Below are 57,671 nucleotides of genomic sequence, written 5' to 3' on the forward strand. Positions count from 1 at the left end.
TTTTAGAAGACACAAAGATAGGGTTGATGACATTTTAATTTTTGTCATCAACCCTATTTATTGTAGAACCCGTTTTTTTTATAAAGAAGTTAATTTCGACAATAATATATAAAAGTGAGTCTCTTTATCCCCCACACCTGTCTTCATTCCGAAATCCACTTCTGCCATCTCAACATAAAAGTTAAGTAATTCTGGTAATTGCAAGGATCTTCCTGATGTTAAAGCAAGCTTCACTCGATAGGGATGAATGCCTAACTGCTTAGCAATATCTGCTTGGTTCATACCTTGTCGGCCTAGTATCATTGATTGAACAATCACTCTAAATTGAGAAACCATTAATGCATGTAAAGCAATCGGTTCATGACGCATTAATAATAAATCTTGGTAAATTTGAATCGCTTGAGTAATATTTTTATTCGCAACGGCATTTGTTAATTGGAATACATCCGATTCAAGTGTACGTGGAACGAGTGATCGAACAGAATCGAGTGTAATTCTACCATCAGTTTGTCCAAATATTTCCAGTTTATTCACTTCGGTCATTGCATTAGTTAGTTGATAGTTTACCCTAATTAACAATTCCTCAACAGCTTCACGTGTAAACGAAATATCTAAATTATTAATATATGACTGGACATAACGCGCTACTTGACCTTCATCTAACTCTGATATATCAACCATTTTTGTTTGTTTATTAAAACTCTTAGTGAGTTTCTTTCGCTTGTCTAAGGATGGATTTTCAACATTAAAGATTAAAATACTTGCTTGGTTCGGATTATCTAAATAACCTAGTAATCTTTTTTGTTCTGAATCAGTTAATTTATTCTTACTTTGCGAATTTAAAAAGGTCGCATTCGACACGATGAGCACACGGTAGTCAGAGAAAAAAGAAAACATCTCTGCCTCATCCAAGACATCATTCATCGTCACTTCTTGTAAGTCAATTCGTGAGATATCTAAAACATCGATCCCACCTAATTGTTGAAATAAGCCTTCCATAAAGTGGTTTTTGAGGTAATTCTCAGATCCGACAACCGTATAGATTGGATCAATTTGTTTCTTATTGATTTGTTGCATGACTTGTTGGAACTCCATCTTTTCCCTCCTTCATATAAAATAAAACGAACATCACCAAAGATTAATACATCAAGGTAATATCCGTTTTATTATCATAATCTTTTACTTTTGAATTTTTACTACCCAGTTATTTGCCGTATCTGAAGAATTAAGTAAAGATGGTGTATCTTCTGCTTTCTCATTACGTTCAATAACTTTTCCTTGAATAGGTGATGGTATTTCAATCGCAGCTTTAGAAGCTTCAACATTAATAATTGTATCATCAACATCAATGTTTCCTAATGAAGCGATATTTGCATATGAAATATCTCCTGCTTCATCTTGTAATTCAGGCGTTAAACCAATCGTTACAATATTATCTTCTTCAGTCATCCATAAATTCTTATTTAATAATTCCAATATTAATCACCCTTCTAAATTTAATAACTAAAATCATCTTCCATACCAAACATATAGCTTCGGTGATGATATTTCATTGATAGAACTAAACCAATCCCAATCATGTTTCCTAGTAAAGCCGAACCACCTTGAGAAACAAATGGCAGTGGAACCCCCGTGATTGGTAATAAACCAATCGCCATTCCGATATTCTCTAGAACGTGGAATAAAATCATTGAAATAACACCTGCGGCAATATATGAATAAAACTCATTACGTGTTTTAAAGCAGATTTGTACGATTTGATAAATTAAAATGAAATAAACAAAGAGTAAAACTGAGCTTCCTAAGAATCCGAAGTTTTCAGCGATAGTCGTAAAGATAAAGTCAGATTCACGAACCGGTACGGTAACTTGTGAAACCCCAAAGCCTTTACCACTCAATTGACCCGATCCAACAGCTTTAATACTTTGAGCTAACTGATACCCACTCCCTTGTGTGTTTTCAAAGGGTTGTAACCAGTCTAAGATACGGTTAATTTGATATTCTTGAACAAGATTATTATCTATTAGAAATTCTGGGTAATTCGCAACGACAATTATAATTCCTCCCGCAACAACAATAACGGTTGTCGCAATTGGCGCAAGAATTTTCCAACTGATTCCTGACATGAGAATAATTCCAGCAGTAATCGACATGATAACTAAGTTTGTTCCTAAGTCGTTTTGTAACTGAATTAAAATCATCGGTGGTGCAGCAAACATCAATATTTTTCCTAATTGCATAAAGTCTGTCTTTATCGTACGGTTAGGGTATTTATTATTATGCTCAGTGACAACACGTGCCATAAATACTATATAAGCAGGTTTGAAAAGCTCTGAAGGTTGAACCGATAGTGAACCGATTCTTAACCAACTTGTCGCCCCTGTATCGGCTAATTCTCTATCATAGAAGAACAGTACTAATACTAATAGTAGTAAACCGAATCCGTATAAATAAGTGGAAAGCTTCCAATATTGTTCACTATCTAATTGCATCGCCGCAATAACAGCAATCGTACCTACCCCATACCATAAGGCGTGGAATAAAGTTGGAACGAGATTTCCCCCTTCAATGAGTGTTGTTGTTGAGTATACACTTAACAATCCGATGATTGCTAGGACCATAACATTTAAGATAATGCCGTAATCGATGCGGTTCTCATTATCTCGACGTATTTGTCTAATAGATGTCATTCATTTCACCTTTCTTTATTGCTTGTTTGTAAAATTCTTATATATCTTATTGGTCAATTCAAACTGATTTGAATTTGCTTGTCTAAAGTTATCACTATATGAGACAAATGATTGGTACTTACTAGTTTCTTCAACCAATTGCCAATAACTTTTCTCTTTAAAATCATGATAAAAGACATTGATGTAAGCTCCTATGGCAATCACCATCGCATTTAAATATAACCAAATGATCGCAACCATGAATACTCCAATCGTGCCCCCACCAACATTACCTCCAGCAAATCTCATATAAACATTGAATAACTGAGATACTAAGATAAAGCCTAATAAGGCAAATACTGTACCAGGTATTGCATATTTGATCGGCCATTTAACATTTGGCATAAATTGGTATATTCCAATTAATAGAATAAAAATACCTAGCAAACCTAAAATCCAGCCCTGATTCACAAAAAATTCCAATAAGAAAAATTGAATACCAAAGACTTCTTGAATATAGTCAATAATTGTCTCGCCAAATACAAGTGCGAATGTAAATGTAACTAACGCAATGACGATGAGTAAAGTAAATACATATGCAAATAATCGTGCAATAAAAAAGTTTTTTCTAGGTACAGTTTTATATATTGTATTTAGAACACGTTGCATTGTATTAAATACATTCGAAGCTGGCCATAATGAAATGATTAAACTTAGCGAGAACAATCCTGAACTTGTACCTGTTAAATAAGTCTCCAATAAGGGAATAATCGCTACCTCGACTTCATCTGGTAAGGCTAATTGAATTGTGTCAATAATTTGTGCTTCTGAAAAAGGTAGTATAGCAATAATATTTGATAATGCAAGCATTAACGGCACTAGCGCCCAAATAACATAGAAAGATAATTCGGCAGCATAACTACCAAATGCCAACTGTTGATTATTAATTTGGAACGTCTTGATTAGCTTATTAAATACCGAAGGTTGATCCATCTCTATCAGACCTCTCAATTCATTTTTATAACTACATAAGATTATCACATATTATATCATTTTGCACTTTAAGAATCTGTAATAATCTAGACTTTTTATATTTTCCTTTAATTTCTTAGACACACGTGTTTTCTATAGTATAATGGATTCAGAACAATTAGGAGGTAAGGCATGAGTAAAGGAGTAACATTTTATTTTGTACGCCACGGTGAAACATATTTCAATTTCTATGGTCGAATGCAAGGATGGTCTAATGCATTATTAACCGAAGAAGGAATTAAAAATGTTCATCGCAGTGGTAGAGGTCTAGCCGATATTGAATTTGATGCTGTATATACGAGTGATTTAAAACGAACAATTGATACAGCTTCAATTATTTTAGAAGAAAATCATAATAATGAGCACTTAGAAATCGAACAAATGCCAGAATTTCGTGAAGTTCACTTTGGATCTTTTGAAGGTCTTTCTTCTGCTGAAGTTTGGCCAGAAGTTGAACAAAGGGTAAACATCAAACATGGGTTGCCTGAAGGAACTGAGAATCAAATTCAAGATATTATGAATATGTTCAAAGAAGCGGATCCATATCACTTTGCAGAAAACTATACTGAATTTTGGAATCGTGTAGAATCTGGTTTACTAAAATTACTAAACCGTCACGCTGGAACGGACCAAAATATTTTAGTTGTGTGTCATGGGATGACAATTCGCAATCTATTACATGGTTTAGTTGCTGATTTCGATGAAACTGAACCAATACAAAATGCATCCGTATCTATTGTTAAATACCAAAACGGACATTTCGAGATGCTTGCATATAATCAAGTTGAACACTTTAAAGATGTTGCTGATGAAGCAGCGAATGATTAATTAATCTATAATGAACAATTAAAAGCGCAGGACTTGGGAGTTGATTCCCTCGTCCTGCGCTATTTTTATGCCATACTTCCTTGCATTTGATACATTTGCGTATAAGTGCCTCCCAGATCAAGTAGCTCTCTGTGAGTGCCTCTTTCTTGAATATGTCCATTGTCCATGACGATGATTTGATCTGCATCTTTAATGGTTGAAAGACGGTGTGCCACAATAAAGGTCGTACGTCCTTCTTTTACAACTTTCATCGCATGTTGAATGACTTCCTCGGTCTCCGTATCAATATGAGAGGTTGCTTCATCAAGAATCAAAATCTTCGGATTGTTGGCTAAGGTACGAGCAAAAGATATTAATTGCCGCTCCCCTGAAGAAAAAGCTTGCCCCTTTTCCACAACTTCAGCATGGATTCCTTTTTCTAATTTATTAATTAATGGTTGTGCTCCAACTTTAATGAGCGCCTCAAGTACCATATCATCGGTAATTTCGGGATTGTTCATACTAATATTTGTCGCAATCGTACCAGAAAATAAATATGGTTCTTGCAAGACAATCCCCATTTTTTCTCGAATGCTTTCTCGGTTATATTCTTCAATGTTTTGCCCGTCAATAATTACTTGGCCTGCTTGCGGATCATAAAAGCGAAATAGTAAATTAATGATTGAGCTTTTACCTGAACCTGTATGACCGACTAAGCCAATGGTCTCACCCGCGTTTACATTAAAATTTAACTGATGTAAAACATTATTGCCTTCTTTATAAGCAAAGGTCACATCATTAAATTCAACATTTCCTTGAGTAACTATTAATGACTTGTCAGAATCTTTCTCAACGGGGGTATCCATTAACTCGAACACGCGCATTCCAGCTGATAACGCTTGTTGCAATATCGTAATTAAACGAACAATCATTGTAATGGGGTCAAATAAACGTTCTACATAATTGATGACGATATATAAGGTTCCAATTGATATAGATAAGATACCGCTTGTAAACTGCGTTCCTATATACAACATCACAAGTAAAGTAACAATACTCTTAAAGAGTCCGGACAAATTCCAAGCAAAAAACGCTTCGTACTTTAAGGATTCTTTTCTAGTATTTAGCCAAGTTTGATTGACTTGCTCAAACTCTTCAGCCATATGCTCTTGTTGATTGAACACTTGAACAATCGATACACCTTGAACAATTTCAGCGATTTTACTATTCAGTTCACTGACCGATTCTCTCCATAAAGTATTGATTGGTTGAATTTTTTTAGAGAAAGCCATTTGCCAAACGACGATTATTGGTATGAGTAGTAATAACCAACTTGCTATCGTCGGGCTGACAGCAAACATACCAATATATACACCTAGAATGGTCATTGTATTAATGAGTATTTGAGTCGTAAAATTTGCAAAAAAGTTCTCTCTTAAAACCTCTGTGTCATTGACGATTCGAGCAGATATCTTTCCAGCTGGAATATCATCAAAATAACTAACCGGTAACTTTTGCATATGCTCGTGAGCTTCATCTCGAATTACTTTACTTAGCCGATTCGATCCATTCGCTAAAAGCAAATATCCCACATAACCAAGAATCGCTGAGATAAATGTAATTATAAGATAAAAGCCAAATTGTTCCGTAATAAAGGTAATATTAACAGTCTCTTCGTTCGCAACGGATAGGGACACATAATCAATCATTTTACTTGCAATAATTGGTGTATATATTGAAAGTCCTGTAGAGAAAATCAACAGAATGAACCCTGATAACAAGAGTTTCCATTCATAACGTAAGTAACCAAGTAGTCTAGTGAATGTCTTCATTCTCAGCGCCCCCTTCTGATTGTTGTTTGTTGAATTGTTCGTAATACCAACCTTCGTTCGCTAATAATTCTTTCGGTGAGCCGTATTCAACGATGCGTCCATCGTCTACAACTATAATCATGTCCGCTTGATTTACCGCAGAAAGCCTATGTGTGACAATAATGTTTGTCTTATCCCCACGGATACTTTGAACATTTGTAATGATGGCTCTTTCAGTCTTTGCATCAACCGCTGAAAGTGAATCATCTAATATTAATAACTCTGGTTCTTTAATTAGGGCTCTGGCAATCGATACCCTTTGTTTTTGTCCTCCAGATATCGACACACCTTTTTCTCCAATTAACGTTTTAAGCCCTTCTGACATACGCTCTAAATCTTTTGTAAAGGCCGCATTTTCAATCGCTTGGGCCAATTGGTCTTCCTCATTAGCTTCACTATTTCCAAACATTATATTATATTTTACAGTTTGAGAAAAAAGTATGTGTTCCTGTGGCACATAGCCAATCATCGCTTCTAAACTTTCCCGTTGATATTCATGAATATCTCGACCATTGAGTTTGATTATTCCAGATCCGCTAATTGGATACTGTCTTAATAATTGTCGAATAATCGTCGTTTTCCCGCTCCCGGTCTTACCGACAATTCCCAACGTTTCTCCTCGTTGAAGCGTAAAATTGAGATTTTTAATTGTCTCTTTATCATCCTCTTTATATTTAAAGGAATAATCTTGAAACTCAATGCTTTCAATCGAATCAAGCGTCAGATGACCGTCTGCTTCCATGAGATCATTCGCTTTGATTAAATTATTGAGCTTCTCAAATGAAACTTTACCTTGTTGGTAAATAACAACTATTTCTGTCATTCCCCAAATCGTTCCATTTAACATAGCTAAATATAATTGGAAAGAAACTAATTTACCCACTGATAATTGACCTAAATTCACTAAATAACTACAATACATGAGTCCGATGGCGATACTTAACCCACCAAAGGCTTTAGCAATTTGACCAAATAAGCCGTTCACCATCGCCAAATGATTCGCCTTATCGACAACTTTCTGTGTTTTTTCTTGAAATCTCTTTTGTTCCAAATCTTTCCGTCCATACGCTCGCATCACACGAACGCCATCAACCACTTCTAACACTTCATTACTCAATTCAGCTACAGAATCTCTAATCGCATCATAACGCTTATCCACTTCTTTACTAAGGAAATAAATAATAACACCAAAGATCAGTAGAGGAATCAAACTAACTAAAGTGACTTGCCAAGAAATCGTAAAAATCATAACTGCAAGGAAACTTAGTAATAACGCTCCGTCTCCCAATACAATCATTAAACCATAACCTAGTAACATTCCTATCGTATCGATATCTGACGTCATTCGTGTCATCAAATCGCCGGAACGAAAAGCTTCATAAAAAGAAGCACGAAAGCCAAGTAAACTTTTAAAACCAGTTTGTCTTAATTCTTTCTGGAATTGATATGACTCTCCGAATAAAACTCTAAACCAAGTCACATCCCCCGCATAAATTAATATCATTAATATAAATAAAAAGAATAAATATCGCACTAAGACAGCTTGAGTTAATTGATTTGTTACAATATCATCGATAAAGAGTTGAATAATATAATTTGGGAAAATATATAATATACTGGTAAGAACTGCTGTCATACCACCAAATATATATTTTCCAGGGTGTTTCTTAATGTAATACCACATTGACTGAAGCATAGTTTCCCAACTTTCCTATTAAAATTTGCACAAAAAAAAGATATTTTATCACCACAATTAAGGGCTCATAAAATATCAGCTGTAGAATTACATACTTAGACATAATTGATCTAATTGTCTAGTTGAAATCTCTAATATTATGAACGATTAAAGGTGATGTCATTTTAAATAAATTTGAACTTACTTGAACTGCTTGTTTCATCTGACATCCTCCTTTCGTGTTTTCTAAAAATAAGATTACACGATGTTTAACTAAAAGTAAAGCGGTTTCTAATCTGGATTTAATATTTTTTTGGAAATGTATGTGCCTGTGTCCTTGAGAATTTTCTCAAGGACATGAAATTACGTATTGTGTCCCTGAAATTTTCTCAAGGATATATAACTCAAAATTTAAACAAAAAAACTCAGCAATCATGGCAAAGCTAGCCACAATTACTGAGTTGTTATTTATGAATTTCTCACAGAACCACAATTCGTTTAAAAAATATCATTCATTGAGTAGATACCTGGTTCGGCTTGATTAATTAAAAATTCTGCTCCAGCCATTGCGCCTCTGGCAAATAACTCTTTTGATCCTGCACGGTGAGTAATTTCAAGTGTTTCTTGATTATTTGCGAAGATAATCGTGTGTTCACCGACAATATCACCACCACGAATAGCATGTAAACCAACTTCTTGGTGTTCTCTTGCTTCGCCAATACCCTCGCGTCCATACACTTTTGTCGCACTTTCTGACATACCTTCCTCAACCGAGTCCAGTAACATCTTAGCTGTACCACTTGGTGCATCTTTCTTGTAGCGGTGATGTTTTTCAATGATTTCAATATCATAACCTAAAGGATATAATACTTTACTTAAATGCTTACTCACTTCTTGCATCACATTCACACCGATACTTGTATTGTGAGTATCTAAGATAGCAACGGATTTACTTGCCTCTTGAATTGCTTGCTCTTGTGCTTCACTTTGCCCTGTAGTTGCAAGCATAAGTGGGAGATTTTGAGCCACTGCAAATGCTAGTAACTCATCCGTTAATTGAGGAGTTGAAAAATCAATCATCACTTCTGGTTTAATTTCAAGCTCTTCAACCACTTTTGTTAAATCATCAAAATTTGTAGCGATTGGAAATGGTTGTTCTGTTTCTTCAGTTGATTGCAAACCTGCAACCACTTGATGACCTAACTCTTTCGAGATATTAGTGACAACTTTACCCATAGCGCCATCGGATCCAATTAGTATAATATTCACTTTATCAATCCTCTATTCTCTATATTGTGTATTTTTCAATTAAGCCTAAGTAAGTATCTAATAATTCAGCACTTTCCTCACTTGGTGGGACCATAGGTAAACGATATGATAAAGCACAACGGTTCATTTTGTGAACTAAGTATTTTACTGGGATTGGATTCACTTCATCAAATAAATCACGGTTAATATCTTCAAGTTTATAATTTAATTGTTGAGCTTCTTCCGTATGTCCATCTAAAGCAAGACGACATAAATCATGAACTTCCTTCGGTAAGATATTAGCGGTTACTGAGATAGCACCTTTACCACCTAAAGCGATAATATCGTAATTTAAATCGTCATTCCCTGAATAAACTGCGAAATCATCTGGCACATTATCAAGCACTGCGCGAGTATAATCTAAATTACCTACCGCATCTTTTAAAGCCACAATATTTGGATGCTCTGCTAGAATACCCACTTGTTCTGGTGTTAATGATGTACCGGTTCTAGAGGGAACATCGTATAAAATAATTGGGATGTTTACTGAATCAGCAATCGCTCGGAAGTGAGCTAACATACCATTGTAAGATGCCTTATTGTAATATGGGGTGACGATAAGTAATGCATCTGCTCCCACATGCTCAGCTTGTTGACTTAGTTTTATAGCGTGACGTGTATCATTAATACCTGTTCCTGCAATGACTGGAAGTTTTTCTTCAACATGTTTTACAGCAAATTTAATCAACTCAATTTGTTCTTCATCTGATAAAGTTGAACTCTCACCCGTTGTTCCAGTGATTACTAAAGCATCTGTATTATTTTCTAAATGAAAGTCTAATAGGCTTTCAAATGCGCGCCAATCGATTTCCTTTGTGTTCTCGATAAATGGGGTAACCAATGCAACTGCTGAACCTTCGTAAATACTCATTATAAATATCCTCCTATATAATATTATTTGCTATGATATCTTCAAATGACTGACGTTTGACTGTTAAGTAACTTTTCTCACCATCAATATGCACCATGGCAGGAATGGGAATGTGATTATAATTGCTTGCCATAGAATAATTATACGACCCTGTCCCATTTACTAGTAATAAATCACCTGTTTCAACTTGAGGAAGATCAATCTTATTAATCACGACATCCCCACTCTCACAGGCCTTACCAGCAATGGTGTACGTTTCTTTAATCGGTTCGTTAATTTTATTCGGCAAGGCTGCTTCGTATTCAGCCTGATATAAAGCAGGACGGATATTATCAGTCATCCCGCCATCGATAAAGGCGTACTTCTTACCACCTACAGTCTGCTTAATATCACCAATCGTATACAAAGTACTTCCAGAATTGTTAACTAAAGATCTTCCAGGTTCAATTGTCACCTTCTCTAATTGAATCCCGTATTCAGTAGACTTTTCATGAACATGCTCGATAAAATCTGGTAAGAATTCAGCAATATCAAACGGTTTATCCTCTTGGGTATAGTAGACGCCAAAGCCTCCGCCGAAATTAATTTCTCTAATCGGAATATTTAAATTCGTTTGAATCCGTTGAGCAAATAATAACATTTCATCCGCTGCTTTAATAAAAGATTCTGAATCAAATATTTGACTACCGATGTGACAATGTAAACCTGCTAATTCAATATTATCATAGTTATAGATAGTTTCTATAATGTCTTCAATATTGTCATCGAAGACACTCTCACCAAATTTTGAATCTAAGTTAGCAGTTTTAATGTATTCGTGTGTATGTGCTTCAACTCCAGGATTTAAGCGTAATAACGCGCGTTGCTTTTTCCCTTTTTGTTCTAAAATATTATTTAGTCTATCAGCTTCCATTCGATTATCGATGACAATCGTTCCAACTTCTTGATCAACCGCAAAAGCTAATTCCTCGTCTAATTTGTTATTCCCGTGAAAGTACATCTTCGATGGCTGAACGCCACCTTTCTTTCCAGTATAGATCTCCCCTGCACTAACAACATCTTGTCCAATACCATACTCTGAAATCAATTTTGCAATCGCTAGTGTCAAAACAGACTTCGATGCAAATAATAATTCTGTCTCAAAGTAAGGATTCTCTAATGCTTCTTTGAAACGATACACGCGATCTCTAAAACTCTCTTCATCGAAAATATAAAGCGGTGTTCCATACTGTTGAGCTAAATCTGAATATTTATGATGTGAATGAACCAGTTCGTTATTCACCTTCGTTTGATACGGTTCTAAATGCATTCTTCCACTCCTTAAATAAAAGTAAACAAAAAGCGACTACGAACAAAAGGTTCGTGGTCGCTTTCACTAATCAATCCATCTTGATTTGAGTTGACGTATCCTTTTGCCTGGTAATTGATTGCACCTTATTATCACTTTGGCTCTTTGATAATAACAGTGACCAACCTCTTAAAGTCAGTCCCCAACGAAAGTCGTTTCGGCGATATCCCCTTTCCACGTGTGTGTACTTTTGTCAACCGCGCCTCGCACAATACCTCTTTAACTTAAATATACTATATCAATGGTAAATTACAATGTCAACAGGATTAAGATAGGATTAAAATTTTAATGTCAATTATTAAATCTAAGCATTTTTAACTTGACATTTTATGCGATAATGCTTAAGTTTAATAGGTATAAATTGAAAATTAAAAAGGAATCTCTCTTTTTAATAATTCAATTATAAATTAACATACAATATTGAAAGGAGCCAATTATGAGTAAAAAATATCATGTTGCCGTTGTAGGTGCATCGGGCGTAGTTGGTCGTAAAGTTATACAAGTATTAGAAGAACGTCAATTCCCAGTGAGTGAACTAAGTTTATTTGCTTCAAGTCGATCTGCCGGTCAAAAAATCCCCTTCAATGGTGAAGAGATTACTATTCAAGAACTAACAGAGGATGCTTTAACAGCACCCATTCAAATCGCAATCTTCTCAGCAGGTGGAGAAACATCAAAACACTTTGCACCGATTGCTTCAAGTAATGGCATTACTGTCATCGATAATAGTTCAGCGTGGAGAATGGATAAAAATATTCCATTAGTTGTCCCTGAGGTGAATGCTGGAGTCTTATCTAAAGATGATAAACTAATCGCAAACCCCAACTGCTCAACAATTCAATCCGTTGTACCATTGAAACCACTACAAGAAAATTACGGTATCAAACGTGTTGTTTATAGTACATATCAAGCAGTATCAGGTGCCGGACGTAAAGGGATTGATGATTTAGAACAAGGTACAACAAGTACTTTCCCTTACGAAATTAACAAAACAGTGATTCCACAAATCGATGTCTTCTTAGATAATGGTAATACAAAAGAAGAACAAAAGATGATTGATGAAACGCGTAAAATCTTAGGTGTTGAGAACTTACCTGTCTCTGCTACCGCGGTACGAGTTCCAATCAAAACGTCTCACGGTGTATCTATCAATATTGAATTAGAAAAAGAATTTGATATTAAGAAAATTCGCGAAGAAATTGGAAATATCGACGGAGTTATTCTTGCCGATAATCCAGAAACTTTAGACTATCCATTACAATCTGTTGCTGAAGATACAGACAACGTATATGTTGGTCGTATTCGTCGTGATGACTCGGTAGAAAATGGCATAAACTTATTTGTTGTTGCAGATAATCTACGTAAAGGTGCTGCTACAAACTCAGTACAAATTGCTGAATCATTGATTGCACGTGGCATCATTTAATTAATACAAATAGACGACAAGAAATCCAAATTTGGATCACTTGTCGTCTATTTTTATGTCTTTAAGTATTCGTTTTTATGCTTGTAGAAACTCAGTCAACGAATCTGAAAAAGTAATATATAGATTTTTCATTGCTCTAGAACTCGCAGTGTATAAAATTCGCTTATCACGTTGCGTATGATAATTATCGTTTGATGCATTATGAATCAAGACGTTATCAAATTCCAATCCTTTGGATAAACTAATTGGGATAATAGTTAGATTTAATCGATCCAACAGTTCTTGGCCTAGTAATTGTTCCAGTTCATCAGCCTCAACCATTGTTTTTGTAATCAATGTTAATGCTTTCCCATCTAGTTCTTGGTGAATCTCTTCTAATAATTTTATATTATCAGCTTTTGTCTCAACCTTAATAATTTTAGGTTCATTTCCGGCCGGACGAATCGGAACAATTTCCCATTCATCGTTATTAGTTGCGAGTCGATTGAATAAGCGCGTAATGGATCCGCTTGAGCGGTAGCTATTCACCAATTGATATAACTCAACATTCTCTGAACGGGCTGAGAAATTATTGATAATATCTTGGAATTTGATATTCGCATTAAATATCGCTTGGTTCTCATCCCCTACCATGGTAAACGCTGATTTAGGAAACAAGCTCACTAATAAGCGAATTTGTGCTTCTGTATAGTCCTGAACTTCATCCACAAGTACAAATCGCATATTGGTTAGTGATAATTTTTCGATGAAACGATTATAAATGTAAATAAATACAACAGCTTCATCTATGTTTAATATGCCATCCGGATTAAATTGATAAACTTCTTGTGTATACGCAAAGTAAATTTTTTCAAAAATACCTTGCAAATTGATCCAAGCTAAACCACGAACATCACGGGTTACTTGACTGTATTGAATATGAACATATCTTTTGGCATATTTGTTTATCGTTTGAGGTGAATCATCCGTAATCAGCTCTTTAAAGAACTTTTGCTGTAAAGATTCAGGTAATGACATCACTCGGTCAATCACGTTTGGTTTTTGAGCCAATTTAGTCATTCGTCTCTCCCAATTACTTGATAATAATTGTCGCGTCGCTTGAATACGTGCAATTAACGGCGAGCTATCAGGCGTCTGTTCAAAAGCTTTTAAGATCTTTTCAGTCGAAACAATTTCTTTGTCTTTACGTAAGACTGGATTAAAGAAATCCATATGTTGTAAAATTAACTCTTCTGACTCATTAATAAAATCAATAAAGGAAGCACTTCGAATAATCTCTGTTTGCTTCGGAACCTCGTGACTACTAATACGGTTAAAATACGTTTGTTCATCCTCTAATTCCATTGACAAGTGTCTCCCTACAAATTGTAAAAGCGTCATATTCAATGGCGTTTTCTCACCTAATGATGGAAGCACATTAGATATATACGATACAAAATGCTCATTCGGAGATAAAATTAAAATATTATCAGAGGTGATTTCTTTACGAAATGAGTAGAGTAAATATGCAATCCGTTGCATAATCGTAGAAGTTTTCCCACTCCCAGCCACTCCATTGACTAGAATGATCGGATGTTTCGTATCTCGAATAATGACATTTTGCTCACTTTGAATGGTTGATGTGATATCTTGCATCAAACTAGAACTATCTTGTTCTAAAGCTTCTAGTAACACATCATCTTGAATCGACACCGAAGTATCGAAAAACTTCAATAAAGTATCTTTATCGATAACGAATTGTCTACGTTTATCAATTTCTACTTCAATCATGTTGCCATTGACTTCATAAGCAGACTCGCCAGTTGTATTATTATAGAATAACTCTGCGATTGGTGAACGCCAGTCATAGACAAACTTTGCGTAATTATCATCATCAAAACTATTAATACCAATGTAGAATGACTCTGCTTCTTCATCCTCTAGAAAATCAACGTCCACTTTACCAAAATAGGGAGCATCCAATGACCGTTTGACATTTTCCAATAATTTTTCAGCTGAGATAATCCGTGAATTCATTTGATCTATCTCGCGGTTCTTCATCTCAATTGTTGAGAAAGTGTCCATATTATCAGAAAAACTACTAAAATCGACCCGAACATCTTCGGACATCTTTTGAACAAAAGCCAGCCCGTCTTCACGAGCTTCTTTAACAAATGCATCGAGGCTATCTCTACTTTGTAACATTTTCTTATATACAAAGTCTAAATATTCCGCTTCTTTAGCAAATTCTTTCTCATAATCATGCAAATTGTTCTGAGTCATAAACTACATTCCCCTTTTCTTTACTGCATCTTATTGTAAAAATCGCCGAATAGCTATCTTATACCGATTTATCATATAAAGCAACAACAAAATAGCTACCATTAGCTGATTATGTGCTAACGATAGCTATAAATTTTATTTACTAATTTGGTCCTAGTTTAAATCCACACCGTCTTTACGGTAAATGTATTTTGGTTCATTTAATTCATCATTAAAAGAAACTACTAAGTCATGTTCTTTAAAGAACCACTCATCGTCTTTTTCAATAAAGAATAATAAGCCATTATCAGAAGTAAATGTAACAATTGGTGAATGTGGCTCGGTAGGCTCAACTTGTAAAGCAAATGAATCTTGTACTGGACTACTTCCGTAGATCATTGTTTTAAAGCGAATTCCTGCACCTTCGGCTCTTCCAACTTCTTCTTCAAACCATTTGACTGCTTTATCTTCAACAATTAATTCCATATATATGTGCGTGGCATAAATAGCCACTTCCTCCTTTTATTATCACTATGCTTTGAGTATAAATGATTTTTATTATAATAACCAGTATTCTGCTTGAATAAATTGAATTGCTTATACGAGCTCATGCTGGTAAGCATAGATAGTTGCTTGTGTGCGGTCATTTACTTCAAGTTTAGATAAGATATTCGAAACATGTGTTTTTACTGTTTTTAGCGTGATGAATAGCTCATCTGCAATTTCTTGATTTGTATACCCTTTTGAAACTAATAATAATACTTCTAATTCACGATTCGTTAAATCATCGTGCGCTTGTTTTTGTCTGGATTTATCTTCATATTCTAACAACTTACTTGTAACTTCAGGTCCCATCACCGTGTCCCCTTCGTAAGTCGCACGGATAGCATCCGCAATTTCACTGGCAGAAGACGTTTTTAATAAATAACTCTTAGCGCCAGCTTCAATCGCAGGATAGACCTTTTCGTCATCGATGAAAGATGTCACAATAATAATTTTGGCTTCTGGCCACTCTTCCATAATTTTTTGAGTCGCTTCTACTCCATCCATGACTTCCATCACCAAATCCATCAAGATGATGTCTGGTTTATCTTCTAATGCTTTGTGATAACCCGTGAGCCCATTTTCAGCCTCACCGATCACTTCGATGTCGGGTTGGACATCCAAGTAGGATGACACCCCTAAACGTACCATCTCATGATCATCGACTAATAATACTTTAATCATACATTTACCTCTCTTTTCGAAATGGGAATTTGAATGTCGATTGATGTTCCTTTACCAATTGAACTAATTAAATTCAATATTCCACCTAAACTCTTCACGCGCTCTTCCATATTTCGAAGACCGTAATTACCTTTTTGTTTAGCTGTGCTCACATCAAACCCTTGCCCATCATCAATAATTTTTAATTGAATTGAATGTTTGTCTTGAGTTAAATAAATTTCAAATTTATTCGCTTTCGCATGCCGCATCGTATTAGATATCGCTTCTTGAACGATTCGGAATAAGTGATCTTCAATCCCACTATCAACTTTTACGGGTGCGAGATTCCAATGAATTTCCATTGGGATCTTAGTATCTAATTCTTCTAACAAGTGTTTAATACCTTGATCGAGACGTTGATCCACTAAATCAATCGGTCTTAAGTGAAGGAGTAATGCCCGCATCTCAGTTTGGGCATTTCCAATAATCTCTTCAACTTTTTTCACAGATTTAGTTACCGATAACTCTTCTCTCTCAGCAACTTCACTAATAGCTGAAATCATCATCGTCGCAGCAAATAATTGCTGACTGACTGAATCATGCAACTCGCGCGCAATTCGATTACGTTCTTTCTCAATAATCTCTTCTTTAGTATCTTCACCAACAAACACTGGTGCTGCCGTATATTCTTGTAGATCCGTCGATAGATCAACAATCTTGTCCCGAAGGCGATTAATATCTTTCGCCGTTTGTCTTGAAGCATCAAACCAATTTCCGCCTTGCAATTCTTTACGGAATATTTCATTTTGATATTTTCCTAATAATAACCAGTTAATTCGTGCTCTAATTTGTTCAAATGGTGAACTCAGTGCAACGGTTAAGATAATCGCTAACACGATACTCATGGTTAAGATAAAGGCGATAATAATCAAATACACTGGAATATTAAAAAACTCAACGGTAAACACTTCTGCCAGTGTCATCACATTTAATTCATAAATGAGAATTCCGAAAATGATGACGACAACGGCTGAAAAACTAACAAATTGAAAGAAGAATAAATGAGTCCATAAACGAAAATTCATAGAATAATCACCTCAACATCTCCAAATGTCACCGATACAATGACATTCACTTTTCGGTTTGAGTCACCATAATCTGGACTCATCCAACGGAAGTTGTCCGCTGTCAATGAATAGCGTTGGGATTCAAATACTACTCCGCCTGAAATTGTACTAATGTTTAGTTTCACACCAATGTCATTGGGAATAATTAATCGCGTACGACCGAACATCTTTCTAATAACAATCGTCGTCTCACCTTGAGGCAAGATTGTATTACCAAAATCTAGGATATGGTTACCTCCGAATAAGACAATATTGACATCATCCCATTCAAAGTCTACTTTCTTCTCTCTGTATGAATCAAAAATCGATTCTTGATTCAGAATCGTTCGCTGTTCACTTTGCGGTTCAATGAGTTGCACCCCTAAATAATTACTTTCAGACTTCTTAGGTAAGATTAACGCACTTTTAAAATGAATTAACTCATTGCCATCTTTAGTTCTGAATAAAATTAAAAACAAGATAATCACTAATAATAATACCCAAACTGATTGAATCATAAGCAAACTTAAGATGAGTAGAAATAAGGCTCCAACGAAAATTATTAAGCGAAGGATTCGATTTCCAATAAATAATCCGACAATAAATAGTATAAAAGATACTCCGATAAGACCTATAATTTTCCAATCTAAAAAGATGTCAAATAATATAAGCACTAGACTAATCGCAAATACAATAAAAATGTTTTGTTTTAAAAAATTTTGCATAAAACACCTCTGTTCCATAAAATCAGTATAACAGATTCTGAAGTAGAAAATGAATTTCACTTCACATTTTCCAATAAAAAAATAAGTCTGCCTTATAAAAAGACAGACTTATTAATACTTAACTATTCAAGACTATTCATCAGCTGCTTCAATTTTGATGATTTTAACATCAAAAGATCCGCCTGGCGTTTGAATCGAAACAACATCATTTAATTTTTTACCTAAAATTGCTTGGGCAATCGGTGAGTCATTAGAAATTTTATATTCTAATGGGTCAGCTTCTGCACTACCAACAATTGTATAAGTTTCTTCGTCGCCATCTGGTACTTCAACAAACGTCACTTTACGACCTAATGAAACTTCGTCTTTAGCAACGTCTTTATCATCAATAATTTCTGCGAAACGAATCATATTTTCAATACTTGAAATACGACCTTCCACAAAAGCTTGCTCATCTTTAGCTGATTCATACTCAGAGTTCTCTGATAAATCCCCAAAGCTTCTTGCAATTTTAATACGTTCAATAATTTCTTTACGTTTATTGACTTTTAAATCTTCTAATTCTTGTTCTAATTTTTCTTTACCTGATAAAGTCATTGGATAGACTTTTTGATCCATGTTATTCTCTCCTTCTTGAAACGATAGAAATAAGATAGCACGTTATTTACTATTTTTCAATCTAAATTTTTATTTTTTATATAAAAGAATAATAAACGATCGTAATTTACCGCTAATCACGATCGTTTATGTAATTATTTTTGATTCAAGATTGTTCCAATCTTCGTTGTTAATAAATCAATCGCAACTTGATTGTAGCCACCTTCTGGCACGATGATATCAGCATAACGTTTCGTAGGTTCAATGAATTGATGGAACATCGGTTTCACGACCTCTACGTATTGCTTAATCACTGACTCAACCGTTCTACCTCGTTCATTAATATCACGAAGGATTCGTCTAGCCAAGCGAATATCGTCGTCAGTATCTACATACACTTTAATATCCATTAAGTCTCGGATACGTTTATCGTCTAATATTAAAATTCCTTCAACGATTATAACATCACGTGAAACTTCATATTCCGTTTCATTACTGCGTGTATGATTTGTAAAATCATAAATTGGTTTCTCAATTGAACCACCTTCAATTAATGTCACCAGATGATTGTAAAATAAATCATTATCAAATGCTAATGGATGATCATAATTTGTCTTCAATCTCTCTTCTAGTGGAAGGTCACTTTGATTTTTATAATAATAATCTTGTTGTAACAACATTACTGATAGTCCTTCAAAAGTTTCTAATATTCGGCTACTTACACTCGATTTTCCACTTCCTGAACCACCGGAAACGCCAATTACTACCGGTTTCGTCCCCATAAACAATCTCGCTTTCTATGTTTAATTATAACTGACAAATTGAGTTTCAGTCTTACTCAACTGGTTCGTCAACAACTTCCTCAGTTTCCTCAATCTCTGCAGCTTCTTCATCTGTTGTACTTTCATCTTCGCCGGCTTCTGCTTCGATGGAAGCTTGTCGACTATTCACAAATTCTTCAACTAACGCGTCGTGTTCTTCAATTGTGCTTGAATAATATATTTCTTGCGTATCAATATCAGCCACGAAGTAATAATAATCATTCCATGTAGGATAGATTGCAGCAACAATCGCTTGGTAACTTGGTGTTCCAATCGGACCGGGTGTTAATCCGTCATACATGTATAAGTTATATGGCGAATCTACTTCTAAGTCTGTATAAGTTACAAATTCTCGATGCTCACCTAAAGCATATAAGACCGTTACATCCGATTGAAGTGGCATACCTACTTCTAGACGATTATAGAACACACCTGAAACAAGACCACGATCTTCTTCCGTAATTGCTTCTCGTTCAATAATTGATGCAAGTGATAATACTTCATGATAAGAAAGATACGTATTCGTTAAATCATCCACTAATCGTTGATAATTTAAATTCGCAGCACTAACCATTTCTGTAATTAATTCTTGCGCCGTCATTCCAGCAAAGTAATCATAAGTTGCTGGGAATAAGTAACCCTCTAAAGTATATTTTAAGCCTTCTAATTGCGTCACTTCTTCTAAAAGTGATGGGAATTGGCTTTGAAGATTTGTTATGAATTCCTCATCTTGAACAGTATCCATAAACTCTTCTTCTGTAATTGCTGTATTCTCGTTAACTAGGGTAGCAATTTCGTCAATAGTTGCTCCTTCAATCACTGTGATGGTTGTATCCGCATCAACAAAGATTGGTTCCCCGCCTTCTTGAATCGTCGTTAGAACTTGTTGTGCATCCATCGATGGTGAAAATTCATAATGACCTGCTTGAAGTGCTTCTTCATTATTGGCTTTCATATAAATTCCAAAGATATCCGCATGACGGACAATCCCATTATCTTCAAGTATATTCGCGACATCATCTGAAGTACTATCAAAGGGTATCGTCACTTCTACAAGTTGATCATTATCCGAATTCACCGGACTTAATGCTCTCGTTACATAAAAATAACCAAATATAGCCGTACCCAATACAATTAACACAATTAGTAAAATAATAATGCGAACGATTCGGTTTGTCCACAATCGCTCTTTCACTCTTTCGGTCTCAGTTTCCTTGGCGCGTAGTTTAATATCTTCCCAAGATTCTTTTGACATAGTTTCTCCTTTATGTAGAACATTTTATTGAAAGATTATAACAAATAAGCATTACTATTACCATAATACTTCTATTACAAAAACATCACACATCTACCATAAGGTAAAAGTGTGACGTATTGTAAATCATTCTGTTATCTTAAATTACTCATCTTCATCTAACAAGAATGTATTAAGAACTTCCTCAACCATATCCCATTCTTCTTCAGTTTGGATTGGTTGTAAAGCTCCTGTTGATCCATCTTCAGCTTCTGTGTATGAAAATGCTTGTAATTCAACATCTTCTTCCTCATTTGTTCCAGCTGGATAAACTAAAACATAGCTTTTTTGGAAATCTTCTGAATCGAAAGTAAATAAAATTTCGTGTAGCGTTTCATTTCCTTCTTCGTCAAAGATTGTAATATATTCATGTTCGTTGTGGTGCTCATGATTGTGTTCGTTTTCCATATTTAGTAATCTCCTTAAATCATAGTTGTGGTTTTGAATCTAAATAGTTTTGTAAAATGATGACTGCTGCGACTTTATCAATAACTTTTTTGCGTTTCTTACGGGAAACATTTCCCTCGTTAATTAACATCTTTTCTGCTTGAGAAGTTGTTAATCGCTCATCTTGATACACGACCTCTACGTCTGGATGATGCTCTTTAACAAGTTCACCGTATCTCATGGAAGCCTCTGCTCTTGGACCAATGGAGTTATTCATATTCTTTGGAAATCCAATGACAACTGTATTGACATTCTCTGATTTAATAATTTCACTCAGACGTTCAATTCCAAATTCATTCGCATCTTCATCAATTCTAATCGTTTCTAACCCTTGGGCAGTCCAGCCAAGTAAATCACTGAGTGCGACTCCGACTGTCTTTGAACCAACATCTAGACCCATAGCTCTTTGATATTTGCTCATTAACTCTCTTCTTGTGTTAGATAGAATTCTACTAACTTCTCCATAATTTCATCTCGTTCATGACGACGTATTAAGTTACGTGCATCGCGGTGACGAGGGATATATGCAGGATCTCCTGAAAGTAAATAACCAACTATTTGATTAATTGGATCATACCCTTTTTCTTCAAGTGCACTATAGACTATCTCCAATGTTTCTCTTACTGTGCGTTTATTAATATCGTCCAGTTTGAATAGTATTGTTTCATCTAATGATTGCATCGCTTTCACCAAACCTTTCATATCTGTAAAGTCATCGATCTTAGATCTTTTGCGATGTACTTCGAGTTAACAACATTCTAACATACTTTGCGTATAATTACTTAGTAAATTCCTTCGCAAGCTATAATTTGTAAAGGAATTGTCACAATCAAAGCTAAAAAGCACAAGGAAAGAACAGATGGCATTGTAAACGATTTATTCAATCCAATCTATCTGTTCTTTCTCAAGTAAACTTATGCTTCTTTAATTGTTGCTTTTATTGCCTCAGGGATTGCACTAATCATATCTTGAATACCTGCTGGGTTTTTCCCTCCAGCTTGAGCCATTTGTGGTCGTCCACCACCGCCACCGCCAATTAATTTAGCTAATGGTTTAATAATGTCTCCGGCTTTTGTTCCTTTTGCGACAGTTTCATCATCAACAAAGACTAATAAAGTCGCTTTATCATCTTGGTTAGAAACAGCCACTAGAATATTTGATGCTTGTTTTTCACGCCAAACATCTCCTAATTGACGTAAGCCGTCTGCTGATTGATTTTCTTGAACGACACTTACAAAAGTGATGCCTTCAACTTCTTCAGTCTCATTGAATAAATTACCTGACTCTTCTTGTAATAATTTTGCAGATAGTGATTCAACTTTTGAGTGCGCTTCTTTCAACTCTTCTTGTAATTGGTGAATACGAGGTAGAAGTTGTTGCGTTTGTTGTACTTTCAATTCAGCTTGAACAGCTTGTAACATTGCTTCTTTTTCTTGATAGTATTCAATCGCAGCTTGCCCTGTAAGAGCTTCGATACGACGAATACCTGCACCAATTCCTGATTCACTCACTAATTTGAAGGTACCAATATCATTTGTATTCGATACGTGTGTCCCCCCACAAAGTTCGATGGATTCATTCCCAATGTTTACAACACGAACGACATCGCCATATTTCTCACCGAACAATGCCATTGCGCCTAAAGCTTTCGCTTCATCAATTGGCATTTCGTTAATATCAACGTCGACGGCATTTTGAATAAAGTCATTTACATATTGTTCAATTTGTTTTAATTCTTCATCAGTGACTTTACCAAAGTGTGAGAAGTCAAAGCGTAAGCGATCTGGTCCAACGTATGAACCTGATTGATTCGCATGCTCTCCTAAGATTGTCTTTAGTCCTTGGTGTAATAAGTGAGTTGCGGTATGGTTTTGGTTTGTTTTCAGGCGAGTCTTACCTTCTACGACTAGCGTATATGATTGGCCTTCATTTAGACGCATACTCAACGGTTTCACTTTATGCATGTATTGGCCGTTAGGTGCTTTTTGTACGTCATTTACTTCCGCAATTAATTCACTGCCGTCATAAATTCCACCTGAATCCGCTACTTGTCCACCCATTTCAGCATAGAATGGACTGCGATTAAAGAATACCCAAGCTTCTTCATCAATTGGAAGATGGTCTAAACTCTCTTCATCTTTAATGATCGCTTTGATAGTCGCATTGCTTGATAATTGGCTGTGTCCAACAAACTCAAATTCAGTCGTAACACCTTGTAGAGCCTCTGATTGCACTGACATACTTTCTTCAGTTGATCTTGCTGCTCTCGCACGCTCACGTTGTTTCTCCATCTCTACTTCGAAGCCATCATTATCTACAGTAAAGTTGTTTTCTAATGCCATCTCTTCGGTTAATTCTAATGGGAATCCAAATGTGTCATATAATTGGAAAGCTTGCGCTCCAGCTACAACGGTCTTTCCTTCCTCTGTCAATTGGGCCAAGATGTTTTCTAATTGCAACTCTCCGTCGCCAATTGTTTCATGGAATCGTTCTTCTTCGTTTTTAATAATTGATTGAACGAAATCTAATTTCTCATTAAGTTCTGCGTAGTAGTCACCCATGATTTCAGTGATTGTTGGAACTAAATCACTTAAGAATAAAGTTGTAATTCCCAAACGACGACCATGCATCACACTTCGACGGATTAAACGACGAATAATATAGCCACGGCCTTCATTCGATGGTAACGCGCCATCACTAATCGCAAATGCAACGGCACGAATATGGTCAGCAATAACTTTGAAGCTGACTTTACCTTCATTACTTTCGCTATATTTAATGCCATCCGTTAGCGTTTCAATTTTTTCAATAATTGGCATAAATAAATCAGTTTCAAAGTTCGTTGGTGTATCTTGAATCACTGATACTAAACGCTCTAATCCCATCCCTGTATCGACGTTTTTATGTGGAAGTGGTACATAAGTATCATCTGGCATATGGTTAAATTCAGAAAACACTAAGTTCCAAATTTCTAGCCAACGTTCATTTTCCCCACCAGGATAGTTTTCTGGATCATCTTCGGCAAGATTGTTATATGATTCACCGCGGTCATAGAAAATTTCTGTGTCCGGCCCACAAGGTCCAGCACCAATATCCCAAAAGTTATCTTCAACTGGGACTAAGTGTGAGTTATCAAAGTTTGGAATAGCCTCCCATAACTCTTTTGTTTCAGTATCTTCTGGATAATAAGTTACAAATAATTTTTCTGGATCGAATGCTAACCATTTTTCTCCAGTTAAAAATTCCCAAGCCCATTCAATCGCTTCTTCTTTGAAGTAATCTCCGATTGAAAAGTTTCCTAACATCTCAAATAAAGTATGGTGTCTTGCTGTTACACCAACATTTTCAATGTCATTCGTACGAATACTCTTTTGAGAATTTGTAATTCTTGGATTTTCTGGCGTTTCAGTTCCATCAAAATACTTCTTAAGCGTTGCAACACCTGAGTTAATCCACAGTAAAGTTGGATCATTCACTGGTATTAGCGATGCACTCGGACGGACGTCATGACCTTTATCTTTATAAAATGTTAAAAATAAATCTCTAATTTCTGCACTTGTTAATTGTTTCATCCAAACACCCCTTTAAAATAATAAAAGAGCTGTTATATGCAAGGGCGACAATCGCGGTACCACCTCGCTTATAACAACTCAAGTTCTTATATCTCAATTGCCGTTAACGCCGACTTACGCTAAATTTTCACTTAGTTATACATGAGGAGCATCATCCTTGTCGTTTCTTTCACCTACTGAAACGTCTCTGTTATTAAGTCTGATATGGTCTCAAATCGTCTATATTATACATAATTAGCCTGTTTAATGTCAACTATAAATGGCCAGTATAGATTCATTCTTAATAAAAATATTTATCTAGAACTTGAACAACACCATCTTCATCATTTGTTCCCGTCACATCATCGGCAATACCTTTCAGATATTCAGAAGCATTCCCCATCGCGACACCTACTCCTGCTACTTCGATCATTGGGGCATCATTATTCCCATCACCAACCGCCACAACTTCACTAATATCTATACCGATATGATCACATAGTCTTTGTAAACTTAGACCTTTAGAAACATCTCGGTGCATAAATTCTAGGAAGTAGTCTTTTGACGTCGCTGCATTTGTTGCTTTACCAAATTTTCCTTGGAGTTCCTCGTTGTGTTTTGCGACGATGTCTGGATCGCCAACGGCGATAAATTTTAATTCTTCTGATTCTAAATTATTGGCATAGTCACTGTCATAAATCGTTTCCAAGCCGGTTAATTCACCTTCGATATGACTGTAATCATTTTCCCGACTGAGATATACTTCATTATCACCGTAAGCGATTAATGCTAAACCTGTATCATGAATATATTGAACCAATTCTTTTTGTTCATCGAAGTCCATTCGTTGACTAAATAGTTCTTGCGCATCTTCCATGCTTGTAACTACTGCCCCATTAAATGAAATCGCATGTGATTTATGTTGATCTAGTAACAGTTCTTGAGCCTTTTCAACCGCTGATTTAGTTGGACGCCCAGTTGCTAGCACCAAGATAAAGCCATCCTCTTGGAATTGCAATAATCTTTCTTTCGTCACCGAACTAATTTCGTGATTACTATTTAATAAAGTATCATCAATATCCAAAACAAGCATTTTGTAAGACATATATACACTCCTTAATTTTTCAATATTTAGTCCGCTATATTGTATCATATTTTATGAGAAACTATGAGAATAGAATCACTTTTTTCATTTAACTCTTATTAAAATCCTATTGTCAAATCCACAACAAAATATGACAATAGAAGTAATTCTTTATTAAATGAATAACTTTGAGTATAATCGGTCTTAGTGTTTAAACTCAAATTGATAAAGAAATAACGAGGTGCTTTATGACAAATCGCGTACATATAATATGTCATCCTGAAGCGGGTGGCGGAGATGGAAACACCATCTTAAAAAAAGTTCATAGTGAATTGGACAGTTTCCAAATGGAATACATTACTTACCTAACTGACTATTCGACCCATGCTGAAGTTTTAACTGAACAGCTAGTTAACCGTGGTCACAAAGAATATAAGGATTATTTAATGGTTGTTGGTGGGGATGGTACATTACATGAAGTAGTTCAAACTTTACACAAGAACCAAGCTGATATCCCAGTTACTTATGTTCCTGCTGGAACTGGAAATGATTTTTATCGAAGCTGGCAAAATGGCTTATCTGTCAGAGGAATCATTGAAACAATGTTATTTTCAGAAAAGCCTGTTTCAATTCCAATATTCACTTACAATAACCACATTACTAAACGACAAGGTGTCGTCTTAAATAATATGGGCTTTGGCTTCGATGCTGAGGTCAATTTTCGAGCTCAAAATCTTATTAAAAATTCTTTTTTATCAAAAATGGGTCTTGGAAAACTTTCGTACTTATTAGCTGTACTGCTTAGTTTAAATAGCGTGCGTCATTTTGCCGTATCGGGAAGTATTGATAATCATCAGTTTCATTATGATGATGTAAGTTTAGCTGGAATATTAAATTCCCCTACTGTAGGTGGTGGGATTAATATCGACCAGTTAACAAGACCAAAAAATAATGAAATTGCTCTTGTCATCTACCGCGATATAAAATTATCGGTAATTTTTGATTTATTAATAAAAGTGTTAATTACAAAAAAAACAAACGAATCTGATAATATAGATCGATATACGGGTCAAAAATTACAGTTAAAAATCACTGATCCGATTAGAGGTCAAGTTGATGGAGAAGTCATACCTCAAAAGCCAGTAAACATTGATTTGGCTTTATCAACTTATCCATTTTATTTACCTAATTAGAAGGAGTTGCGTTTTAAAGTTATGAATGAAATTTTACATAAAGAATACTTAGAAACTGATTTATTCAAAAAAATCCAATTAGCCCAACCGGTTTTTTGGGAGAATAATTTAAAAATATCGTTTGATGAAGCAACCGAGAAAGTTACTTATTCAAAAAATGATGTTGATGATGCAGAGGAAAGGTTAAAACGCTTTGCACCTTTTATTATCAAGGCTTTCCCTGAAACAGCTGTCAATGATGGCTTAATTGAATCTGAATTTACTGAAATTAATACAATGAAAGAATATCTAGAAGATACATATCAAACAACAATTTCTGGAAAACTTTTATTAAAACGTGATGATACCCTACCCATTGCTGGAACAATCAAAGCTCGGGGTGCAATCTACGAAGTATTAAAACATGCTGAAACACTTGCTTTAGAAAATGGTTTACTTGAATCAATTGAAGATAATTATGAAAAATTCTTAAACGACGAATTCAATGAATTCTTCGCTCAACATAAAATTATGGTTGGAACAACTGGTAATTTAGGCATTAGTGTTGGCGTGATGGGAGCTAAATTAGGCTTTAATGTCACAGTTCATATGTCAACTGAAGCGAAACAATGGAAAAAAGATTTATTGCGTTCAAGAGGAGTAAATGTCGTTGAGCATCAAACAAACTTTACGGAAGCTGTTAACCAAGGAAGAGCGGAATCTTTAAGCGATCCAACGTCTTACTTTGTTGATGATGAGCATTCGATTGAATTGTTTTTCGGTTATACAGTTGCTGCCAATCGTTTAGCAAAACAATTAGAAGAAGCCAATATTAAAGTTGATGCTGAACATCCTTTATTTGTCTACTTACCTTGTGGGATCGGTGGAAGTCCTGGTGGGATTAGTTTTGGTTTAAAACAAATTTATGGTGATCATGTTCATTGTATCTTTGCTGAACCGACTCAAATGCCTTCAATGCTTTTAGGTTTAGCTACTAAAGAATTTGACGGTGTCACAGTAGACGAGTTCGGTATTGAATCTCGTACAATTATGGATGGTTTAGCCGTACCTCGTACATCCGGGCTTATCTCACGCATCATGCAATATTACTTCGATGCTGGTTACACCCTTAAAGAAGACGAATCAATGCGTCTACTAGGTAAAATGATTGATTTAGAAGCAATTTCGCTTGAACCTGCTGCCCTGGCAGGTGTTGTGGGTGCGGTTCGCATGCTAACGACCGATTCAGGTCAAGCTTTCTTAGCGAATCATCAACTACAATCGAAGTTAGGCCAAGCCACTCATATTGCTTGGGCAACTGGTGGGAGTATGGTTCCTGAAGAAGATATGCAAGCATTCTATCTACAAGGAAAAGCAGTCGATAATAACTAAATTTAAAAAGAGAGAGTCACTGAATTCCTAATGGAACGAATTCAGTGACTCTCTTTTGTATTTTAATTTGTTGAAGACATAAAATCATAAGGTGTAACACCATCCATATTAATCATTGGATCAATTTGGTTAATCGTCGCTTCCGTCAATTCTAAAGGTTCTTCAATTTGTTCTTCTAACTCCATTTGAATCGCTTCTGCTTCTGGAGTTTGTTGACTCGGTTCTTCTTCTTTAGTCTGTTCTTCCGCTTCATCGTCCTCATCTTCGGACGCTTCTTTGTCAAATTGAACCATTAATAAATCCCTTAAGAAGGTTTTACGGGGTTCTTTTTCGCTTGTCACAGCTTTGTAGAAACTATCTGGATTCCCAAGCATAATTAAGCTAGACTGTGCCCGTGTAATTGCTGTATATAGGATATCCTTTTGAAGTAATCGAGAGAACATATCGACTAACGGCAAGATAACGAGTGGGTATTCACTCCCTTGCGCTTTATGAATCGATGTACAATACGCTAATGTCAGTTGATCTAAATCAGATTTCTTATATACAAGTTCAACATTATCGAAAGATACGGTGATTTCTTCTACTTTTGAAGCCGTCTCTTTCTTAAAATGTATCGACTCAATGCGTCCAATATCTCCGTTATATACACCATCTTCGGAGTTATTTACTAGTTGCAATACCTTATCTCCTACTCTGAAAACAGAATCAAAATGATTTATTTCACGTTTTCTCGGTTTGGGTGGATTTAATAATTCTTGCAATAAAGTATTGAGTGCATTAATGCCGGCTGGTCCTTTATACATAGGCGCGAGTACTTGTAAGTTTGTTGCATCAAAGCCTTTTTTCTTAGCCGCTACAATAATTTGTTGTACCACATGACCAATTTGTTGTGCCGGCGCTTGAATAAATGACCGATCATGTTGCTTCATTAAGAAATCATCTGGTAAAATACCTTGTCGAATCTTATGTGCCAAATCAATTATGGTACTATTTTGTGCTTGACGGTAGATTTTTTCTAAACGAAGTACGGGTAAAACATCTGATTCAATCAAGTCACTAAAGACTTTTCCTGGTCCTACTGAAGGCAACTGGTCCTTATCCCCTACTAATACAACTTGTAAATGATATGGAATCGCTTGGACAAGCCAATTCATCAACCAAGTATCAACCATCGACATTTCATCGACAATTAGTAGTGAACCTTCTAATTCAGCTGCATAAAATTCATCAACCTGAGAATCACGATTAAAGCCAATCAGTCGATGAATGGTAGAAGCTGGTAAGCCGGTTGTTTCTTGCATTCGTTTGGCTGCTCGCCCTGTAGGTGCTGCAAGTAACACTGGATTTTCATCCACCTTTTTTGTTGCTTGTTCTAAATCATAGTCATGTAAGATTGAATGCAACAAGATAATACCTTTAATTAAAGTCGTCTTCCCAGTCCCCGGTCCACCAGTTATCACTGAAATTGGGGATTGAATGGATGTTTTCAGGGCTTGTCGTTGACTCTCATCATAATTAATTCCACTGATTTTAACGACTTCTTCAATCGCCTCATCGATTTCATCTTCTTCAAAGCGTTCAATTTGTTCATACTGATAGTAATTATCGATTTTCTTAACAATATTTAATTCAGCATAATATAAGCTTGGTATCATTAAATTATCAACTAAACGCATTAACTGTTCGTTTTGTACGGCTAATTCTACTGCTCGTTCCAATAACTCATCAGAAATTAAGTATCTTCGGCTCGACTCTAATAATTTCCGTCCATTTTTCTTAGCCACTTCTTCAGGAACATACGTATCTCCATCGCTATTTGATAACTCTAATACAGATACATAAATCCCTGCGACAATCCGATTAATGTCTTCAGCATCAAAGTCTAATTGTTCTGCTAACTGGTCTGCTTTACTAAAGCCGATGCCATCGATATCTTCAATTAATTTATATGGATTCTCTTTTATTACAGTAATGGTTTCACTTTCATAAGCTCGGTATATTTTATCTGATAAAGCAGGTCCAAAGCCCCATTCGCTTAATTGCATAAATATACGCTCAGTCCCTTGATGGCGTAGTAGCCCTTCGCGTAAGTCTTCTGCTTTCGCTTTTGATAAACCTGTGACATCTTTCAAGGCATTCGAGTCTGATATAATCGTATCAATGGCATCTTGGCCTAATTCATCAACAATGCGTTCTGCTAATACTTTCCCGATGCCTTTAAAGCGGCTACTTGATAAATAGTCAACGAGCCCTTCGTAAGATGTCGGCGCTTTTTGTTGATACCTTGTTACAGCAAACTGTTCTCCGTATTTGGGATGATTCGTTAATTTTCCAAAAAATTGATATTCCGTATCGAGATGAAGTGAAGCAAACATACCCGTAATGACTAATTCTTCATCTAACAGTAAGTCTGTTTCATCTTGATCAACGCTAATGCGGACAACTTTATAGAAGTTCGACGGATTCTCAAAAAAAATCGCTTCTACGACACCGACAACTAACTCTTCTCCTTGAGACATTTACTTCACCTCCTTATAATTTTTCTAACTCATGTATCATATCATAATCCGTACATGATTTTAAATCTGATTATGGTGTGGAAGATGGAATTCTGAGAGGGAATTGGTGGTTAACTGGAGGAATTTTTTAGATTTTTCTAGTTAACGTATGACTAAAGATGCAGTAGTGATGGTGTCTCAGTACATTGCACATATCCAAACTATTACCTCTAGAGCGACTGATCTGATGGAAGCAGCTGTCTTAAATCTCGGTAAAGTAGAGGCTGGTGAGCCTTTTAACATCATTGCCGAGAATGCTAAGCTTGAAGGTACCGTACGAACCTTTGATGCTAAAACTCGTGATATCGTAGAAACAGAAATGAAGCGCTATGCTGAAAGAACCGCAACGATGTATGGTGGTACAGTTAAATTTAAGTATCATCGAGTATTAGATCCCGTAATTAATGAAACACAAAGCGCTCAGTTAGTTCAATCAATTGCGAGAAATTCATTCGGTGAAGATTCAGTCGGAGACTTCCCACCAACAATGGGAGGCAAAGGTTTTGGTGAGTACACGAACTATATTAATAGTGCCTTTGCGACATTCGGAACACGCAACATCTCTAAAGGCTCAGACTACCCTCACCACCATGCTTGTTTCAATGTGGTCGAGGAATCTTTAAAAGTTAGCGCAGAATTGTATGTCCAATATGCCCTATCATATTTATATCAATATAAATTTTAATTAAAGAATAGTAAAAAAACACTCAAAGTTGTTCTCACACGAACTTCTTTGAGTGCTATTTGTCTTATAATGGTTGTGTTCACTTAATTATTTTGAGCATGTGATTCGAAATAATTTGAATGTCGGCGATGAAATTCTTGTTAACACTCTTTTCGAATAAAATTCAAACTGCTTAACCTTTAATAGTCGAATATATTATGGTATTAAAAAAGTTCAGAGTGACCAATCACTCTGAACTTCTTCATCTATTACTTATACGTACTGTCTTTTTTGGCTGTTTGAGAAAGCAGCGTCAATTGTTCCGCCACCTAAACATTCGTCACCGTCATAGAAGACTACCGCTTGACCTGGCGTAATCGCACGAACAGGTTCGTTAAAGTACACTGTAGCAAAATCTGAATCAGCATCGATTTCAACTTTAACTTCAACGTCTTGTTGACGGTATCTAAATTTCGCAGTACATTCAAATGTTCCATCCACAGGTAAAGGACTAGTGAAACTTAAATCTGATGCTTCTAAGTAATCAGAGTATAAGTTTTCGTGGTGGTATCCTTGGCCAACATATAAAGTTTGAGTTTCAGTATCTTTACCGATAACAAACCATGGCTCGTTAGAATCTCCGCCCCCACCAATTCCTAAACCTTGGCGTTGACCAATAGTATAGTACATTAAACCTGAATGATCCCCTTTAACTTCACCGTCAAGTGTCATCATTTTACCTGGTTTGTTTGGTAAGTAATTTGATAAGAATTCTTTAAAGTTACGTTCACCAATGAAACATACTCCTGTAGAATCTTTTTTCTTAGCTGTTGCTAGGCCTGCTTTTTCAGCAATTTCACGTACTTCTGATTTTTGTAAATGACCTAGTGGGAATAAACTTCTTTGTAATTGTTCTTGTGATAATTGGTTTAAGAAGTAAGTTTGGTCTTTATTATTATCTGCTCCACGTAATAAATGAACAGTTCCATCTAAATCACGTTTCACTTGTGCGTAGTGCCCCATTGCAACATAATCTGCACCTAAATCTAAAGCATAATCTAAGAATGCTTTAAATTTTACTTCTTTATTACACATAACATCTGGATTAGGTGTGCGTCCTTTTTTGTATTCTGATAAGAAGTACTCAAACACACGGTCCCAATATTCTTTTTCGAAGTTTACAGAATAGTAAGGAATTCCAATCTGTTCAGCTACTAAAGCCACATCCTTATAGTCTTCTGTTGCAGTACAGACACCGAATTCATCTGTGTCATCCCAATTCTTCATAAATAACCCAATCACATCATAACCTTGCTCTTTTAATAGTAATGCTGTGACTGATGAATCCACACCGCCACTCATTCCTACGACAACTCTAGTATTGCTGTTATCTGACATTGTCATTTCCTTTCTATATATTATTCTTTATTTTTATTGTTCGATTAAAACATCACGGTCAATAAAGCCATCGAAGATAAAGTTTACTTTCTCAACAACCATTGCGTTGTTGTCAAGTTTAGAAATATCTACTGTCGATAGACCTTTTTCATTGACAGTGGAGATTTTAATCCCTTTTAAGTCCTTATCTACTGTTACTTTTAATACAAGCCCTTGCTTATGTTCTGAATCCAAAGGACGTTTGTAAATATAATTACCCACCTTAGTATCTACGAAACCATTGTCACGTAATGTATAAGGACGCGCCTCTGGACTCACACTAAATTTGCGGTTGAAGCCTTTTAACTCTGCTACTTGTTTGAATGCCATAAATCAATCTTCCCCTTTGTTATTTTCTCTAAAGTATGGATAAATTGATCGATGTCTGCTTTCGTTGTTTGGTAACCGAATGAGATTCGTAAGCTTTGACTCCAACGTTCAGATTGATTTGGATAATAAGCTTTTAATATCTCACTTTCCGTTAAACTACCTGCCGAACATGCACTCCCGGCAGAAATATAGACACCATCTAAATCCATTTTTATTAGCATTTGACTCGCTATATTACCATTAAACCACAAATTATTAATATATGGTACTCGATTCTTCTGATCACCATTGATTTCGTATGATATTCCAATAGAATCCAATGAAGTTAATAAATATGCTTGTAATTCTTCGAATTTTTCGAAATTCGAAGTAATATCCTTTTTAGCTAGCTCCAATGCTTTAACCATACCTAATATATAGGGTACATTCTCCGTGCCTGAGCGCATCTTCCCTTCTTGTCCACCACCGTGAAGCAAAGGTTCAAGATGGTTATGCTCCTGATAAGTCCGATAAACTAAAAAGCCGATTCCTTTTGGTCCATTGAATTTATGCGCTGAGCCTACAAAACTTGTACATTTGAGTGCTTGATAATCTAACTCCAAGTGACCAAGTGCTTGAACTGTATCAACATGGAACCAAAGCTTTTGTTCATAGGCAGCTTCACCTAATTCTTGAACTGGTAAGATTGACCCTACTTCATTATTCACGGCCATCGCAATCCACCCGATTGTCTTATCTGTCGTTGCCTCCAAGAACTGCTGGACTGTAATCTCACCTTCTTCGTTTGGTTGAATATAAGTTACATCAAAACCTTGTGTCTCAAGATACTTCGTCACATTCGTTACTGATGGATGTTCGATTGCTGTAGTCACGATATGATGACCTTCACCAAATTCTCGCGATTTATTCGCTTGGGCAATAATCGCCCAATTGTTCGCTTCTGTTGCTCCACTTGTAAAGTATACGTCCGTTTCAGATACATTCAAAAGCTCCGCTAATTGCTTTCGCGCTTGAATCAATGCATGTTTGACTGACTTTCCAATACGATATGTACTTGATGGATTGCCGAAGTCATTTATTAACGCATCCTGAATAACTTGTACAACTGTTGGATGAACTGGTGTTGTCGCAGCATTATCTAGATAAACCATTTTAAACCCTCCCTTCTTGTGTGTATGAATACAACTTTAACATTATAACAAAAATTTGAATATGTGCAACACATAAAGTATCCTTAATATCATTCATTGTGTATTTTTTATAATTTAATATATAATAGAAAGTACTGAAACAAACCAGAAAGGAGAATTCTATGCAGCAACCTTTAGCTTTTCGGATGCGCCCTAAACATATTGATGATGTCTTAGGACAACAACATTTAGTTGGAGAAGGTAAAATCATTCGTCGAATGGTCGATGCCCAAAGACTATCCTCTATGATATTATATGGCCCACCTGGTACTGGAAAAACAAGTATCGCCAGCGCGATCGCAGGAAGTACCAAATACGCTTTTCGTATCTTGAACGCAGCAACAGATTCCAAAAACGATATGGAAGTTGTTGTCGAAGAAGCCAAGATGTCTGGTACTGTCATTATGTTGCTCGATGAGATTCACCGCTTAAATAAAGTCAAACAAGATTACCTACTCCCCCATTTAGAAAACGGGAGAGTCATTCTAATCGGTGCCACAACAGAAAATCCTTACATCTCAATTAATCCTGCCATTCGAAGTCGTCTGCAGATTTTTGAAGTGAAGCCACTTGCGCCAGAAGATATTAAACTTGGTCTAACACGTGCTTTAGCAGATAAGGAATCTGGGTTAGGTGAATATCAAGTCGACATCGCAGATGACATCTTGAATCATTTCTCGCATGTCACCAATGGTGATATCCGCTCATCACTTAATGCGCTGGAATTAGCTGTCTTATCGACAGCACCAGATGAGGAAAATGTGATTCACATTACTCAAGATGTAGCAGAAGAATGCTTACAGCATAAGCGTATGACTCACGATAAAGACGGCGATGCTCATTATGATGTAATCTCTGCACTGCAAAAATCCATTCGTGGTAGTGATGTTGATGCGGCTATGTATTATTTGGCAGTCTTATTAGAAGCGGGTGAATTAACTATTGCCTGCAGACGCCTACTGATTATTGCTTATGAAGATATTGGCTTAGGTAATCCAAGCGCAACCTCAAGAACAGTAGCTGCTGTCACTGCCGCTGAGAAAGTCGGCTTACCAGAGGCTCGCATCCCACTTGCCTTTGCAGTTGCCGATCTTGCTTTGAGTCCAAAGTCCAACACAACTTACAGAGCACTTGACGGTGCCCTATCAGATATCTCACAAGGAAATGTTGGACAAGTACCTGACCACTTACGTGACGCTCATTATGCCGGTGCAGAAAAATTAGGTCGCGGAGTAGAATATAAATACCCACATGATTATCCACATCATTATGTTCAGCAACAATATTTACCAGATAATTTAAAACATCGTCAATACTTTGAACCAGATCCTACCGGAAAATACGAAGAAGCACTTGCTAAAATATATCAACAAATTAAACAACAATAATGATACTTTGATTATCATGTAATCCTTTTCAACATTGATAATACAGCTTAGCTATTATAGTTGCATTTTCGAATATACGTGCTATAATGTAGTTAATAAAGGTTCTCTGAGGTGTGCGTTGTATATATATTGTGTGGACCGAACATTTCTTTTTATCTTGGGATCCTACGATCATGTTTCTATGACAAGCCTTTTACATTTGGAAGTCAGAAAAAACTTGTGTGGAGCCCACCTGTAGTTACTTGCAGGTTCAATAACATATATGTACGAGAACGGCACCACCGGATGCCTTTTAGTCGGCTTAACAGCCGGCTTTTTTTGTGCACACTTTTATTTGGTTGTTGGGTTGGCCTCGTGTTGTTCGACGAGGCTAATTATTCGCTGTTTTTGACTTCGTAACTACTCACGAGGACACGCCCTACATTCCACCCTAACAAATAAAGCGACTTATCTAGTATCTAAATAAGTCGCTTAAATCAGTTTCAATTAACTCGCATCGCGACCTGAGCGAATGCGGTATGCTTGATATTGTTCGGGTTGTTTTTGATAGTAATCTTGGTGGTAATCTTCAGCAGCATAAAATTCAGTTGCTTTAGTAATTTCAGTGACAATCGGTTTCTCATAACGCCCACTTTCGTTCAAAGCGGTCTTTGATGCTTCGGCTTTTGCTTTTTGATCAGCAGATAAATAGAAAATACCTGGTCGATAAGAGGAACCTCGATTAATAAATTGACCTCCAGCATCCGTTGGGTCACTAATTGTCCAATAAATATCTAATATTTCCTTATATGTGATAATACTTGGATCGAAGACAATCTTAACTGCTTCAGTATGACCTGTCTCTCCACTACACACTTCCTCGTAAGTCGGATTAACTGTATATCCCCCAGTATAGCCTGATGTAACTGAATGAACTCCATCCCATTGGTCAAACGGATGAACCATACACCAAAAACATCCACCAGCTAAGATTGCTGTTTCTTCTCGTTGATTTGACATTAATATATTTTCCCTTCTGTAACTTTATTCCACTTCTGGTAGCGGTACTTCAAACATAGGTGTAATCTCACCATTGTAGACTTCTAATAATTTCTCTCTAACATCATCTGTATGGTATAACTCAACTATTTTTAAGTACAATGGATTGTCTTTATTTTCTTCTAAAGTTGTGATGGTATTGATGTACATTGGGTTTACTTTATCAACATCTTCTGCATCATTAAAGATGGCATCGTGAATAGAAAGTCCCGCATCATTAGCAAAATTCGTATTAATCAATGCTGCGTCAACATCTGGTAATGATAAAGCTGCAAAGTTAGGTTCAACTAAGACAATTTCTAAGTTTTTAGGATTCTCTGTAATATCTTCTTCATCCGCGTAAATTCCAACCTCATCATCAACTTCAATCAAGCCAGCAATTTCTAATGCAAGTAAAGAACGACCTAAAGTTGATGGATCATTAGGTAATGCGATGACGCCATTGTCTGGAATATCTTCGACAGAATCATATTTTTCTGAATACAATCCTAGAGGCATTAATAACGTATTGGCAATAGCATAGACTGACCCATCATTATCTTCATTCCAAGATTTGATAAATGGATGGCCTTGGAAAGCACTGATCTCAATCGATCCATTTTGTAAGGCAACATTTGGCTGGTTATAATCATTGAACATAACGATATCAAGCACAATACCTTCTTCTTCCAACGCTTTCTCAGCAATATACTCCCATAACTCAAGTGCCGTATCACTTACCGTTCCCACAATAACTGTCTCACCATCGAATTCTTTTACTTCCTCTGCCGAAACACTTGTCAAAGCAAATTGACTAAAAACTAAACATACCCCTAAAATTAATTGAATCCATTGCTTGATTTTCTGTACTTGTTTCATATTATTTTCCCCTTTTAAATATATTTTCTACTAAAAACGATTGGCTCCTCCACTCTTAATTCATAATTTATAGACAAAAAAATCCCTCCCGCCAGAGTATATCTCTAACGAAAGGGACGAAAAGTCGTGGTACCACCCAAATTTCTATTATCCTCACAAATAATAGCTCAACCAGTATCAAACAATACTGTACACGATATCGGGTGTATCCGTTTAACCAGCGTTAACTGTTTAAACTGCTCCAAGCTCATCTTCACTTAATCTTAAACTACCCTTTTTCACCGAGCCGGGTTCTCTTTTAATCGTTAAGTCTTTAAGTTACTCTTCTCTTCAACACAGTAATCTATAAATTATTTAATTAAATGTTACCGTTTTATATAAAAAATGTCAACACTATTCTTAATTTTTAATGAGAAAAATGATAATTAATCTGTTGTTATTTCAATTTGATTACCTTCTGGATCAAGAATAACCGCTTCATAATAGCCATCGCCAGTTGTTCTAGGACCACTTAATGTAGAATAACCATTCTCATTCAAATGAGCTGTTAACTGATCCACCTTTTCATTATCACCCACACTTATTGCCAGATGAGCGTAGCCAAATAATTCACCCTCACCCTCAGCTATATCATCTCGATGCATTATTTCTAACCGAGCACCATTTGAAAAACTCAGAAAATAAGACTTAAACCCCTTCGTTGGATTATGGTACAATTCATTTGACGTTGCAGCAAAGTAAGTTTCATAAAACTCACGCATTGCTTCTAAATCTCGCACCCACATACCTACATGTTCAATTCTCATGAAATTCCCCCAAATACTTTATAAAACCATTATACATTGAATATCATTTTATTGATATCTCCAAGGCATATTCAATGAAATTAGCGAGTAATTTAAGTATAATAATCTTAAAGAGATAGGAGGAGTTATCATGCGTAAATGGCCATGGTTAAAAATTATTTGGTATCTTATTTTAATTTTCCTTGCAATCCGACAAGCAAGTGATGACCCAGAAGAGGTAAGTTAATGGTATTTGAAATCCATTATACTTGTTTATGACTGTTACACTTTCAAGCGTAGACGATTTTTTAATCGTCTATTTTTTTCGTTATATATAATCGTGAATTTAGAAGCATCTGTGAATTCTACCGTGACAAAAGTCTTATATTCCACTAGAATAAAACTAATAGCCGAATTGACTGGATTGTAAAAAAATCTTGGAGTTTGATTGAATTAATCAGACTGGTTAAGTTAACAAGATTACCAATAAAGTCACTCAAGGCTCTATACTAATTGGGCAATTTTAGATAACTTACACAATAAAACCCAATTGCCAATTAGCTATTATAAAACATGAATAGTAGAAAGGATTTATTATGTTATTCACTATTTTAATTTATGCATTTCCAGCAATGTTTATGATTTTAGGTGCTTACCTCCTACTTTTTCGTCAAACTTTAATCCAAGTTTTTGGTGATTATTCTAATAAAGTAATTATTTCTTTTAGTATCTTACTTTTCTTAATTGGAATTTTAGGCTTCGTTCTTGTCATTAATAACTTTATTGACTACATGCTAATTTGGATGTTAGCTGCGCTTATTGTTGTATTTTTCATGGTTTTTGTCTTTTATTGGTTATTTCGAGCAAATAACGATAATAATGGTACAAAGTAAAAAACACAAAAACTGCCAAAAGTTCTCACTATACTGAGAGTTTGGCAGTTTTTTAGTCTTTTCAAAGACACTTGATTTTATTTACATGTCTAAGATATTTACACCATCACGACCGTCAACTTCTTCTAATTCGACTTTAACTTGCTCATTCTTCGCTGTAGGAACATTCTTCCCAACAAAGTCAGGTCGTATCGGTAACTCACGATGACCTCGGTCGACTAAAACAGCGAGTTGAATATGCGAAGGTCTTGCATTTTCTAATATCGCATCCATAGCAGCTCTAACAGTACGTCCAGTAAATAATACATCGTCAATGACAACCACTTTTTTGTCGGTTAAATCACTTATAAATGTGACTGGTTGAACTTGTGGACTGACTGACTTCTTCGTTAGATCATCTCGATAGAAAGTAATATCCAATATTTCTAACGGTAACTTAATTCCTTCGATCTCTTCAATTTTCTCTTGAACACGCTTCGCTAAGAACTCACCACGTGTTTTGATACCTAAGATAACAAGATTATCTGTAGATTTGTTCTTCTCTAATATTTCATGAGCAATGCGTTTCAACGTTCTTTGAATGCCTTCTGCGTTCATTAATTCTCTTTTTGTCATTACTATCCTCCTAGCAAAAATAACCGCTAACCCCTAAAGGTTCGCGGCTTTTTGTTATTAATTATTTTTTGAATTTTTCAACGTCACGAGCAATAGCAACTTCTTCATTTGTTGGAATGTTGTAGATTGCGAATTTAGAGTCGTCTGTTGAGATTAATGCTTCTTTACGTGTGTCGTTACGCTCGTCATCGATCTTACCACCAAAGAAAGTAATTCCATCCATGATTAATTTACGAGTAATTCCTGAGTTTTCTCCGATTCCCGCTGTAAAGACAACCGCGTCAACACCATTCATTACTGCGATGTATTGAGCGATATATTTTTGTACACGGTTCATGAAGATATCTAATGTTAATTGTGCGCGTTCATTACCTTCTGCTGCAGCATCTTCAACATCACGCATATCACTTGATACGCCTGATAAACCAAGTAGACCTGATTTTTTGTTAAAGATAGTAATAACATCATTCACGTCAGTAATATTTAATTTGTCCATTAAGAAAGGAATAATTGACGCATCAATATCACCAGTACGTGTCCCCATTGTTACACCTGCTAATGGAGTGAATCCCATAGATGTATCAACAGATTTACCACCATCAACGGCTGTAATTGAAGCACCATTACCTAAGTGACATGTAATGATTTTTAAATCTTCGATTGGTTTACCGATTAATTCAGCAGCACGTTTACTTACGTATTCATGACTTGTTCCGTGAGCACCGTATTTACGGATTTGGAAATCTTCGTAATATTCGTACGGTAAGCTATATAAGTAATTAACTTCTGGCATTGTTGTATGGAATGAAGTATCGAATACAGCAACTGCAGTTGCGTGTGGTAAGCGATCGTTAAATACGTGCATAACTTCCGCTTCAGCTGGGTTATGCAATGGTGCGAATTCACTTAAATCTTCAACTTGTTTAATAACTTCGTCAGTTACTAATGTTGACTCTTTGAAAATTTCTCCACCAGCAACAACACGGTGTCCAACACCAGTTATTTCAGTTAAGTCAGTAATAATTTCAAATTCTTCAAGTTTTTCGAATAACATATCTACTGCTTTTGCATGAGTAGCAATATCTTCTGTTACTTTGAATTCTTGATCATCGCCGTATTCTAACTTGAATACTGAATTGTTGATTCCGATACGCTCAACTAATCCTTTAGCAATAACTGTTTCTTCTGGCATGTTGTATAATTGGAACTTTAAGCTTGAGCTTCCTGCATTAATCGCAAATGTTTTAGACATTAATAAATTCTCTCCTCTTTAATATAAATCATAAATTTATTATAACAGATTACTTCATAACATCTCTACTCTTTTACTGTTTTTTATAATAGTTTTATACAGAACTTCAACATCTGTCAATCTGTAACATAACTATAGCGATTGATACAGTTTATTTATCATAATGTGCTGTGACGTCGATTTTTACTTTCGCTCCTAATGGCAAACTCCCGACCGCAAACGATGTTCTTGCAGGATAGGGTTCTTCATAATACTTTTCATAGACTTCATTAATCAGTGAGGAGTCGCCGATATCATTCATATAGAGAACGACTTTAACAACATTTTCTAGTTTTAATCCAGCAGCCTCAAGAATAGATGAGATATTCTTAAATACTTGCTCCGTCTCATCAGCTGCATTACCTTTTACAAGTTTGTTCGTTGTTGGATCTATGCCTATCTGTCCGGAAACAAATAAAAAATCACCGGCACGAATTGCTTGTGAATATGGATTCATTGGTTTGGGTGCTTTATCAGTATAAAATACTTTTTTCATCAACGGTTCCATCCTTTCTGTATGTACATATCTTAATTATAAAGTAATGAGATTAAATGTATAGAAAAGTGAATATTCAGATTTTCTAATGAAATATTAATATTTATAGGTTATTTAGTGTGAATATGCTATACTTTACGAAATAAATTAAAAGGTGGTACACACAATGCAAGCAGTAATAACCGTAATCGGTAAAGACAAAGTCGGCATTCTCGCTGAAATTGCCAAACAATGTGCAATGCATAATGCAAATATTGTTGATGTTGAACAAACAATTATGCAAGATTTTTTCACAATGGTTATGTTAGTCAATATTGATAAATTGTCCGTGGAGTTTGAAGAATTCAAGAAGAATACGATTGATAGTTTACCTGAGATGGAAATACATGTGATGCATGAAGATATCTTCAATTCAATGCATCGAATTTAAGGAGTTAAACCATGTTAGAAATGCAAAATGTTATCGAAACTGTTTCTATGATTAAGGAGAATAATTTAGATATTCGAACCATTACAATGGGAATATCTTTGGCTGATTGCGCGGATGGGGATATTCAACGTTCGTGTGAGAAAGTGTACGAAAAAATTTATAATGCAGCAAAAGATTTAGTAAAGACTGGGGAAGAAATCGAAGAGAAATTTGGGATTCCGATTGTGAACAAACGGATTGCCGTAACACCGATTGCTCAATTATTAGCTGCATCTGGTGGGGACCCATTAGAATATGCACGTACATTAGATAGGGTCGCTAAAGATGTGGGTGTTAACTATATTGGTGGCTACTCTGCCCTCGTCCATAAAGGCTTTAGTAAAGGCGACTTAGAACTGATTGAATCGATTCCACAAGCAATGGCTCAAACGAATCATGTCTGTTCTTCGGTTAATATCGGTTCAACCCGTGCTGGTATCAATATGGATGCTGTCGCTATGATGGGGAATATTGTTCGTGAAGCTGCGGAACTGACGCAAGATAATGAGTGTATGGGAGCATCTAAGATTGTCGTATTTTGTAATGCAGTTGAGGATAATCCCTTTATGGCTGGTGCTTTTCATGGGGCTGGTGAACCTGATATTGTTATTAACGTAGGTGTTTCAGGTCCTGGTGTTGTACGTAATGCACTTGCTAGCTTAGATAAATCTGCTTCATTAGAAGTTGTGGCAGATACAATTAAGCAGACAGCTTTCAAAGTGACTCGAATGGGACAACTTGTTGGGACTGAAGCTTCGAAGATGTTGGGCGTGCCTTTTGGGATTGTTGATTTATCCTTAGCTCCGACTCCTGCAGTGGGTGATTCTGTAGCTCATATTCTGGAAGAAATTGGTCTAGATCAAGTAGGTGCCCATGGTTCCGTTGCTACATTAGCGATGTTAAATGATGCCGTTAAAAAAGGTGGCGTAATGGCCTCTTCTCACGTTGGTGGTTTATCAGGTGCTTTTATTCCTGTAACAGAAGATGCAGGTATGATTGCAGCGGCAGCCAATGGTACTTTGAACATTGAAACATTAATGTCAATGACTGCTGTGTGTTCAGTAGGTTTGGATATGATTGTCATTCCAGGTACAACACCTCCAGAAGTGATCTCAGCAATTATTGCAGATGAAGCAGCAATTGGTATGATTAATTCTAAGACCACTGCTGTCCGCGTCATTCCAGCTATTGGTCGTTCTGATGATGAATCATTGGACTTCGGTGGTTTGTTTGGTAAAGGTACGGTCATGCCATTGAATCCGACATCACCAAAAGTATTTATTGATCGTGGCGGACGTATTCCAGCACCACTACAAAGTTTGAAGAATTAAATTGCGAGCACTTGCTGTTATGGCAAGTGCTTTTTTATTTGATGTGTTGTGAGATGTTTGTGGGGGTTGGATATCTAATGAACATCGTCATGCGATGACAGTGGTGGTTAGACTTCTAATCAACATCGTCATGCGATGACAGTGGTGGATAGAACGCTAATGGACATTGTCATGCGATGACAGTGGTGGATGGAACTCTAATAAACATCGTCATCCAATGACAGTGGTGGATAGAACTCTAATGGACATCGTCATTGAATGACAGTGGTGGATAGAACGCTAATGGACATCGTCATTGAATGACAGTGGTGGATAGAACGCTAATGGACATCGTCATTGAATGACAGTGGTGGTTAGACGCCTAATGAACATCGTCATCGGATGACAGTAGTGGATAGAACGCTAATCAACATCGTCATCGAATGACAGTGTTCATTAGAATTTACCATCCCACATTATTAATGTTTCTCCATATATACTATTTAATTATTCTATTTAGCACAAAAAACAAGCATGATTATGCACATTCACAGACTTAATCATGCTTATTCATTTATATTAATTTACTTTTTCAATTGCATTGAATTCTTCTGTAATCTCTTTTAATAATTCAGGTTGTGTAATTACGTCATAACCAGTACGTGCTAGTATTTCAACGGTACGCATCATCGCTTGATAGCCAAACTCAGTGCGAGTTGCTTCACGAAACTCAACTGTATGTCCTGCTGTTGGAACACCTTCAGTAATATCATAATATGAGTGGATTGAAGGAACTACTTGGCTGACATTTCCCATATCGAGTGAACCTGATAAGTCATCACCACCATCAATCATATCAATACCTAAGTCTTTAGCATTTTTATTATAAGTATCACTTAATTTTTGGTTAGTAATCATATTGTAGTATGATTTTTCAAAGTGGTTATACTTCATTGTACAACCTGTTGCCATAGCAGCTGCTTCAGCACTACGGATGACCATCGCTTTAACATCTTGTAAGTAATTAATGTCTAATGATCTAACATAGAACTGCACACGCGTATATTCTGGAATAACATTCGCTGCAACACCACCATCTACGATAATTCCATGCACGCGAGCGTCTGGACGCAATTGTTGGCGACTTGCATTCACTAAGTTGAACATGTTAATTGCTGCATCTAATGCGTTAATCCCTTCCCAAGGCGCACCAGCTGCGTGAGCAGTTTTGCCAAAGAATTCAAATTCTAAAGCTTCCATCGCTAGTGATACATTACTCATTAAGTTTTGATCAGATGGGTGCGTACACATTGCGACGTCAATATCATCAAACGTGTCTGCGTTGGCCATATCTACTTTGACTCCGTCTGTCTCTTCTGCTGGTGTACCTAGAACAACAACACGTCCTCCGGTCTCAGCTAATACTTTAGACAAGGCAATCCCTGCTCCTGTATCAACTGTTCCTAACATATTGTGTCCACAACCGTGGCCAATACCAGGTAAAGCATCGTATTCAGATAAGTAAGCAATGGTTGGACCAGGTTTATTAGAATCAAACGTTGCTCTAAAAGCTGTATCAAAACCTAAGTATGGATATTCCACTTCGAAGCCATGTTTTGTTAATAAATCCACATGAGCTTTAGATGATTTATATTCATTCAAGCCTAATTCAGGGTTCTCATAGATATAATCGCTTAACCCTTGTAATTCTTCACGCATTTCTGACACGATTTCATGTAATTGTTCTTTTGACATATATTTTTCCCCTTTCAAAAACTAACTAAAATGGTCCATAGCCAATTAATTGTGCAATGATAATAAAGATTAACCCAATCACTAGCCAAATTCCCATTAATGGCATAGAGAACTTAACCCATTTTTTGTAAGGAATTCCCGCAATTGCCAATTGTGCCATTAAAATTCCAGACATTGGCATAATTGAATCTAAGAAGCCATTTCCTAATTGATAGCTTAATACTGCCGTTTGGCGAGTAACGTCTAAGGCATCTGCTAGAGGCACCATAATTGGCATCGTAACAGCAGCTTGTCCACTTCCTGAACTAATGAAGAAGTTAATTATAATTTGCACAGTATACATTCCTGCTGCTGATAGAACAGCTGGTAAGTTTGAGATAGCCCCAGTTAAGCTATGAATCATAGTATCTAAGATCATCGCATCTTCCATTATAATAACTAAACTTTGTGCCAGTCCGACAATTAAAGCGGCGTACATCATATCTTTCGCGCCTTCGATGAAATAATCGGCAATCTCATCAGCTTTCATTCCATAGATGAAGCCACTTAATAAGCCCATTCCAATAAAGACGGCACCAATCTCAGTAATGAACCATCCTAAGCTCATTACGCCATAAGCGATTAAGGCAAAACTTCCGACGAAGACAACCGCAATTAATTTTTGCTTTGTTGTAAACGATATATTATCCGCCGCATTTAAATCTTGATAATCTGCGCTGTTCCTCGCAGCCATTTCCTCATCATAGACAATGCTATTCGATAAATCTGACTTTACTTTACGTCCGTATAATACTAGGTAGATTGAAGTAACAATCCAAAGAATAATGAATAAGACTAATCTTAATTCGATCCCAGAGAATAATGGCAGTTCAGCAATTGACTGCGCAACCCCTACTGAGAATGGGTTCATAAACCCTGAAGTAAATCCTACACCAGCACCAAGTCCGATCATTCCGACTCCAATTAATGAATCATAGCCAATCGCTCGAGCTAAGGAAACTCCTAAAGCGATAAAAACAATTGTCTCCTCACTTAAACCAATCGTTGAACCCGCTAAGCCCATAATTAGCACAATAACAGGAATAACAAACGCTTCTTTACCTTTTAAGGAAGTCACAATTCGACTCAACGCAGACTCGATCATCCCAGTCTTATTCAGGATGAAGAACGCCCCACCTGTTACAAATAAGAAATATGAGATATCTTGAGTTCTAGCGAATCCTCTAGGAAGGCTCGTTAACACATCGAAAACACCTTGAGGATTACTTGCGACATGAGCAAAGGAATCTGGATTAATAATCTCCCGCTCCCCTACTAACACACGCTCAAACTGTCCAGCTGGGATAATCCAAGATAAAATTGCTGCAATAATAATGAAACTTAGTAATAAAACGTAAGTATGTGGCATACGGACACGTCCGATTGCACTAAATATTTTCTTCACATTCTTCCTCCAATTATAATTTGCTTTAATGAATAAAGTTTTGAGATCTGGTTGTTAAATTGATTACCGAACACAATTATGAATTAATGTGGTTGCTAATACGATTACCGAACACAATTACAAATTATTGTGGTCGCTAAGCCAATTACCGTACACAATCGACAATTATTGTGGTCGCTAGGCCAATTACCTGTCATTATCAACAATAATAACAACCATTCTACAAAGAATCTTCACTTTATAACCAAAAAAAGACTGCGAGCAAAAGCCCACAGCCATTAATGACAGTATCTTTTGCCCACAACACAGTACGCTCACCTATATAGAGTTTGGGCAACTCTACAAGACAGTGATGGACTTATTCAATCCAACCCCAACATCAATTTGACATTTCGGCTAGTAATCCTTTCATAAGAATCTTATTACTGATATTACTAGCGACCTCAATACTGTATTGTCCTTTATTCAATTAACTTGTGTAAGGGTATCTTAAATATGAACACTTGTCAAATGGATTTTGTAAGATAATCAGCCCAAATTACTAGATCTATGCAAATTTCTCAATAGTGCTAACAAAGAAATAATCCCCAAAGATTAGAATTAAATATCTAACTTTCGCGGATTAATTCATTACTCAGATCAGGCAATCACGTTTTTATGGTCTTTTTGGAACGCTATAAGCTGTAATGACTCTAAATCAACACCTATTGGGGTCATTATAGAGCCGTTCATATTTAACATTCAATAAATAATTATTATATTTCAAAGACTTCACTAATTGATTGTTGTATTGTTTCATCCTCTTCATGGGTAGTTAAAATGATTCCTTTACCTTGCGATACCCTTATATTTATTATTTTATTTAATAACTTTTTTCTTTTTTTATCCACAAACGCAAAAGGTTCATCCAAAATATACCATTCTCTTTCTAAAGACATTAATATAAGAGCATATAGAAACTTCTTTTCGCCGCCTGAAAGCATTCCCCATTGCTTGCTAAGTAACATATTTACATATTCACGTTCTATAACTATGTCACTTAATTGATAAAATCCTTTTGTGTCTTTCTTTTTATCCAAGCCATAACTAAATTTCAAAAAATCCATTCCAGTTAATCGATCAGAAAAATATATATTTTGATTTATATAGATAATACTTTCGTTGCCCTGAATTGCATCCTTTTTAGTCTTTTTTATTCCTGAAATGTAATCTAATAGTAGAGTTTTCCCGTTCCCATTATCACCAGTTAACAGATTATATCCTTTTGAAAAGTTCATAGTTATTTTTTTATCTACAAATGGGATATTTAGATCTCTTATCTCTATCATAGCATTATCTCCTTTCATTTGAAATTGGTTGGAAATTCACTATTGAATACATACTGACAAGAGATAAAATTACAGAAAGGACTGCATACTTAAAAAATACCCCATTATTGCCGTTTATTAAAACATGAGACAATATCGCTAAAGGATTATAATTATTTAACTCCGAATTAGTATTTAACAGCATAAAAGATCCAAAAATAAGCATTGAAAACACTGTATTTATAGTATTTGCATGTATTTTCTTAACTAAAGTTAAATTGTAACCTATAAATGCAACTGGCAGACATACAATAATAGCGATGGAACTATATAAAAAAAGTTTAAGGAATGAAAACGGCAATATGATTATTACAAAGACATTAAGTAAATTGACACTGATAATACAGAAAATAATTTGAGTCAGTAAATTACCTAAAAAGAAAGCCCAGGGAGAATTATTTATTGAAAACAATGTTTTTAGGCTTCCATATTCTTTTAGCTGCAGTGCATAAACTCCAACCCCATATATATATGAACATACAATAATATATACCCACCAGTATGACAATTCCCATTCATTAGTTAGATTTTTATAATTCATTAACAAGGTAATTCCCGGAAGCATAAAAGACCACAATAATGATATTTTATCCTTAATCAACATCTTAATATTAAATAATGCGTATGATTTAACAACTATGAACATTTTTCTCCTCCTTATGGGAATGGTAATAATTCTGAAAAATCTTCTCTATCTAATTTTAAAATTTTACTCGTGTTTAATATCATCTTACTATATTCTTACTAGAATACCAAGAAATTTTAAGTTAAACTAAAACTATCATATATTTATAGAGGTGAATTATTTGGAAAATATTGGTCAACTATTAAAAATATTTAGGATTCAAAAAGGGCTAACTCAAAAAGATGTTTCAAATAACATAATGTCTACGCAACAAATTTCAAATATAGAAAATAATAGGACTAACATTTCAATACACAACCTTGTTGAAATATTAAAAAAAATGAATATATCACCTGGCGAAGTTTATAAATACTTAGATAAAGACAACCCTCAAATTGAATTTCTAAAAGATCTATCTCATATTGTTCACAATGAAGACATTTCTAAGCTCGACCTATTTATTAATAAATATTCGGCTATAGAACCATCAACAAATAACGTCGCTATTAAACATAATTTAATTCTACTCATTCACTATAAAGCTAGATTTTTAAATTCATTTATAACTGATGAACTTTACTCAATAGATATTATTACTGAATATTTAATGCGCGTAGACCCGTGGTCACTCTATGAGATCAATTTATTTTTAAATGCCAGCCCATTTTTTGAGAGTGTGACCCGGAATTTTCTAAGGAATCATTTTATTTCTTCAATGAATACAAATTCTACCTACTTCAACCCAATAAGAACTGAAGTTTATGCAAATCAATTAATTACCTCAGTGCAAATACTTATTGAAGAAGGAAATTATACTAAGGCCAAGGATATGCTCTTATCATTAGAAGAGCTAGCATATAATCTGAATAATTATTATGTGACATTTAGGGTAAGATTCTTTAAAGGGATATACCTAATACAAACTGCAAGTATGGAAGAAGGTAAGCAGCTTGCTGAAACTGTTATTCAGTATTTTTATGATTTAGGAAAAGAATCTATCGGGAAAAGATATGCCAGTTACTTAGATAAAATAATAAATAATTACAAGGAGGTGGAGAGCTATGTTACTGAGTGATTTAATAAAAGAATCTCGTGAAGCAAAAAATATTTCTCAAAAAGATTTAGCCCAAGACATCCTAAGCCCTCAACACTTGTCACACTTTGAAAACAATTATAGTTCAATACTTGCAACTAAATATTTTTCATTAATTAAAAAATTGAATATAACTACTAGTGAAATTGATTATTACTTAGAATGGAACAATTCTCAAAATGAATTAATGTCTGCTATACAAAACGCAATTTCAACAAAGAATGAATCTATAATTTATGATCTTATTCAAAATCAACTATCATTATTCACAGAAAATGATAATAGTATCCATAAACATAATCTAGTAATACTTTATCAAAACTTAGAAAAGTATTTTGGACAATCCTCTAATGATGAGTATCCAATGCAACTCATCTCTGATTATTTACTGAATTCACCTGTATGGCATAGTTATGAATTAAACCTACTTGAAGCTATCGTTCATTTTAGTTCAGAAACTTCGCTGCGAGCTTTTTTTGAAACGGGCAAATCAAGATTAAGTTCAAATATTGATATGGGTAAAGCTAGAAAGAAAATAGCAAGACTCTATATCTTAGCAATAAATCAATCAATCGATCAGAGTAATGTGACTTTTACAAAATTTCTTGTCATAAATTTCAAAGAATTTTTGTCTAAAAATAATTTGTTTAATGAACAAACCGTATGTCTATTCTATGAAGGTATTATACTTATTCAAAATGACAAATACACTCAAGGAATGGCTAAAGCTTCAAAGGCCTTAGAGATTATGAAGTTTGCCGACGATATTGATGCATATAATAAATATAATGAGATGCTTAATACTATCATTGTGTAAATAGACTTAAGCTACTTTCAAATCCAAACCCTATTACTTTAATACTTGAATGATTTTTCATATAATAGAAAGTAATAAGAGAGTGCGTTTCTTATTAAATAAATAAGGAGGTAGTAAAATGATTAACCAACCATTTTTTACAAATTTTCTGAAAGTAAGTAATTGGTTCACTATTGGTGTTATTATATTGTTGTTAATTATTATTGGTATTATACGGAAGATGTCACAACATAAGACGTCATTTTCTATTCGTATGATGGTTGCTTTAGTCTTGGGCTTGGCACTTGGGATTGCCGTCGATTTAGTTGGGTCTAGTTTAGGAACGGTCTATACAGATTTTGCTCAAGGAGAGATTTCGGCTTGGTTTGGCTTACTTGGAACTGGATTCTTACGTTTTGTACAAATGCTCGCGGTGCCTGTAGTCTTTTTATCAATTATTGATGTCTTAACAAATGTTGCCACTGGAAATATAAAATCCCTAACCACTAAAACATTCACATTATTACTTGGAACAACTGCCATCGCCGCAATCATTGGTATTTTAATGGTTCAAGTTTTTAATTTGGATTCTATATCCTTTGCAGGAGAATTAACTCCTTCGAGAGTTGAGAGTATGGCAGGCATTGCTTCGGAAAGTTTCCCTCAATTCTTCCTAGATTTAATTCCGAATAATATATTCGCCGTGATGACAACAAATAGTAGCATTGTATCTGTTGTTATTATTGGTGCCTTGTTTGCTTCAGCCATTCGTTTCTTGCGAAATAAAAAGCCCGAAGCAATTAAGTCCTTCGACGAATTACTTCAATCTGCCCGTGTTGCAGTGAATAGTGTTTTAATAAACATTATTAAGTTAATGCCTTACGGTATATCCGCTTTAGTTGCTAACACGATAATTTCACACGGAGTAGAAATTATCTTAAGTATGCTTAACTTTATTGTCGCTTTGTATGCTGCTGTCATTATTATGTTGCTAGTCTACGTTATTATATTAATTCTCGTAGGTGTTAACCCAATCCAATTCTACCGTAAAGCTTTTCCAACAATGGTCTTAGCATTTTCTAGTCGCTCAAGTGTAGGTACTCTGCCCTATACTATCTCGAATTTAGACGAGAATATTGGTGTATCAGGACAAACTGCTAATTTCGTAGCCACACTTGGTTCAACAATTGGGATGAACGGCTGTGCCGGAATTTTCCCAGCGATGTTAGGTATTATGTTAGCTTACGCAACGGGTGTAGATGTGAATGTATCCTTCTTTGTTTTACTCGTTACCGTTGTGACGATTGGTTCGATAGGAATTGCTGGTGTACCTGGAACTGCAACTGTAGCAGCTACGGTTACATTGAATGGTATTGGTTTAGGAGCTTTCGTTTCTGAGATTGGTGCAGTCTTTGGAATTGATCCGATTATTGATATGGGACGAACTATGTTGAATGTGACTGGTTCAATGGTTAGCGCTGTAGTTGTCGACCGTTGGGAAGGTAAATTTGACATGGAACAATTCAACAAGCCTAATCAGACCAATTTTGAAGATATTGATTAATCCTTAACAGCAAATGATTATATAAATTTAAAAATATCGGTTACAATGTAGATAATATTTTCTAAATATTAGATAGGAGCTTAAATAATGAGATCATTTAATTACGATATACCTACTAAAGTTTATTTTGGTGAAGGTAAAATTAAATATTTACCAGAATTAATTCATACTTTTGGTACGAAAGTACTACTCACATACGGCGGTGGAAGTATTAAGCGCAATGGTATTTATGATGAAGTTCAAGAGTTATTGAAAGATTGTGAAATCATTGAACTTAGCGGTATTGATCCGAATCCAAGAATTGAAACGGTTCGCGAAGGTGCCCGCTTATGTAAAGAGCATGATATTGACGTGATTCTAGCAGTCGGTGGTGGTTCAACAATTGACTGTTCAAAAGTTATTGCGGCAGCTGCTAAATACGATGGCGATGCTTGGGATTTAGTAATGGATGGCCGTTTGATCACGGACGCTCTACCTTTAGTCGATATCCTAACCTTATCCGCAACAGGGACAGAGATGAATACAAACGGTGTTATTACCAACTTTGATGTCAAATTAAAGAAAGGTACCGCAAGCTACCATACATATCCTTACGCATCAATTCTTGATCCAACTTATACATATACAGTACCAGCTAACCAAACTTCTGCCGGGACAGCTGATATTATGTCACATACTTTGGAGAATTATTTCCAAGAAGAGGATAATGCTTTTATTACGGATGGTTTGAGTGAAACAATCTTAAGAGCTTGTATCAAATATTTACCAATGGCTTTAGAAAATCCAGAAAGTTACGAAGCACGTTCAAACTTAATGTGGGCTTCAACGATGGCGCTAAACGGCTTAACATCCATGGGTAAAGGTGGCGGTTGGACAACGCATCCTATCGAACATTATTTATCAGCTTACTATGATATTACTCACGCAGAAGGCTTGGCCATCCTCACTCCACGTTGGATGAAATATATTTTAAGTGATAAAACTGTTGACCGCTTCGTCAAATACGCACAAAACGTATGGAATATTGAAGATTCAGGCGACAAATTCAAAATGGCAGAAGAAGCAATTGAAAAGACATATCAATTCTTCGTAGACAATGGCTTACCAATGACATTACCAGAAGTTGGTATTGATTCTGATGAATTCTTTATGGAGATGGCAAAAGGAACCGAAGAACGTTTATCTCGTGCTTACGTACCTTTAAATGCAGATGATGTTGTTGAAATTCTAAATCGTTGTATGACTGAAGGATATAATTAATAAGACATGTATGTTGCATTGTACTAGGAGGTGGAAATCTCTTGGTACAATGCTTTTTTTCTGCAGGATAGCTGGTTTATCTTGCCTAATTCCAATTGGTTTGGCAGGATAACTGCCCTATCTTGCCTAACTCCAGTTCATTAGGCAGGATAGATGCCCTATCTTGCCTAACTTCAGTCCATTTGGCAGGATAACTAACCTATCTTGCCTAACTCCAGTCCATTTGGTAGGATAACTACCCTATCTTGCGTAACTTCAGTCCATTTGGTAGGATAACTACCCTATCTTGCCTAACTTCAGTCCATTTGGCAGGATAGATGCCTTATCTTGCCTAACTTGCATTTGTTAGGCAAGGTAAGCGCTAATTTCCCTTTCCTTTCACCATTTCACTCCACTACAAATAACAATGCAGCGATACTAAGGGACTACCCTCAATATCACTGCACTGTTTCACTTTTATTATCCTATTCCGATACTTCTTTCAACAAATCGAGACGATCAAATTCAATTTTCAATTCATACTCACCAATTTGCTCACGAATTTTCTTGCTGATGTCAGCTAATAACTGATCATTCGTTAATTCAACATAATCTGGTACAACGACATCAAAAGTAATTAGTGTACTGTCATCAACATGCTCAACTTTGAAATCATGAAACTTTAGATTTAACTGAAGAGAATTTAGTATTTGCTTAACTTGACGGTAAATGGCGGTATGCTCTTCATTTTGAATGGCAATCGGATCTAGATGACAAACAAGTTCAACACCTAACTTGTCCATAAAATCTTCTTCAATGTCATCAATGATGCGGTGTGAGCGTCTTAGATCCCAGCTATCATCAATCTCTATATGAATGGTAGCGAACGTTTTATTCGGTCCATAATTATGTACTAATAGATCGTGATAGCCAACTATAACATCATATTGATCCAACAATTCTTTCATTTCATGAATTTCTTCTTTGGAAGGCATTGTTCCTAATAAATCATCAATAGAATCACGAATTGCTTGAATTCCACTATAAATAATTAGAATGGACAATAAAGCACCAGCGTAACCATCAATCTGCCAACCAGTGAAAGTCTCAACCGTTGCTGAAACGAGTACTATTAATGTAACGTATACATCATTGACACTATCTTGAGCCGCACTATGTAAGGTGTTAGATTCTATCTCTTTAGCCGCACTTCGATAGAAGTTCCCTTGAATCATTTTAGCAATAATCGAGACGATTAATAATATAAAGACAAGAGATGTTGCGTTCAAACTTGTAGGATTCATAATTTGTTGAATCGATGAAGTGAAAAACTGAAACCCTACATAGATAATGATGACTGAGATCAATAAACCACTAATATATTCAGAACGTTCGTGACCATAAGGATGTTCCTTATCAGCCGGTTTCGAAGCTGCTCGAAAACCAAATAATGTCAATAATGAAGATGCCGCATCCCCTAAATTATTCATCCCATCCGTAATAATTGAGATACTACCTGATAGTAAACCTGCTACAAGCTTAATCACAAATAAAAGGAAATTAGATACAAGCCCTACTCTCCCAGCGATTATCCCGACACTAGTTCGCGCTTCTTCTTTTGTTTCTTTCATCGAATACTTTTTAATCCACTGTTTAAACATATTCTGCCTCACTTTTCTGAAAATATTAGTCTAAACTAAGTAATCATTAACAATGAGAAAACCTTCTTATGTTGAAAGTTGATCAACGACAAGAAGGTTCCTTTTTGTTCCAAAATAAAAGCATTTGTGAAACATTGCTGTCCCACAAATGCATATATACATCTGTTGCCCAAAGGCCCGGCTGCATCATTGAACGTTCAATGACCGCTTGATCAGTCTATAGGTAACTCTCATCTGAATAGATTTCACTCAGTTATATATTGTTTCATTACTTTATAATGGAATGTGGCGATTGTCAATAGGAAAGTCTTATCCCTCGTTATGAAAGCGTTATTTTGTTATAATTAAATAAAATCAATATAGTGGGGGTGAATCTTAACTACTCTTATGCAAATCATTTCAAAGGAGAGATAATTTATAATGAAAAAATGGTCAAAAATAGTTCTTTCAACGGTTTTAGCTTTAAGTGCCTTTCCAATGGCACCTAATCTGGCTAGTGCGGAAGAAAATAGCACAACGGACACAGCAGAAATTGTTGATAACTTAATGAGCGAGATGACACTTGAAGAGAAAATTACTCAAACAATGATGCCCGACTTTAGAAATTGGATGGTAGATGGTGAAGAAGTTGGTGTTACTGAGTTAAACGATGATATTCGACAAATATTAACGGACTACAAATTCGGTGGCGTTATTCTTTTCGCAGAGAATGTTGTAGAAACTGATCAGACAGCCCGTTTAGTCTATCAATTCCAACAAACGATGGTTGATAACCAACATATTCCCTTATTGATTGGAATTGATCAAGAAGGTGGGATTGTAAATCGACTTGGCTCAGGTACTCAATTACCTGGTAATATGGCCTTAGGGGCAACCGGTGATCCCGCTAATGCCCAAACTGCCGGCTCAGTTATTGGTAGTGAACTGGAAGCCTTAGGCATCAATGTCAACTTTGCGCCGACAGTTGATGTCAATAATAATCCTAAAAATCCTGTTATTGGCTTGCGTTCCTTCTCATCTGATCCAGACATTGTATCTGAGTTTGGCTTAAGTTATATTGAAGGGATTCGTGAACATAATGTAGCTGTTGCTGCTAAGCATTTCCCCGGTCATGGTGATACGGATGTAGATTCACATTACGGTTTGCCGTTGGTGGATAAGAGTTTAGAAGAGTTAGAAGCAAATGAATTAATACCTTTCAAAGCGGCTATGGATCAAAATGTAGATATGATTATGACAGCCCATATTCAGTTCCCCCAATTAGAATCAGAGACCAAAGTTTCTGAAGAGGATGGTTCAGACATTCTACTGCCAGCAACCCTATCCCCTGCTATTTTGACAGATTTAGTTCGGGATAAGATGGGTTATGAAGGAATTGTCATAACTGATGCTTTAAACATGCAAGCAATTGCTGATAACTTTGGTGAAGTCGATACGGCCATCTTATCCAAACAAGCTGGAGCCGATATTTTATTAATGCCTGTCATCTTACGCTCTAATGACGATCTAGAATTATTAGATGACGTCATTCAAGGTTTGGTTGACGCGGTAGAAAATGAAGAGATTCCACTTGAAAATATTGATAATTCAGTGCGTCGCATCTTGACCTTGAAAGCCGAACTGAATTTACTTGATGATTCGTTCTTAAACGAATCTGAAGATGAAGTAGTTGCTAACGCACAAGCAGTTGTCGGAAGTGATGAGAATCGAGCGAATGAACGTGAGATTGCAAATCGCGCAGTCACTTTAATTGAAAATGCCCAAGCAGCATTGCCAATCAAACCAGAAGCAGATGATCATATTCTCTTTATTACTGCCGATTCGAATCAAGTACCAGGTACTGAGTTTAGTATTGAACGAATGCAACTTGAAGAAGTCATTCCTAATGACTTTACATATGAAGTCCTAACATATAATGAAGATAGTAATTTTACTGACTTTGCGGATGCGATTAGTCAAGCAACACACGTCGTTGTCTACACAAGTATGGTCGACGAAGAGTCACTTAGTGCAGATAACTTTAGAACCGCTATTCCACAAGAAATCTTCTCATATGCGAAAGAGCAAGGGATTGTCACCATTCAAGTAAGTATTAATAAACCATATGATGCGATTAACTTCACTGACCGTGATGCCGTATTAATCTCTTATGGTTACAA

Annotated in this window: 51 protein-coding genes, 1 other RNA gene and 3 riboswitches (1 of these 55 running past the window's edge); of the genes, 15 read left to right on the top strand and 37 right to left on the bottom strand. The window is 35.8% G+C overall.

What is annotated here, in order from left to right; all coding sequences use genetic code 11:
- Window positions 1-78: 78 nt before the first annotated feature.
- From holA to ACFO5Y_RS04950, 4 genes are all read right to left on the bottom strand, one after another.
- Entirely contained in the window at window positions 79-1,095 is a 1,017-nt protein-coding gene (holA, locus tag ACFO5Y_RS04935; RefSeq protein ID WP_197104408.1) for a DNA polymerase III subunit delta, read from the bottom strand.
- 84 nt (window positions 1,096-1,179) lie between these two features.
- Window positions 1,180-1,476 carry a glycine cleavage system H family protein gene (locus ACFO5Y_RS04940; RefSeq protein ID WP_231606870.1) on the bottom strand — a complete coding sequence of 99 codons (297 nt, stop codon included), beginning with the start codon at window positions 1,474-1,476 and terminating at the stop codon, window positions 1,180-1,182.
- A gap of 20 nt (window positions 1,477-1,496) precedes the next feature.
- On the bottom strand, window positions 1,497-2,690 hold the full coding sequence (locus ACFO5Y_RS04945) for an FtsW/RodA/SpoVE family cell cycle protein (protein ID WP_197104407.1): 1,194 nt from the start codon (window positions 2,688-2,690) through the stop codon (window positions 1,497-1,499).
- A gap of 15 nt (window positions 2,691-2,705) precedes the next feature.
- On the bottom strand, window positions 2,706-3,662 hold the full coding sequence (locus ACFO5Y_RS04950) for a YihY/virulence factor BrkB family protein (RefSeq protein ID WP_197104406.1): 957 nt from the start codon (window positions 3,660-3,662) through the stop codon (window positions 2,706-2,708).
- Between the two features lie 171 nt (window positions 3,663-3,833).
- On the opposite strand from ACFO5Y_RS04950, the gene ACFO5Y_RS04955 reads away from it, so the two are divergent.
- Window positions 3,834-4,529 (top strand): histidine phosphatase family protein, encoded by a 696-nt coding sequence (locus ACFO5Y_RS04955; RefSeq protein ID WP_197104405.1) that lies wholly within the window; start codon window positions 3,834-3,836, stop codon window positions 4,527-4,529.
- Between the two features lie 65 nt (window positions 4,530-4,594).
- Here the strand turns inward: ACFO5Y_RS04955 and ACFO5Y_RS04960 are convergent, their stop codons facing one another.
- The 5 genes from ACFO5Y_RS04960 to lysA all read right to left on the bottom strand — a co-directional run bounded on the left by ACFO5Y_RS04960 (window position 4,595) and on the right by lysA (window position 11,542).
- Window positions 4,595-6,340 (bottom strand): ABC transporter ATP-binding protein, encoded by a 1,746-nt coding sequence (locus ACFO5Y_RS04960; RefSeq protein WP_138405302.1) that lies wholly within the window; start codon window positions 6,338-6,340, stop codon window positions 4,595-4,597.
- The gene (locus ACFO5Y_RS04965) at window positions 6,324-8,075 is read right to left on the bottom strand and encodes an ABC transporter ATP-binding protein (protein ID WP_197104404.1); all 1,752 of its coding nucleotides are present in this window, start codon (window positions 8,073-8,075) and stop codon (window positions 6,324-6,326) included. The genes ACFO5Y_RS04960 and ACFO5Y_RS04965 overlap by 17 nt, the downstream gene beginning before the upstream one ends.
- Window positions 8,076-8,552: 477 nt before the next feature.
- On the bottom strand, window positions 8,553-9,323 hold the full coding sequence (dapB, locus tag ACFO5Y_RS04970) for a 4-hydroxy-tetrahydrodipicolinate reductase (RefSeq protein WP_197104403.1): 771 nt from the start codon (window positions 9,321-9,323) through the stop codon (window positions 8,553-8,555).
- A gap of 19 nt (window positions 9,324-9,342) precedes the next feature.
- Window positions 9,343-10,233, bottom strand: coding sequence for a 4-hydroxy-tetrahydrodipicolinate synthase (dapA, locus tag ACFO5Y_RS04975; protein WP_197104402.1), 891 nt, complete (start codon window positions 10,231-10,233; stop codon window positions 9,343-9,345).
- 13 nt (window positions 10,234-10,246) lie between these two features.
- On the bottom strand, window positions 10,247-11,542 hold the full coding sequence (gene lysA, locus ACFO5Y_RS04980; RefSeq protein WP_197104401.1) for a diaminopimelate decarboxylase: 1,296 nt from the start codon (window positions 11,540-11,542) through the stop codon (window positions 10,247-10,249).
- A gap of 110 nt (window positions 11,543-11,652) precedes the next feature.
- Window positions 11,653-11,797: riboswitch (Lysine riboswitch) on the bottom strand.
- A 220-nt stretch (window positions 11,798-12,017) separates the two neighbouring features.
- On the opposite strand from lysA, the gene ACFO5Y_RS04985 reads away from it, so the two are divergent.
- On the top strand, window positions 12,018-13,007 hold the full coding sequence (locus ACFO5Y_RS04985) for an aspartate-semialdehyde dehydrogenase (RefSeq protein WP_138404653.1): 990 nt from the start codon (window positions 12,018-12,020) through the stop codon (window positions 13,005-13,007).
- 75 nt (window positions 13,008-13,082) lie between these two features.
- Here ACFO5Y_RS04985 and helD read toward each other — a convergent pair whose 3' ends face one another.
- From helD to ACFO5Y_RS05050, 13 genes are all read right to left on the bottom strand, one after another.
- Window positions 13,083-15,269: an RNA polymerase recycling motor HelD gene (helD, locus tag ACFO5Y_RS04990; protein WP_197104400.1), complete on the bottom strand. Its 2,187-nt coding sequence runs from the start codon at window positions 15,267-15,269 to the stop codon at window positions 13,083-13,085.
- Window positions 15,270-15,422: 153 nt separating this feature from the next.
- The gene (locus ACFO5Y_RS04995; RefSeq protein WP_331459517.1) at window positions 15,423-15,761 is read right to left on the bottom strand and encodes a HesB/YadR/YfhF family protein; all 339 of its coding nucleotides are present in this window, start codon (window positions 15,759-15,761) and stop codon (window positions 15,423-15,425) included.
- An 84-nt stretch (window positions 15,762-15,845) separates the two neighbouring features.
- Complete coding sequence (locus tag ACFO5Y_RS05000) at window positions 15,846-16,475, bottom strand: response regulator transcription factor (RefSeq protein WP_197104399.1); 630 nt, start codon at window positions 16,473-16,475, stop codon at window positions 15,846-15,848.
- Window positions 16,472-17,539, bottom strand: a complete 1,068-nt coding sequence (locus tag ACFO5Y_RS05005; protein WP_197104398.1) for a sensor histidine kinase — start codon at window positions 17,537-17,539, stop codon at window positions 16,472-16,474. Before ACFO5Y_RS05005 ends, ACFO5Y_RS05000 begins: the two co-directional genes overlap by 4 nt.
- Window positions 17,536-18,285: a cell wall-active antibiotics response protein LiaF gene (gene liaF, locus ACFO5Y_RS05010; protein WP_197104397.1), complete on the bottom strand. Its 750-nt coding sequence runs from the start codon at window positions 18,283-18,285 to the stop codon at window positions 17,536-17,538. Before liaF ends, ACFO5Y_RS05005 begins: the two co-directional genes overlap by 4 nt.
- 132 nt (window positions 18,286-18,417) lie before the next feature.
- Window positions 18,418-18,903, bottom strand: a complete 486-nt coding sequence (gene greA, locus ACFO5Y_RS05015; protein WP_138404648.1) for a transcription elongation factor GreA — start codon at window positions 18,901-18,903, stop codon at window positions 18,418-18,420.
- Between the two features lie 134 nt (window positions 18,904-19,037).
- Window positions 19,038-19,664, bottom strand: coding sequence for a uridine kinase (gene udk, locus ACFO5Y_RS05020; protein WP_138404647.1), 627 nt, complete (start codon window positions 19,662-19,664; stop codon window positions 19,038-19,040).
- A gap of 52 nt (window positions 19,665-19,716) precedes the next feature.
- Window positions 19,717-20,958: an endolytic transglycosylase MltG gene (mltG, locus tag ACFO5Y_RS05025; RefSeq protein WP_197104396.1), complete on the bottom strand. Its 1,242-nt coding sequence runs from the start codon at window positions 20,956-20,958 to the stop codon at window positions 19,717-19,719.
- Between the two features lie 144 nt (window positions 20,959-21,102).
- Entirely contained in the window at window positions 21,103-21,405 is a 303-nt protein-coding gene (locus ACFO5Y_RS05030) for a DUF1292 domain-containing protein (protein WP_197104395.1), read from the bottom strand.
- A gap of 19 nt (window positions 21,406-21,424) precedes the next feature.
- Window positions 21,425-21,865 carry a Holliday junction resolvase RuvX gene (gene ruvX / locus ACFO5Y_RS05035; RefSeq protein WP_138404644.1) on the bottom strand — a complete coding sequence of 147 codons (441 nt, stop codon included), beginning with the start codon at window positions 21,863-21,865 and terminating at the stop codon, window positions 21,425-21,427.
- Window positions 21,865-22,125, bottom strand: coding sequence for an IreB family regulatory phosphoprotein (locus ACFO5Y_RS05040; protein WP_138404643.1), 261 nt, complete (start codon window positions 22,123-22,125; stop codon window positions 21,865-21,867). Before ACFO5Y_RS05040 ends, ruvX begins: the two co-directional genes overlap by 1 nt.
- Window positions 22,126-22,358: 233 nt before the next feature.
- On the bottom strand, window positions 22,359-25,016 hold the full coding sequence (gene alaS / locus ACFO5Y_RS05045) for an alanine--tRNA ligase (RefSeq protein ID WP_197104394.1): 2,658 nt from the start codon (window positions 25,014-25,016) through the stop codon (window positions 22,359-22,361).
- 280 nt (window positions 25,017-25,296) lie between these two features.
- Entirely contained in the window at window positions 25,297-26,100 is an 804-nt protein-coding gene (locus tag ACFO5Y_RS05050; protein ID WP_197104393.1) for a Cof-type HAD-IIB family hydrolase, read from the bottom strand.
- Window positions 26,101-26,327: 227 nt separating this feature from the next.
- Between ACFO5Y_RS05050 and ACFO5Y_RS05055 the strand changes: the two genes are divergently transcribed.
- Together ACFO5Y_RS05055 and ACFO5Y_RS05060 are read left to right on the top strand one after the other, a co-directional pair.
- Complete coding sequence (locus ACFO5Y_RS05055) at window positions 26,328-27,272, top strand: diacylglycerol/lipid kinase family protein (RefSeq protein ID WP_197104392.1); 945 nt, start codon at window positions 26,328-26,330, stop codon at window positions 27,270-27,272.
- A gap of 21 nt (window positions 27,273-27,293) precedes the next feature.
- Window positions 27,294-28,643 carry a D-serine ammonia-lyase gene (locus tag ACFO5Y_RS05060; protein WP_197104391.1) on the top strand — a complete coding sequence of 450 codons (1,350 nt, stop codon included), beginning with the start codon at window positions 27,294-27,296 and terminating at the stop codon, window positions 28,641-28,643.
- A gap of 62 nt (window positions 28,644-28,705) precedes the next feature.
- Here ACFO5Y_RS05060 and recD2 read toward each other — a convergent pair whose 3' ends face one another.
- Window positions 28,706-31,165 carry an SF1B family DNA helicase RecD2 gene (gene recD2, locus ACFO5Y_RS05065; RefSeq protein WP_197104390.1) on the bottom strand — a complete coding sequence of 820 codons (2,460 nt, stop codon included), beginning with the start codon at window positions 31,163-31,165 and terminating at the stop codon, window positions 28,706-28,708.
- 148 nt (window positions 31,166-31,313) lie between these two features.
- Here recD2 and ACFO5Y_RS05070 point away from each other — a divergent pair, with 148 nt between their 5' ends.
- A complete protein-coding gene (locus tag ACFO5Y_RS05070; RefSeq protein WP_197104389.1) occupies window positions 31,314-31,889 on the top strand; it encodes a M20/M25/M40 family metallo-hydrolase in 576 nt (191 codons plus the stop codon).
- Window positions 31,890-32,141: 252 nt separating this feature from the next.
- Here the strand turns inward: ACFO5Y_RS05070 and mnmA are convergent, their stop codons facing one another.
- Genes mnmA through ACFO5Y_RS05085 form a run of 3 tightly spaced genes read right to left on the bottom strand, consistent with a single transcriptional unit; the run spans window position 32,142 to window position 34,786 of the window.
- Window positions 32,142-33,266 carry a tRNA 2-thiouridine(34) synthase MnmA gene (mnmA, locus tag ACFO5Y_RS05075; protein WP_197104388.1) on the bottom strand — a complete coding sequence of 375 codons (1,125 nt, stop codon included), beginning with the start codon at window positions 33,264-33,266 and terminating at the stop codon, window positions 32,142-32,144.
- A gap of 33 nt (window positions 33,267-33,299) precedes the next feature.
- Window positions 33,300-33,635, bottom strand: coding sequence for a cysteine desulfurase (locus ACFO5Y_RS05080; RefSeq protein ID WP_197104387.1), 336 nt, complete (start codon window positions 33,633-33,635; stop codon window positions 33,300-33,302).
- Window positions 33,617-34,786: a cysteine desulfurase family protein gene (locus ACFO5Y_RS05085; RefSeq protein ID WP_197104386.1), complete on the bottom strand. Its 1,170-nt coding sequence runs from the start codon at window positions 34,784-34,786 to the stop codon at window positions 33,617-33,619. The genes ACFO5Y_RS05080 and ACFO5Y_RS05085 overlap by 19 nt, the downstream gene beginning before the upstream one ends.
- A 161-nt stretch (window positions 34,787-34,947) precedes the next feature.
- On the opposite strand from ACFO5Y_RS05085, the gene ACFO5Y_RS05090 reads away from it, so the two are divergent.
- A complete protein-coding gene (locus tag ACFO5Y_RS05090; RefSeq protein WP_197104385.1) occupies window positions 34,948-36,213 on the top strand; it encodes a replication-associated recombination protein A in 1,266 nt (421 codons plus the stop codon).
- Between the two features lie 100 nt (window positions 36,214-36,313).
- A non-coding RNA gene (gene ssrS / locus ACFO5Y_RS05095) (6S RNA) lies at window positions 36,314-36,505 on the top strand.
- Between the two features lie 194 nt (window positions 36,506-36,699).
- Here ssrS and msrA read toward each other — a convergent pair.
- From msrA to ACFO5Y_RS05110, 3 genes are all read right to left on the bottom strand, one after another.
- Window positions 36,700-37,212 (bottom strand): peptide-methionine (S)-S-oxide reductase MsrA, encoded by a 513-nt coding sequence (gene msrA, locus ACFO5Y_RS05100; protein ID WP_197104384.1) that lies wholly within the window; start codon window positions 37,210-37,212, stop codon window positions 36,700-36,702.
- 24 nt (window positions 37,213-37,236) lie between these two features.
- Window positions 37,237-38,109, bottom strand: coding sequence for a MetQ/NlpA family ABC transporter substrate-binding protein (locus tag ACFO5Y_RS05105; RefSeq protein WP_197104383.1), 873 nt, complete (start codon window positions 38,107-38,109; stop codon window positions 37,237-37,239).
- Between the two features lie 425 nt (window positions 38,110-38,534).
- Window positions 38,535-38,915: a VOC family protein gene (locus tag ACFO5Y_RS05110; protein WP_197104382.1), complete on the bottom strand. Its 381-nt coding sequence runs from the start codon at window positions 38,913-38,915 to the stop codon at window positions 38,535-38,537.
- 575 nt (window positions 38,916-39,490) lie between these two features.
- Here ACFO5Y_RS05110 and ACFO5Y_RS05115 point away from each other — a divergent pair.
- Window positions 39,491-39,787 (top strand): hypothetical protein, encoded by a 297-nt coding sequence (locus tag ACFO5Y_RS05115; protein WP_197104381.1) that lies wholly within the window; start codon window positions 39,491-39,493, stop codon window positions 39,785-39,787.
- An 81-nt stretch (window positions 39,788-39,868) separates the two neighbouring features.
- Here the strand turns inward: ACFO5Y_RS05115 and pyrR are convergent, their stop codons facing one another.
- From pyrR to ACFO5Y_RS05130, 3 genes are all read right to left on the bottom strand, one after another.
- Window positions 39,869-40,402 (bottom strand): bifunctional pyr operon transcriptional regulator/uracil phosphoribosyltransferase PyrR, encoded by a 534-nt coding sequence (gene pyrR / locus ACFO5Y_RS05120; protein ID WP_197104380.1) that lies wholly within the window; start codon window positions 40,400-40,402, stop codon window positions 39,869-39,871.
- Between the two features lie 61 nt (window positions 40,403-40,463).
- Window positions 40,464-41,654, bottom strand: a complete 1,191-nt coding sequence (locus tag ACFO5Y_RS05125) for an acetate/propionate family kinase (protein WP_197104379.1) — start codon at window positions 41,652-41,654, stop codon at window positions 40,464-40,466.
- A 151-nt stretch (window positions 41,655-41,805) separates the two neighbouring features.
- Window positions 41,806-42,189 (bottom strand): Rid family detoxifying hydrolase, encoded by a 384-nt coding sequence (locus tag ACFO5Y_RS05130; protein WP_197104378.1) that lies wholly within the window; start codon window positions 42,187-42,189, stop codon window positions 41,806-41,808.
- Between the two features lie 166 nt (window positions 42,190-42,355).
- Between ACFO5Y_RS05130 and ACFO5Y_RS05135 the strand changes: the two genes are divergently transcribed.
- Together ACFO5Y_RS05135 and ACFO5Y_RS05140 are read left to right on the top strand one after the other, a co-directional pair.
- Entirely contained in the window at window positions 42,356-42,619 is a 264-nt protein-coding gene (locus ACFO5Y_RS05135; RefSeq protein ID WP_197104377.1) for an ACT domain-containing protein, read from the top strand.
- Window positions 42,620-42,630: 11 nt separating this feature from the next.
- Window positions 42,631-43,989 carry a PFL family protein gene (locus tag ACFO5Y_RS05140; protein WP_197104376.1) on the top strand — a complete coding sequence of 453 codons (1,359 nt, stop codon included), beginning with the start codon at window positions 42,631-42,633 and terminating at the stop codon, window positions 43,987-43,989.
- A gap of 558 nt (window positions 43,990-44,547) precedes the next feature.
- Here ACFO5Y_RS05140 and ACFO5Y_RS05145 read toward each other — a convergent pair.
- The 4 genes from ACFO5Y_RS05145 to ACFO5Y_RS05160 all read right to left on the bottom strand — a co-directional run bounded on the left by ACFO5Y_RS05145 (window position 44,548) and on the right by ACFO5Y_RS05160 (window position 49,180).
- Complete coding sequence (locus tag ACFO5Y_RS05145) at window positions 44,548-45,723, bottom strand: M20 family metallopeptidase (RefSeq protein WP_197104375.1); 1,176 nt, start codon at window positions 45,721-45,723, stop codon at window positions 44,548-44,550.
- Between the two features lie 25 nt (window positions 45,724-45,748).
- Window positions 45,749-47,167 carry a YfcC family protein gene (locus tag ACFO5Y_RS05150; RefSeq protein ID WP_331459516.1) on the bottom strand — a complete coding sequence of 473 codons (1,419 nt, stop codon included), beginning with the start codon at window positions 47,165-47,167 and terminating at the stop codon, window positions 45,749-45,751.
- A 301-nt stretch (window positions 47,168-47,468) separates the two neighbouring features.
- Window positions 47,469-47,624, bottom strand: a riboswitch (Lysine riboswitch).
- A 298-nt stretch (window positions 47,625-47,922) separates the two neighbouring features.
- Entirely contained in the window at window positions 47,923-48,495 is a 573-nt protein-coding gene (locus ACFO5Y_RS05155) for an ATP-binding cassette domain-containing protein (RefSeq protein WP_231606869.1), read from the bottom strand.
- Between the two features lie 4 nt (window positions 48,496-48,499).
- Window positions 48,500-49,180 (bottom strand): hypothetical protein, encoded by a 681-nt coding sequence (locus ACFO5Y_RS05160; RefSeq protein ID WP_197104373.1) that lies wholly within the window; start codon window positions 49,178-49,180, stop codon window positions 48,500-48,502.
- A gap of 160 nt (window positions 49,181-49,340) precedes the next feature.
- Here ACFO5Y_RS05160 and ACFO5Y_RS05165 point away from each other — a divergent pair, with 160 nt between their 5' ends.
- The 4 genes from ACFO5Y_RS05165 (at window position 49,341) to ACFO5Y_RS05180 (ending at window position 53,872) form a co-directional block, all read left to right on the top strand.
- Entirely contained in the window at window positions 49,341-50,234 is an 894-nt protein-coding gene (locus tag ACFO5Y_RS05165) for a helix-turn-helix domain-containing protein (RefSeq protein WP_197104372.1), read from the top strand.
- Entirely contained in the window at window positions 50,221-51,069 is an 849-nt protein-coding gene (locus tag ACFO5Y_RS05170; protein WP_197104371.1) for an Rgg/GadR/MutR family transcriptional regulator, read from the top strand. The genes ACFO5Y_RS05165 and ACFO5Y_RS05170 overlap by 14 nt, the downstream gene beginning before the upstream one ends.
- Window positions 51,070-51,187: 118 nt before the next feature.
- Complete coding sequence (locus ACFO5Y_RS05175; RefSeq protein WP_197104370.1) at window positions 51,188-52,612, top strand: cation:dicarboxylate symporter family transporter; 1,425 nt, start codon at window positions 51,188-51,190, stop codon at window positions 52,610-52,612.
- Window positions 52,613-52,699: 87 nt separating this feature from the next.
- Window positions 52,700-53,872, top strand: coding sequence for an iron-containing alcohol dehydrogenase (locus ACFO5Y_RS05180; RefSeq protein ID WP_197104369.1), 1,173 nt, complete (start codon window positions 52,700-52,702; stop codon window positions 53,870-53,872).
- Between the two features lie 464 nt (window positions 53,873-54,336).
- Here ACFO5Y_RS05180 and ACFO5Y_RS05185 read toward each other — a convergent pair whose 3' ends face one another.
- Complete coding sequence (locus ACFO5Y_RS05185) at window positions 54,337-55,512, bottom strand: cation diffusion facilitator family transporter (protein ID WP_197104368.1); 1,176 nt, start codon at window positions 55,510-55,512, stop codon at window positions 54,337-54,339.
- Between the two features lie 135 nt (window positions 55,513-55,647).
- Window positions 55,648-55,738, bottom strand: a riboswitch (NiCo riboswitch).
- Between the two features lie 194 nt (window positions 55,739-55,932).
- On the opposite strand from ACFO5Y_RS05185, the gene ACFO5Y_RS05190 reads away from it, so the two are divergent.
- Window positions 55,933-57,671, top strand: the 5' portion of a protein-coding gene (locus tag ACFO5Y_RS05190) for a glycoside hydrolase family 3 protein (protein WP_197104367.1). It continues 211 nt past the right edge of the window; the window shows 1,739 of its 1,950 coding nt (coding positions 1-1,739); its start codon is at window positions 55,933-55,935; the stop codon falls past the right edge of the window.

The organism is Ruoffia tabacinasalis (assembly GCF_042652985.1).
Lineage (GTDB): Bacteria > Bacillota > Bacilli > Lactobacillales > Aerococcaceae > Ruoffia > Ruoffia tabacinasalis.

Bases quoted from the DNA above. Each gene is read 5' to 3' on its own strand.
- holA (WP_197104408.1), bottom strand. From the start codon at position 1,095: ATGGAGTTCCAACAAGTCATGCAACAAATCAATAAGAAACAAATTGAT.
- ACFO5Y_RS04945 (WP_197104407.1), bottom strand. From the start codon at position 2,690: ATGACATCTATTAGACAAATACGTCGAGATAATGAGAACCGCATCGAT.
- ACFO5Y_RS04950 (WP_197104406.1), bottom strand. From the start codon at position 3,662: ATGGATCAACCTTCGGTATTTAATAAGCTAATCAAGACGTTCCAAATT.
- ACFO5Y_RS04955 (WP_197104405.1), top strand. From the start codon at position 3,834: ATGAGTAAAGGAGTAACATTTTATTTTGTACGCCACGGTGAAACATAT.
- ACFO5Y_RS04960 (WP_138405302.1), bottom strand. From the start codon at position 6,340: ATGAAGACATTCACTAGACTACTTGGTTACTTACGTTATGAATGGAAA.
- ACFO5Y_RS04965 (WP_197104404.1), bottom strand. From the start codon at position 8,075: ATGCTTCAGTCAATGTGGTATTACATTAAGAAACACCCTGGAAAATAT.
- dapA (WP_197104402.1), bottom strand. From the start codon at position 10,233: ATGAGTATTTACGAAGGTTCAGCAGTTGCATTGGTTACCCCATTTATC.
- lysA (WP_197104401.1), bottom strand. From the start codon at position 11,542: ATGCATTTAGAACCGTATCAAACGAAGGTGAATAACGAACTGGTTCAT.
- ACFO5Y_RS04985 (WP_138404653.1), top strand. From the start codon at position 12,018: ATGAGTAAAAAATATCATGTTGCCGTTGTAGGTGCATCGGGCGTAGTT.
- helD (WP_197104400.1), bottom strand. From the start codon at position 15,269: ATGACTCAGAACAATTTGCATGATTATGAGAAAGAATTTGCTAAAGAA.
- ACFO5Y_RS05000 (WP_197104399.1), bottom strand. From the start codon at position 16,475: ATGATTAAAGTATTATTAGTCGATGATCATGAGATGGTACGTTTAGGG.
- ACFO5Y_RS05005 (WP_197104398.1), bottom strand. From the start codon at position 17,539: ATGAATTTTCGTTTATGGACTCATTTATTCTTCTTTCAATTTGTTAGT.
- liaF (WP_197104397.1), bottom strand. From the start codon at position 18,285: ATGCAAAATTTTTTAAAACAAAACATTTTTATTGTATTTGCGATTAGT.
- greA (WP_138404648.1), bottom strand. From the start codon at position 18,903: ATGGATCAAAAAGTCTATCCAATGACTTTATCAGGTAAAGAAAAATTA.
- udk (WP_138404647.1), bottom strand. From the start codon at position 19,664: ATGGGGACGAAACCGGTAGTAATTGGCGTTTCCGGTGGTTCAGGAAGT.
- mltG (WP_197104396.1), bottom strand. From the start codon at position 20,958: ATGTCAAAAGAATCTTGGGAAGATATTAAACTACGCGCCAAGGAAACT.
- ACFO5Y_RS05030 (WP_197104395.1), bottom strand. From the start codon at position 21,405: ATGGAAAACGAACACAATCATGAGCACCACAACGAACATGAATATATT.
- ruvX (WP_138404644.1), bottom strand. From the start codon at position 21,865: ATGAGCAAATATCAAAGAGCTATGGGTCTAGATGTTGGTTCAAAGACA.
- ACFO5Y_RS05040 (WP_138404643.1), bottom strand. From the start codon at position 22,125: ATGCAATCATTAGATGAAACAATACTATTCAAACTGGACGATATTAAT.
- alaS (WP_197104394.1), bottom strand. From the start codon at position 25,016: ATGAAACAATTAACAAGTGCAGAAATTAGAGATTTATTTTTAACATTT.
- ACFO5Y_RS05050 (WP_197104393.1), bottom strand. From the start codon at position 26,100: ATGTCTTACAAAATGCTTGTTTTGGATATTGATGATACTTTATTAAAT.
- ACFO5Y_RS05055 (WP_197104392.1), top strand. From the start codon at position 26,328: ATGACAAATCGCGTACATATAATATGTCATCCTGAAGCGGGTGGCGGA.
- ACFO5Y_RS05060 (WP_197104391.1), top strand. From the start codon at position 27,294: ATGAATGAAATTTTACATAAAGAATACTTAGAAACTGATTTATTCAAA.
- recD2 (WP_197104390.1), bottom strand. From the start codon at position 31,165: ATGTCTCAAGGAGAAGAGTTAGTTGTCGGTGTCGTAGAAGCGATTTTT.
- ACFO5Y_RS05070 (WP_197104389.1), top strand. From the start codon at position 31,314: ATGACTAAAGATGCAGTAGTGATGGTGTCTCAGTACATTGCACATATC.
- mnmA (WP_197104388.1), bottom strand. From the start codon at position 33,266: ATGTCAGATAACAGCAATACTAGAGTTGTCGTAGGAATGAGTGGCGGT.
- ACFO5Y_RS05080 (WP_197104387.1), bottom strand. From the start codon at position 33,635: ATGGCATTCAAACAAGTAGCAGAGTTAAAAGGCTTCAACCGCAAATTT.
- ACFO5Y_RS05085 (WP_197104386.1), bottom strand. From the start codon at position 34,786: ATGGTTTATCTAGATAATGCTGCGACAACACCAGTTCATCCAACAGTT.
- ACFO5Y_RS05090 (WP_197104385.1), top strand. From the start codon at position 34,948: ATGCAGCAACCTTTAGCTTTTCGGATGCGCCCTAAACATATTGATGAT.
- msrA (WP_197104384.1), bottom strand. From the start codon at position 37,212: ATGTCAAATCAACGAGAAGAAACAGCAATCTTAGCTGGTGGATGTTTT.
- ACFO5Y_RS05105 (WP_197104383.1), bottom strand. From the start codon at position 38,109: ATGAAACAAGTACAGAAAATCAAGCAATGGATTCAATTAATTTTAGGG.
- ACFO5Y_RS05110 (WP_197104382.1), bottom strand. From the start codon at position 38,915: ATGAGAATTGAACATGTAGGTATGTGGGTGCGAGATTTAGAAGCAATG.
- ACFO5Y_RS05115 (WP_197104381.1), top strand. From the start codon at position 39,491: ATGTTATTCACTATTTTAATTTATGCATTTCCAGCAATGTTTATGATT.
- pyrR (WP_197104380.1), bottom strand. From the start codon at position 40,402: ATGACAAAAAGAGAATTAATGAACGCAGAAGGCATTCAAAGAACGTTG.
- ACFO5Y_RS05125 (WP_197104379.1), bottom strand. From the start codon at position 41,654: ATGTCTAAAACATTTGCGATTAATGCAGGAAGCTCAAGCTTAAAGTTC.
- ACFO5Y_RS05130 (WP_197104378.1), bottom strand. From the start codon at position 42,189: ATGAAAAAAGTATTTTATACTGATAAAGCACCCAAACCAATGAATCCA.
- ACFO5Y_RS05135 (WP_197104377.1), top strand. From the start codon at position 42,356: ATGCAAGCAGTAATAACCGTAATCGGTAAAGACAAAGTCGGCATTCTC.
- ACFO5Y_RS05140 (WP_197104376.1), top strand. From the start codon at position 42,631: ATGTTAGAAATGCAAAATGTTATCGAAACTGTTTCTATGATTAAGGAG.
- ACFO5Y_RS05145 (WP_197104375.1), bottom strand. From the start codon at position 45,723: ATGTCAAAAGAACAATTACATGAAATCGTGTCAGAAATGCGTGAAGAA.
- ACFO5Y_RS05155 (WP_231606869.1), bottom strand. From the start codon at position 48,495: ATGATAGAGATAAGAGATCTAAATATCCCATTTGTAGATAAAAAAATA.
- ACFO5Y_RS05160 (WP_197104373.1), bottom strand. From the start codon at position 49,180: ATGTTCATAGTTGTTAAATCATACGCATTATTTAATATTAAGATGTTG.
- ACFO5Y_RS05170 (WP_197104371.1), top strand. From the start codon at position 50,221: ATGTTACTGAGTGATTTAATAAAAGAATCTCGTGAAGCAAAAAATATT.
- ACFO5Y_RS05175 (WP_197104370.1), top strand. From the start codon at position 51,188: ATGATTAACCAACCATTTTTTACAAATTTTCTGAAAGTAAGTAATTGG.
- ACFO5Y_RS05180 (WP_197104369.1), top strand. From the start codon at position 52,700: ATGAGATCATTTAATTACGATATACCTACTAAAGTTTATTTTGGTGAA.
- ACFO5Y_RS05185 (WP_197104368.1), bottom strand. From the start codon at position 55,512: ATGTTTAAACAGTGGATTAAAAAGTATTCGATGAAAGAAACAAAAGAA.